We start from the raw sequence: 55403 nt of genomic DNA on the forward strand, positions 1-55403 counted from the left end.
GTCGAGGATGCGCAGGCCGAGGGCTTGCAGCAGGCCCGCGCCGCCGTCGGTGGAGGCGCTGCCGCCCAATCCGAGCACGATGTCGCGCGCACCCCGGTCGAGCGCGTCACCGATCACGTCGCCCACGCCGTAGGTGCTGGCGTGCAGGGGATCCGGTTGCCCGTCCGGCAGTTTCGCGAACCCGCTCACCGCGGCCAGCTCCACCACGGCGGTCCGGCCGCGCACCGCGTAGGAGGTGGTCACCGGTGCGAGGGTGGGCCCGAAGCTCTCGACCTCGACCCGCTCCCAGCCCGCCGCCACGAAGGCGTCCACGGTCCCGTCGCCGCCGTCGGCCACCGGTGAGCGCCGCACCTCGGCGCCCGGGTCGGCGCGGCTGATTCCCGCCGCGAGTGCGTCCGCCACCTGCGTGGCGGTCAGTGAGCCCTTGAATTTGTCCGGGGCGAGCAGCACCCGGCGCGGCCGTGGGTCCGTCATGCGTCCAGTGTGATCGCTGTGCCGGAAAGCGACACGCCAGGCGGCGGCCTTCGGCCGAACGGACAAATTGCCGGGGCCGGGGAACTAGCGTCGCACGCATGCCGAGTCAGTCGATCGAGGTCCGTATGAATTCCGCGCTGGATCGGTTCGAGTTGTACATCGACGATTACCTCGCCGGGGTCGCGGCGTATCAGGACACCGCCAAGGAGCGGGCCTTCGTGCACACCGAGATCTATCCCCAGTTCGAGGGACAGGGGTACGGGCGCAAGCTGGTGCAGGGTGCGCTCGATCAGACCCGGGACGCGGGGTTCGGGATCCTGCCGCTGTGCCCGATGGTGCACCACTTCGTCGAATCCCGGCCCGAATACCTGGCTTTGGTGCCGCACTGGTCCAGGGAACGGCTCAATCTGCCGCAGCACTGACGCCTAGTACGCCTTCACCGCTCCGTCCAGCGCGACCTGCAGTTCGTCGCGGACCACCCGGGTGATCTCGGCGGGTTTGGCGGGCAGCTCGGCGACCGGCACGCCGAAGTAGAAGCTGGCCGAGTACGCCTCCTCCTTGGTGGGCTCCACCGCCGGATCCAGGCGCGGTCCGTAGCTGAGCCCGAGGCTCACCAGCGCCGGTTCGGCGCCGAGCTTCTTGGCCCGGAAGGCGATGTGCCCGATGCCGCTTCCGATGGTCTGCACCTGGGTGGGGTCGACATCGTTGCAGGTCCCCTCCGGGAACACCGCGATCCCGTCCCCACGCGCCATGCGCTCGGCGCAGATGTCGATCATGCGCTGCCCAGCCGCGTTGACCGCGCGCAGTCCGTGGTCCTTGCCCCGGAACACCGGGATCCCGCCCATCATGTCGATGCGTTCACGCAGCTTGGGCTCGGTGAACAACTCGTCCTTGGCCAGCACCCGGGTGCGTCCGATGACCGGCCGCATGGCGCTGCGCCACGCCGCGGCGGCGACCGTGTACGGATCCAGCTGGGAGAGGTGGTTCACCGCGATGAGCAGCGGACGCCGCTGGGAGATCAACTCGCGCAACTTCTCCCGCGCCCCGGCCGCGTAGGTCACGCGGGGCCGATAGCGACGACCCAGCAGCCAGTAGGCCGCCTTCGCCTTCAGCAGATTCTGCTGGTGGTCACGGTAGAAGTCGTACACGGTATCGGCGTTCTCGAGGATGACCTCGGGGCGTTCCATAGCGCCCACCCTAGCTACCAACCGCAAGGTATGCGGGACAAGTTCTTCCGCCCCCCCCCCGACGGCACAAAAGGGTAACCAGCAAATTAAGCAACGCAATTACCCAGTCTCAGTGCGATGATGACTGAGTGGCACGTGCAGAGGAACACGGTGACCGATCTCGACGCGAATTCCGGCATGAGGACCAGGTGGTTCGGCCAGGAACTCTGCTGGTGTCGGCAACCGATCTGACCGAGCCGTCCTTCCGGCGCTCGGTGGTCTACATCCTCGAGCACAATGACGGCGGCACCTGGGGCGTGGTGCTCAACAAGCCCAGCGACACCGCCCTGCACGATGTGCTCCCCAACTGGTCCGAACTCGCCGCCGGGCCGCGCGCCCTCTATATCGGCGGCCCCGTGAAACGCGATGCGGCACTCTGCCTGGCCACCATCAAGGTGGGCGCGTCCATCGCCGGGGTGGCCGGCGTGCGACGGGTCGACGGCCGGGTGGCCCTGGTGGACCTGGATTCCGACCCCGACCGGATCGAAGGTCTGGTCGACGGCATCCGGGTCTTCGCGGGCTACGCGGGCTGGACCTTCGGCCAGCTGCAAGGCGAACTGGACCGTGGCGACTGGATCGTGCTCTCGGCCCTGCCCACCGACCCCCTGGCGGGCCGCGTCGACCTCTGGGCCCACGTCCTGCGGCGCCAGCCCCTCCCCCTCTCCCTCCTCGCCACGCACCCGATCGAACTGGAACGCAACTAGGATCGTGGATCCGGTATGGCAACACTGCCGTGCGGAGAGGCGGGTTAGCGCGATGCCGGACGACCAGGCCGCCTTGCTCCGGGCGCTCTACGAGGAGCATGCGGCCGCACTGTGGCGCTACACCTACGGGTTGGTCGGGGATCCGGGCCGGGCCGAGGACATCGTGCAGGAGACCCTGCTACGCGCCTGGCAGCGGCCCACCGTGCTGGATCAGTCCACCGGTTCCGCGCGGGCGTGGCTGTTCACCGTCGCCCGTAACCTGGCGGTGGACGAGCATCGCAGCGCGCGCAGCCGGCGCGAGTTCCGCACCGATCACCCACCGGAGGTGCCCGAGCCGGACAAGACGGATCGGGCACTGGACGGGTGGCTGGTGGCGGACGCGCTGGCGCGGCTGAACGTCGATCACCGCGAGGTGATCGTCCGCGCCTACTACCGGGGCCTGTCCACGCATCAGATCGCGGGGGAACTGGAGATCCCGGAGGGCACGGTCAAGTCGCGCATGCACTACGGCATGCGGGCGTTGCGATTGGTGCTGCAGGAGATGGGGGTGACGAGATGACCGAAGGCCATGAGCTGTGCGATGGCTACACCACGTGGGATGGCGCGTATGTGCTCGGCGCTCTCGCCCGGGACGACCGCCGCGAGTACGAGGAGCATCTGACCGGATGCGATTCCTGCCGCGCGGCCGTGTCGAAATTGGCGGGACTGCCCGGTCTGCTGGCCCTGGTGGACCCGGAGACCGCGCTGTCGATTGCGGCGCAGGAGGATCCGCCCGCGAGCGTGCCACCGACGCCCGAACGCCTGCTGCCCGCCCTGGCGGACCGGGCGCTGGCGAGCCGCCGCCGCGGCCGCCGACGGTCGATCGGCGCGGCGGTGGCGGCGGCCGCGGCGGCGGTGGCCGTCGCGGTGCCGGTGACCGCCACCATCGACCGGCCCGACCGTCCAGCGGTCGTGCAGCAGGTGGTGGCGCAGGGACCGCTGAAGCCGCAGACCGACACCCCGATGCAGGCCACCTTCAAGGTGGTGTCGATCAACGGCCAGACCCGGGTGGACATGTGGTGCGCCTACCCGCCGTCCGACGAGAAGGACGAGGTGTACGCGTGGACGCTGACGATGTGGGTGACCCGCGTCGACGGCGTGCAGTCCAAACTCGCCGAGTGGACGGTCAAGTCGGGCCAGAGCCTGACCCTGGACGGCACCGCGTCGGCCTCGCCGGAGCAGTTGAAGACGGTGGAGATCCGCAACCTGTCCGGCAAGGTCCTGATGGCGGCCGGGCTCTAGGCGGTCTTGCGACGGAAAGTCGTGGTGGCCCAGAAGTATCCGGCGACGGTGATCACCACGCACCAGCCGATGGCGAGCGCCCCGTTGTGCCCGATCGGCCCGCCCGTCAGCAGCCCGCGCAGGGTTTCGGTGATCGGCGTGAACGGCTGGTACTCGGCGAACTGCTTCACCCCGGCGGGCATGGTGTCGGTGGGCACCAGCCCGCTGCCGAGGAAGGGCAGCAGCATGATCGGCATGGGCAGATTGGAGGCGCTCTCCGGGGTCTGGGCGACCAGGCCGAAGCCCGCGCCGAGCCAGTTCACCGCGAACACCATCAGCCCGAGCAGTCCGAACGCCGCCAGCCATTCCAGCGCGTTCGCGTGCGGCCGGAAGCCGATCGCGAGCGCGGCCAGCGTCATCACGAGCACCCCGGCCATGCCCTGGATCCAGGTGCCCACCACGTGCCCGGTCAGCACCGACGGATGCGAGAAGTGCATGGTGCGAAAGCGATTGATGATGCCCTTGGTCATATCGGTGGACACCCCGACGGCGATGCCCGCGACCATGTAGGCCGGGATCAGCAGCATCATGCCGGGCGTCAGATAGTCGATGTACCGGCCGCCGGTGGCGGACTTCAACGCGCCGCCGAACACGAAGTTGAACAACAGCAGCAGCACCACCGGCATGATGACCAGCGCGAAGGTCATGCCCGGATACCGCTTGGCGTGCACCAGATTCCGCCGCAGCATCGTCGTGGAATCGGCGAACGACGTGGTGAGAGTACTCATTTCAGGTTCTCCTCGGCGGGAGCGTGGCCACCGGTGAGGGCCAGGAAGACATCGTCGAGGTCGGGCGTGTGCACGGACAGTCCCGCGGGCTCCACCCGCGCCGCGTCCAGCCGGTCGAGCACCTCGCGGACCGAACGCACCGCGCCGTCGCTCGGAATGGCCAGCGTGAGATCACCGTTGACCCGCGCCGCGTCGCCGAACAATTGTGCGGCGGAGTCGAATTCGCCGCGTTCGAGGAAGTCGAGCCGGATGTATCCGCCCGGCACCATGCGCTTGAGCTGATCCGCCGTGCCCTCGGCCACCAGCCGCCCCTGATGCAGTACCGCGATGCGATCGGCCAGCTGGTCGGCTTCTTCGAGGTACTGGGTGGTGAGGAAGATGGTGACGCCCCGCGCGGTGAGGTCGCGAATGATGTCCCACATGGCCCGGCGGCTGCGCGGATCCAGGCCGACGGTGGGTTCGTCGAGGAAGATGATGCGCGGATCGCCGACCAGCGTCATGGCCAGATCGAGTCGCCGCGTCATACCGCCGGAGTAGCTGGACGCGATCTTGTCGGCGGACTCCTCGAGATCGAAGGTGGCCAGCAGTTCCGCTGCGAGCCTGCGGTTCTCGGCGCGCGCCAGCTGGTGCAGGTCCCCCATCAGCAGGAGATTCTCCCGTCCGGTGAGCAGTTCGTCGACGGCCGAGAACTGGCCGGTGACCCCGATGACCGACCGCACCCCGCCGGGATCGGTGACCGGATCGTGCCCGCCGACACTGATCGCGCCGCCGTCGGGCCGCTTCAGCGTGGACAGGATCTCCACGGTGGTGGTCTTGCCCGCGCCATTGGGCCCGAGCAGCGAGAACACGCTGCCCGCGGGCACGGTGAAGTCGATGCGGTCGAGCACGATCTGCTCGCCGAAGGATTTGCACAGGCCGGTGACGCTGATGGCCGCCGGACCGGGTTGGAGGTTCATGTCTCCCTCTCATCAATTAATAGGCATGAATGCATGCGTCATCGACGCCGTGACCGCCGAAGCTCGAGGTCAAGGTTGCCGGTTATCGCCGTTCGGTTGTGTTACAAGGATTGTCGAATCAGATGTCGAGGTCCTCGACGTTCGGATGTTCGGTGGCGTCGATGACGCGGGCGTAGAGCCGATCCGGGATCCTGCCCTTCAGCTCCCCCACGGTGTCGAAGACCTCGAGGGTGAAGTCCCCCCAATTCTGTTCCCCCACACCGAGGAAACGCCGCCATTGCCGCCAGTCCTTGAGGATGTTGGTGTCGGCCGGGAACTCCGACCAGTTGGAGAAGTGGCTGTGCACCGCGTACGCGCCTTTGCGGGTGCGGTACACCCGGATGTCCTCGATGCGCTCGTTGGTCACCTGGTGCCAGTCGGTCAGCAGGGTGGCGGAGAATCGAACCTGCCGGATCCCGTCCTTGCCGACCTTGAGGACCACCTCGTCGTAGCCCTGCTGGCGGCCCTCCTCGAGCTCGATGAAGCGCCGCAACGCCGTCACGATCGCCCCCGAAAGATTGCCCCCGACCAGCTCCTGAGCCCGCTGAAAGAGTTTGAGGTCGTCATCGGACACGTAGATCGTCTTGTTCGGCATGAGCCAACTATACGTAGACGTATACATACACGGCAAGGGCCGGTCCGATTCTCGGAACTCGCCGGGGTTTCACCCCTGAAACCCCGAGAACACCTGCCGTCGAGCAGCAGAATTGAACCACCGGCTACCCGGATTTCGTATCCCGGGTGAGCGGTACTCGGTCACCGGTGGCGACCACCGAAAGGAATCGCCCATGCATAGCGGTACACGGGTCGCGGACCGGCTGGTCCAGGCGATCTCGACGCTGGGCGTACGGCACCTGTTCGGGGTCGGCGGCGCCAATATCGAGGACCTGTACGACGCGGCCTACGAACAGCGCGACCTGATCACCGCGGTGGTCGCCAAACACGAGTTCGGCGCGGCCACCATGGCCGACGGCTACGCGCGCTCCACCTCGGGCCTCGGGGTGGTCTGCGCGACCTCCGGCGGCGGGGCCGTGAACCTGGTCGCGGGGCTCGCCGAATCCTTCGCTTCCCGGGTGCCGGTGCTGGCCCTGATCGGCCAGCCCCCGACCGCGCTCGAGGGCCAGGGCGCGTTCCAGGACTCCAGCGGGCAGGCGGGCAGCTTCGACGCGGTCGCGCTGTACTCGCCGATCTCGCAGTACTGCGCGCGGGTGGAAGCTCCCGCCGACCTGCCCGCACACCTCGCCCACGCGGTTACCGCCGCCCGCCGCGGCGGCCCCGCGGTCCTGTTGCTGCCCAAGGACATTCAGCAGGCCGACCTGGTCACCCCGGATTTCGTGCCGCCCTCACGCGACTACCGCCGGGAGATCGAGAGCCTGTGGCGGGTGGTGCACATCGTGCGCGGCGCTCGTGCCCTCGGCAAGATCGTGATCATCGCCGGGGACCAGGTGGCCCGCGACGACGCCCGCGACGAACTGGCCCGCTTCGCCGCCCGGCTGGACGCGGCCGTCGGGGTCGCGCCCGACGCCAAGGACGTCTTCCACCACGCCGACCCGGGGTTCTGCGGCGTCTCCGGCAGCATGGGCAATCCGGAACTGCTCGACGCGCTGCAGGGCGCCGCCCTGTGCCTGCTGATCGGCACCCGTATGCCGGTCACCGCCAGGGCGGGTATGGAGGACGCGCTGGCGGCCGTGCCGCTGGCGAGCGTCGGCGCCCTGCCGCCGTACCTGCCCGCCACCCACGCGCACAGCAATTACCTGGCCAAGACGCTCAACGAGCTGATCGCCGAATTGGATTCCGGCCCGGCCGAGAACACCGCCCGGATCATTCCGCTGCGACCCCACCCGCACCGCGAGCCCGCCCTCACGCCGCTGCCCGTCCCGCCTGCGCACGGTCCCGGACTGCGGTATCGCGAGGTGGTCGAGATCATCAACGACGCCTTGCCGCCCGGCGCGGACGTATTCGCCGATGCGGGCAATACCGGTGCGGCCGTGGTGCATCACCTGCGGCTGCCGCGCGGCGGCCGGTTCACGGTGGCGCTCGGCATGGGCGGTATGGGGTACGCGTTCGGGGCCGGCATCGGATCCGCGTTCGCCCGCCACCGCCGCCCCGACGGCGGCTCGCGGCGCACCTTCGTGATCGCCGGGGACGGGGCGTTCTTCATGCACGGCATGGAGATTCACACCGCCGTCGAGCACCGGCTGCCGATCACCTTCATCGTCCTCAACAACAACGCGCACGCCATGTGCGTCACCCGCGAACAGCTGTACTACGGGGATCGGTACAGCTTCAACCGATTTCGTCCCGCGTATCCGGGCGCGGGGATGGCCGCCATGTTCCCGGATCTGTGCACCCACGCACCGGAGAACCGGGCCGAGCTCGCCGCGGCGCTGCGGCACTGCCGCGACCGCCCGGGTCCGTCGTTCGTCGCGATCGATTGCGATCCCGACGAAATCCCTCCGTTCACACCGTTCCTGACGCCACCCAGGAGGTAATCCGTGACCACCAGTGCCCTGCCCGCCCTCAGTGACATTCCGGACGGGGTCGTGCCCGGCGTGCTGCGGATCGAGAACTCCGATCGCGACGCCACCACCCCGATCATCCTGGACATGCTCCGCTCGGTGTATCCCCACGACCAGGTATTCGGCGACTTCTGCCCGGTCCAGGGCTATATCGACGCCCCGCCCCGGGACCTGTACGAGTACCTCGCCGACACCCGGTGCCTGGAGGAGTGGACCTACAGCCTGCGCGGATTCACCGAGACCGAGGAACCCGGACTGTGGGAGTCCTACGACCGGCTGGGCGACAACACCCGGATCTACACCCGCACGGTGGCCAATCCCGAGGCCATGACCGTGGACTACCACTGCGCATGGGATCAGCGCGAGCACCTGTGGATGGTCTATCTGATGCGGGTGGTCGACGCCCAGGCGGTGTTCGACAAGCCGGGCTCGGTGGTGCTGTGGACGAACTGCCATCACCCGTTCTACGACCGGAACCCCTACCAGGACACCGCGCCCGACCAGCGCAAGGTCTGGGTGGGCGATTTCTGGGAGATGTTCTCCGCCGGGCACCAATTGGAGCTCGACAACCTGCGGGGCATCGCGGAGTACCGCGCCTCGCACGGGCTACCCATCAAGCCCGCCTGGATGAAGTGAGGACGCGCCATGGACTTCACCGATCCCGCCCTGCGGATGCCGCCCGCGGTCAGTCTGGTCGACATCGCCGGGTACCTGCCCGGTGATCCGGTCGGCACCGAGTACTTCACGCAGTTCTCGCGCTCGGACCGGATGGCCAAGAACGTCATGTTCCGCGCTCCCCAGGGCCGTCACCATGTGGGGCGCGACGAGACCGCCGTGGACATGGTCGAGCAGGCCGTCGCCCCGCTCATCGAACGCCATGGGGCACAGGAGATCTCGAGCATCGACGTGCTGCTCACCCACACCCAGCTACCCGACAACCCCGTGCTGGGCGCGGGCCCGGAAGTGGCGCGGCGGCTGAACATGAAGCCGCGCTGGGTCTTCGACATCCACAACGGCGGCTGTGCGGCGTTCGTGCACATGATGTGGACCGCCCGCATGATCCTGCAGACCACCGACGCGCGCACCGCGCTCATCGCCTGCACCCAGAACTGCGCGGGCCCGGTGTTCACCCAGCCCGATATCCGCGGGCTCGCGCAGGCCCCCGTCCCCGGCGACGGCTGCGGGGTCGGGCTGCTGGTGAAGAACGGTTCCGCGCCCATCCTCGACATCGAATGCCGCACCTATCCGGAGTTCGCGGGCGATATGGAATTCAGCACCAATGGCGACCGCAAGTACTGGGAGCCGGGCGAGGGCCAGGGCTGTGTCAGCTTCACCGAATCCAAAGTGGCCAAGGTGATGACGCGCGGCAATCGGCTGGTGCCGGAGGTCGCGCAGGCGGTGTGCAAGCGGATCGGCGTGAAGTCCAGCGATCTCGACACCTTCGTCACCAACCAGCCCAACCGGCTGTTCCTGCGCAATTGGAACGAGGCCATGGAACTGCCGCCCGAACGTCATCCCGACACCTTCGACAGCTGCGGAAACCTGTTCGCCGCGGGCATTCCGGTGACCCTCGACGCCGAGAACCGGGCGGGGCGGCTGCGCAACGGCTCGGTGGTGCTGATGGCCGCCTTCGCGCACGCGGGTGACTTCGCGGGCGCCGCCGCCGTGCGCTGGGGAGCCGCCCGATGACCCGCCCGGTGCCGTGGCCGACGGGGCTGCGCGCCGACTCGGGGGCCGTCCGCTTCGACCTGAGCCTGAGCGAGAATCCGTTTCCGCCACTGCCTTCCGTCATCGCCGCGATCGACACCAGTCTCGGCGGGGCCAACCGGTACCCGGAATTCCTGCCGCAACGGCTGCCCCGGCTGATCGGCGCGCACCTCGGGGTGGACGCCGACCGGATCGTGGTGGGGGCGGGCGCGACCGGGGTCGCCATGCAGATCATGCAGACCCTCCCCCGCCGCGGATCCGAATTCGTCTACGCCACACCGACCTTCGACGGCTATCCGATCATGGCGAACATGGCGGGACTGCGGCCGGTGGCGGTGCCGCTGGACGCCGACGGCCGCCAGGACCTGTGGGGCATGGCGCGCGCGGTCGGCGACCGCACCGGACTGATCGCGGTGTGCCGCCCGCACAATCCGACCGGCACCGTCGTCGGGGCCAGCGAGCTGAAGGCGTTCCTGTGCTCGATCCCCGCCCGGGTGCCGGTGATCCTGGACGAGGCGTACGTCGAATTCCTCGGCGCGGCCGACGCACTGGACCCGCTCGAACTTATCCACAGGCATCCCAATGTGCTGGTCCTGCGCACTTTCTCGAAGGCGTACGGGCTGGCCGGGCTGCGGATCGGCTACGCCTTCGGCGCGCCGGAGCCGGTGCGGCGGGTGCGGCGGCTGCAACTGCCGTTCGGGATGCCCGGCCCGGCGGTGGCCGCGGTGCGCGCCTCCTACGCCGCGGAAGCCGAACTGGGCGAACGGATTCTGCGCATCACCACCGAACGCGAGCTGCTCCGGATCGACCTGCGCCGCGCGGGCATCCGGGTGCCGCGCTCGAGCGCCAACTTCCTGTACCTGCCCGGCCGCGACATCGCGCCCGCGCTGGCCCGGGCCGGGATCGCGGCCAAGCGTTACCCCGACGGCAGCGCCCGCATCGCGGTGGGCGATCCGGGCGCGCACCGCGCCGTGCTGCACGCCCTGGCCGACCGGCCCTCCGCCGGACTGCACCGCGCGCTGCGGCGCGAGGACAGCCGGCTGCTCTCCCTCACGGCGCGGTACGAGCCCAGCGTCCTGCGAGAGCGGCACAGGTGATCAGCTGAATCTGGTGGAACATCATGAGCGGCAGCACGACCAGGCCCACCGAGTGACCGGCGAACAGCACCGTCGCCATGGGCAACCCGGTGGCCAGGCTCTTCTTGGAACCGCAGAACACCACCACGATCCGGTCGGCGCGATCGAACCGCACCGCCTCGCCGAGGAAACCGGTGGCCGCCAGCACGATCGCCAGGATCACGCAGCACACCACCGCCAGCCCCAGAATCCGCCACGGCGACATGGCGTGCCAGATGCCCTCCACCATGCCCGCGCTGAACGCGCTGTAGACCACCAGCAGGATGGAGCCGCGATCCACCAGCTTGGTCGGCTCGGCGTAGCGGGACAGGAAACCCTTCACCTTGGGCCGGATCAACTGGCCCACGAAGAACGGCACCAGCAGCTGCAGCACGATGTCCACCACCGCGGACGGATCCACGCTCGCCTGGCCGGTGGTGTTCATGAGCAGGATCACCAGCGCGGGGGTCAGGAACACGCCCAGCAGGTTCGACACCGTGGCGCTCACGATCGCGCCCGCCACATTGCCTTTGGCGATGGAGGTGAACGCGATCGAGGACTGGACCGTCGACGGCACCAGGCACAGGAACAGCACACCGGTGTAGAGGTCGGGGGTGAGGATGTGCGGCACCAGCACCCGCGCGGCCAGGCCGATCAGCGGGAAGACGATGAACGTGCAGGACAGCACCGTCAAGTGGAGTCGCCAGTGCTTGAGGCCCTCGATCGCCTCGTGCGGCGCCAGGCGGGTGCCGTAGAGCAGGAACAGCAGCGCGATGGCTATCTTCGTCAGCCAGTTGACGACCTCGGCGGCGTCGCCCCGGGCCGGGAAGATGCTGGCCAGGACGACCATCCCGAGGATCGACAGAATGAAGCCGTCGATGTAGAACTTGCTGAGAAATCGCACCGGATCAGGCTAATCACCGAGAATTTCTTCGGATTACCGCCCCGAGGTCGCTCGGATAACACGGCACCCGCGCAGCGGCGATACTGGAGTTGATCGACTGTCACGACGACTCCCGAGGGGAATCGCCATGGTCCATGGGACCGTCGCGGCCGCCGCCGCGACCAACACCTGGGGGATATCCGGCCCGGCCTTCCTCTTGTTCTATGTCCTCGCCGGGTTGCTGGCGATCGGAGCCGGATACGCGATCCGCGCGAGCGTGGTGCGGCGGATCGACCCGGCCTGGCCGCCCGCGGGACCGCTGACGCCGAGCGAGACCGCCCTGCTCGTCGACGACCGGCGGCCGGTGCTGGCGGCGCTCGCACAGCTGCGCGGCCACGGGATCATCGATTCCAGCGGCAAACCGGTCCGGCCCTACAACGCCGGCGAGGCCGCGGAGCTGGATCAGATCTCCCGCACCCTGTGGGCGAGCCTGAGCCGGTCGGACCAGCTCAACATGACGTCGATGCTGGTCGCGACCGCCGGCGTCACCGATCGGATGCGCAAGGACCTCAGCTACCGCGGCTACCTCTTCGGCGACCAGCAGCGAAAAGCCTTGCGGACGGCTCGCTTCCCGCTCTTCGCGGTGTTGCTGCTCGGACTGGCCCGGCTGATCGCGGGCGTGGCCACTCATCATTCGGTCGGCTTCCTGGTGATCGTCATGATCGTGCTGAGCGTCGTCACCGTCGTGGTGGGTCGCGCGCCGCGCCTGACCCGACGCGGCCGCGACACCATCGAGCACGCCCGCAACAGCAACCTGCATCTGAGACCCGCCAACGCGCCCGCCTACGCGGCGTACGGCGCCGGCAGCGCAGCCCTCGCGGTCGCGCTCTACGGCTCGCTCGTGTTGTGGACCCTGGACCCGGCCCTCGCCGGGGCCGCCGATCTCGCGGCCGGAACCAGTGGCGGCGGAAGCAGCTCGTGCGGCAGCGGATCCAGCTGCGGCACCAGCGACAGCGGAGGCGGCAGCAGTTGCGGAAGTAGCAGCAGCTGCGGCAGCAGCTGTGGCGGAGGAGGCTGCGGCGGATGACCGGATCACCGCTCCCCGAGGGCGCGCTGGGCATCGGCTGGCGGCGTGAGATCTGCGGCATGGTCGCCGCGCTGGACGGCATCGGCTTCTGTGAGGTCATCGCGGAGACGTTGGCGCCGAGCGGTTCCGGGCGCAGGCGCGGACGGAGTGCGGGGGCCGTAGTGCCGGAGGAACTCGCCGCGCTGGTGGCGCGCGGGATACCGGCGGTGCCGCACGGTGTTTCACTGTCCCTGGGTGGTGCGGAAGGGGTGGACGACCGGCGGGTCGCGCATCTCGCCGACTGCGCGCGGGCCCTGGGCTCGCCGCTGGTGAGCGAGCACATCGCCTTCGTGCGCGCGGGCGGACTGGAAGCCGGTCACCTGCTGCCGGTGCCGCGCACCCGCGAGGCGCTGGATGTCCTGGAGCGCAATATCTTCCGCGCGAGCAGACAGCTGGACGTGCCGCTGGCGGTGGAGAACATCGCGGCGCTGTTCGAATGGCCGGACGCCGACTACACCGAGGCGGAGTTCCTGCAGGAACTGGTCGAACGCACCGGCGTCTATCTGCTGCTCGATATCGCGAATGTCTATGCCAATGCCCGCAATACGTCACGTGACCCGCTGACCGAGCTGTTGCGGCTGCCCGCCGAACGGGTCGCCTACTGCCATGTGGCGGGCGGCCACGAGTCGGACGGACGCTACATCGACACACATGTGCACAGCGTCCCGGCCGAGGTCCTGGACCTGGTGGCCGAGTTCGCCACCGGTCGATCGGTCCCGCTCATGCTGGAGCGCGACGGAAACTATCCGCCCGCAACCGAACTCGCCGCCGAACTGAACGCCATCGCCGCGGCGTCGGGCCGCGCGCCCGTCACCCTGCACCCGGAGGCGATTCCGGCATGACCATCGAATCGGAGCGCGCCGCGGGCACACTCGCCGACCAGCAGGCCGCGATCGTGCGCGCCCTGGTCGCCGGGGACAGTCCGCCGCCGGGCTTCGACACCGGCGACCTGGCGGCCACCGCTCACGGCCTGTTGCACAAGCGGGCCGACGAGGTGGCGCGGCGCTTCCCGGGACTGGCCGTCGCCGCCGGTCCCGACTTCCGCACCCGGTATGTCGAGTGGGCGCGCACCCGCCCGAAGACCAGCACCCCCGAGGACGCGGCCGCCTTCGCCGCGTCGGTCGGCCTGCCCGACCCGCGCCCGCGCCCCGGCCTGCGGGCGCGACTGCTCGGCCGTGGTCGGCGCTGACGCCACCCGGATCGGCAATGATGGATCGTGGTCTTCTCCAGGCGTGATCCGCGACACGGCTTCCGGCCCAATCCCGCACCGGCGGCCGGGACGGCCAGCCGGGTGCTGTTCCGATTCGGTCTGGCGCGATGGGAATTCGTACTGCGGCAGACGATCCTCGAGCCGGGCGGCCGCACCGGCTGGCACTACCACGACGGAACTCTGTTCGTGCTGGTCACCGGTGGTGTGCTCGATCATCCACGGGCGGATTGCACGCCCGTCACCGTGCGACCGTGGCGTGTCTTCCGCGAGCCCAGCGGTCCGCGGCACGCGCATCTGGCGCGCAACAGCGGCGGGCGGCCCATCATGCTGACCGTGTTCTACGTGAATCCGAAGGGCAGCCCGCTCTCGCGGGGCATTCCGACCCCGCCGTGCGCGGGCGAACCCTCGGCGAGTGATCCGGCGCACTGAGGCATGCTGAGTTCATGATCGAGGTCGTCACCGTCAGCACCGAGCGGGAACTCGCCGACGCCTACGCCGTGCGGTTGAAGGTCTTCGTCGCCGAGCAGGGCGTGCCGGAGGAGATCGAGATCGACGCGCTCGACGAGGTCGCCGATCATTTCCTGGGATTGCTGGACGGCAGGCCCGCGGGGGCCGGGCGGCTCATCGTGCGCGACGGGATCGGGATTCTCGGGCGGCTGGCCGTGCTGGCCGAGACCCGCGGCACCGGGCTCGGCGCGGCCCTGGTCCGGGCCATCGAGGAGCGGGCGCGGGCCCGCGGACTGGTCGCGATCGAACTGCACTCGCAGACCCACGCCACCGGCTTCTACGAGAAGCTGGGCTACGTGCGGTTCGGGGAGATCGGCATGGACGCGGGCATCCCGCACATCTGGATGCGGCGCTCGCTCACCGAGTGAGTCAGGCGGTCTCGCAGGTGTCGCGTAGCGAGCACCCGCCGCAGGCGCTGCCGCACCCGCCGACCTTCTCCTCCGGGAAGGCGTTCGCGATGGCCTTCTCCGCCGCCGCCGCGCCCGCACCCATGGTGAACAGCGCGATCACCACGGCGACCACCGCGAGCACCAGGGCCGGGACGCCCCCGGACACCAGCGCCACCGCGCCGCTCGCCGCGAGCAGCAGACCGGCCACGATGGAGGTCGGCCCGGCCACCTTGTTGGCCAGCCTGAAGGCCTCCTCGGTCTTCAGCGCCGCGTCGGAGTGCACCCCGAAATAGCGGTTGCCGGGCAGGGTGCCGGTGAGTCCGAGCACGCCCGTGACCACGGCCACAGCCGCGAGGACAAAGAGGATCAGCGCCACGACAAACACCCCGCCACGGTACCTGTCAGGCCGGTACGGACCCGCCGCGGGCCTGCTTCGGACACCGTCGGCGGGAGCAGCCTCGACCCTTTTTGGGGCCCGAGGTACCGACGTTTTACCCTGGTGAGCGACCTTTATCGGGGATTGGCTGGACAAGCGAAGGCAGGACCGTGCAGGACACCCGTGCAACCGAAACACCCACCGCGACCGCGGCGGGGGGCGGCGACGTTCCCGCACACCGCTACAACGCCGACCTCGCCGGCCGCGTCGAGCGCAAGTGGCAGCGCAACTGGGAGGAGCGCGGCACCTTCTTCGCGCCCAACCCGGTCGGCCCGCTGGCTGCCGGCGTTCCCGCCGACAAGCTGTTCATCCAGGACATGTTCCCGTACCCGTCGGGCGCGGGCCTGCATGTCGGGCACCCGCTGGGCTACATCGCCACCGACGTGTTCGCCCGCTACCACCGCATGCACGGCCGGAATGTGCTGCACGCGCTGGGGTATGACGCCTTCGGCCTGCCCGCCGAGCAGTACGCGGTGCAGACCGGCGCGCACCCGCGCGACACCACCATGTCGAATATCGCGACCATGCAGCGGCAGCTGGACCGGCTGGGCCTGGGCCACGACCGCCGCCGGTCGTTCGCGACCACTGATCCCGAGTACTACAAGTGGACGCAGTGGATCTTCCTGCGCATCTACAACGCCTGGTACGACGAGGGCCTGAACAAGGCGCGGCCGATCACCGAGCTGATCGCCGAATTCGATTCCGGCAAGCGGTCTCCCGCCGACGGCCGGGCCTGGGCCGACCTGTCGCCGGTCGAGCGCAATGCCGTGGTCGACTCCTATCGCCTGGTGTACCAGACCGATTCGATGGTCAACTGGTGCCCGGGCCTGGGCACCGTGCTGTCCAACGAGGAGGTCACCGCCGACGGCCGCTCCGAGCGCGGCAACTTCCCGGTGTTCCGCAAGCGCCTGTGGCAGTGGATGATGCGCATCACCGCCTACTCCGATCGCCTGGTCGACGACCTGGACGAGCTGGACTGGCCGGAGAACGTGAAGTCCATGCAGCGCAACTGGATCGGCCGCTCGCGAGGCGCGCAGGTCAAGTTCGAGGCCGGCTCGGACATCATCGAGGTCTTCACCACCCGCCCCGACACCCTGTTCGGCGCCACCTACGTGGTGGTCGCGCCCGAGCACGAGCTGGTGGACCGGCTGACCGGCAACACCTGGCCGTCCGGCACCCAGGCCCGCTGGACCTTCGGCAATGCCGACACCCCGGCCGAAGCCGTTGCGGCGTACCGCAAGTCGATCGCGGCCAAGTCCGATCTGGAGCGCCAGGAGAACAAGGAGAAGACCGGCGTCTTCCTGGGCACCTACGCCACCAACCCGGTGAACGGCGCCCGCGTGCCGATCTTCATCGCCGACTACGTGCTGTCCGGCTACGGCACCGGCGCCATCATGGCCGTCCCCGGCCACGATCCGCGCGACTGGGAGTTCGCCACCGCCTTCGGCCTGCCGATCGTGGAAGTCGTGGCGGGCGGCGACATCTCGCAGGCCGCCTACACCGGTGACGGCACCCTGGTGAACTCCGGATACCTGGACGGCCTGGACATCGACACCGCCAAGGCCAAGGTGATCACCCAGCTGGAGTCCGACGGCCACGGCAAGGGCACCGTCCAGTACAAGCTGCGCGACTGGCTGTTCGCCCGCCAGCGCTACTGGGGCGAGCCCTTCCCGATCGTCTACGACGAGGACGGCGCGCCGCACGCGCTGCCGGAATCCATGCTGCCGGTGACGCTGCCGGAGATGGAGGACTTCGCGCCGGTCACCTTCGACGCGGACGACGCGACCTCCGAGCCGTCCCCGCCGCTGGCCAAGGCCACCGACTGGGTGCACGTCGAACTGGACCTGGGTGACGGCCCCAAGAAGTACCGCCGCGACACCAATGTCATGCCCAACTGGGCGGGCAGCTCCTGGTACCAGCTGCGCTACGCGGACCCGACCAACACCGACGCCTTCTGCGCCCCCGAGAACGAGAAGTATTGGCTGGGTCCCCGGACCGCCGAGCACGGTCCGAAGGATCCGGGCGGCGTGGACCTGTACGTCGGCGGCGTGGAGCACGCGGTGCTGCACCTGCTGTACGCGCGCTTCTGGCAGAAGGTGCTGTTCGACCTGGGTGACGTGTCCGGCTTCGAGCCGTACCGCCGCCTGTTCAACCAGGGCTACATCCAGGGCTTCGCCTACACCGACGCGCGCGGCGCCTACGTGCCCGCCGCCGAGGTCGTGGAGCGGGACGGAAAGTTCTTCTGGACCAACGCCTCCGGCGTCGAGGAAGAGGTCGCCCAGGAGTACGGCAAGATCGGCAAGTCGCTGAAGAACGCCATCTCCCCCGACGAGATGTGCGACCTGTACGGCGCGGACACCTTCCGCTTCTACGAGATGTCGATGGGGCCGCTGGACACCTCGCGCCCGTGGGCGACCAAGGACGTCGTGGGCGCGCACCGCTTCCTGCAGCGCGTGTGGCGCCTGACCGTGGACGAGGAGACCGGCGCGCTGAAGGTCACCGACACCGAGCCCTCGGCCGAGGCGCTGCGCCTGCTGCACAAGACCATCGCCGGGGTCGACGACGACTACGCCAACCTGCGCGACAACACCGCGGGCGCGAAGCTGATCGAGCTGACCAACTACCTGACCAAGAACTACGGCGACGGCGCGCCCCGCGCCCTGGTCGAGCCGCTGGTCCTGATGCTGGCCCCGATGTCCCCGCACGTGGCCGAGGAACTGTGGGAACGCCTGGGCCACCACACCGCCCTGGCGCACGGCCCCTTCCCGATGGCGGATCCGGCACTGCTGGTGGAGGATTCGGTCGAGTACCCGATCCAGGTCAACGGCAAGGTCCGCAGCAGGATCAGCGTCCCCGCCGACGCCGATCAGGCCGCGGTCGAGGCCGCCGCCCTGGCCGACGAGAAGATCGCGGAACTGCTGGGCGGCAAGCCGCCGCGCAAGATCATCGTGGTGCCCGGCCGCCTGGTGAACATCGTCGCGTAGCCGACAGCCGAATCGGTCCCGGCGCGCACTACACGCCGGGACCGATTTCCTTTTGTCCCAAGCTTTATCGCGGCGGGATCAGGACGTCGTCGAGGGTGACCAGTTGCAGGTTGCGTTCGCGGACGATGTCCATGAGCTGGTCGTAGACGTGGGTGACGGTCGGGCGGTTGGCGTGGCCGATGACAATGGACTGGGCTCGGAACCATTGGCGGGCGGCGTCGAGCAGGATGCCTTCGTTGATCACCGTGTTGGTGTCGCTCAGGCTGCCGTACCACATGGTCGGGACGGTGTAGCCGCAGTCGGCGGCCACCGCGTCGACGCCGGCATTGTGCCTGCCGAAGGGCGGGCGGTAGTACGGCGTGGTGTCGACGCCGTACTGGTCCCAGAGGAAGTCCTTGCAGCGGTTCAACTGGTCGGCGATGGCGCCGCCGGACAGCCGGGTCAGGTCCGGATGGTCCCAGGTGTGGTTGCCGAGCTGGATCTGACCGGAATCGACCATGGGGCGCAACGCATCCCGGTGATCGAGCCAGCCCGGGTAGTAGGCGGTGACGAAGAAGGTGAGCCGCGCACCGGTATTGCGCGCGAAATCGATGAACCCGCCGATGGTTTCGGAGCTGGCGCCGTCATCGATGGTGAGCGCCATATGGTTTCCGTCGCCGGGCAGCGCCTGGATGGTGCCCGGCCCGATCGGCGTCTTGGGCCCGAAATCCGGTGTCACCCCGGGCAATGGCGGAACGATCCCGGAAGACCCGGTATCGAAGGGGAATTCGGCGCGGGCTTCCCCCGCTCCCAGCAATCCGGCGACCCCACCCGCAGCCAGCAACGTCAACAGCCGACGTCTGTCCATCTCGACCTTCAATCACTCTTCCGAACGAAACTCCCGCGCCCCCGGCGCAGCCGTCAGGCCGGTGACACCAGCACGTCGTTGAGGGTCACCAGCGAGAGGTTGCGCGCACGGATGATCTCGACCAGACGGTCGTAGCAGTGCGTCACGGCGGGGGCGTTGGCGTGGCCGATCACGATGGCCTGCGCGTTGAAGTACTTCTGCGCGCACTCGATCAGATAGTCCTCGGTGATGACACCGGAGTCGGACAGCGAGCCGTACCACATGGTGGGGACGGTGTAACCGAGATCGGCTGCCACCTTGTCGACGGTAGCATCGTGACGGCCGAACGGGGGCCGGAAATACGGGGTCCCGTCCACGCCGAAGTTGTTGTGCAGGAAGGTCTTCGCCTTGGTCAGCTGGGCGGCGATCTCGGTCGTGGACAGCTTGGTCAGGTCCGGGTGATCCCAGGTGTGATTGCCCAGCTGGATCTGACCGGATTCCACCAGCGGCCGCAGCGCGGCCTTGTGCGTGGTCCACGAGTCGTAGTACGCGGTGACGAAGAAGGTGAAGCGGGCCCCGGTGTCCTTGGCGAACTTCACGTAGGCCCCGACCACCTCGGGGCTGGCGCCGTCGTCGACGGTGAGGGCCAGGTTGTTGCCGTGCCCGGGCAGCGCCGTGATCGTGCCCGCGGGAATCGCGGACTTCTGCGCGGGCGGCGCGGCGATCGACTTCGGCGCCGCGGACGGCGTGGGCGTCGCGACGGGTCCACTGATCCGCGGGGTCACCTTGGGGGTGGGGCCCTCCGCAGAGCACCCGGTCAAGGCGGCCGCAGTGCCCGCGGCGAGCATCGCGAGCAACTGTCGTCTATCCATCGCGTTCGTTATATCCATACGGCGTGAACCGGGCACCAATTCTGTGCGAAATGATCGCAATTCAGCACAGAAATTCAGGTTCCTCTCAGCGGGCGATGGGACGCAGCACGATCTCGGTCGGATGGGCGTCACGCGGGGTCTCCACGGCATTGCGGACCGCCCGCGCCACCGTCTCCGCGGTGAGGAACTCGTTCGGGTCGTAGTCGCGGCCCTCCCCCGCGATGATCTCGCGCTGCATGTCGGTGTCGATCCGCCCCGGATGCACCGAGGTCACCCGGAGCGCCGGTTCCTCCAGCCGCAACGCGTCACCGAAGGCCCGCAACCCGAACTTGCTGGCCGCGTACACGCCCCAGCCCGGATTCGCCCGCAGTCCGGCGCCCGAATTGATCAGCACCACATGGCCATTGGCGGCGCGCAGCGCGGGCAGCAACAATCTGGTCAACTCCGCGACCGCGATCAGGTTGGCTTCCAACGTATTCCGCCACTGCGCCACCGACGAATCGGCTATCGTTCCCAGGTCGGCGATCCCGGCATTGTGCACCAGGACATCCAGCCGTTCGATGCCGTCCACCGCGCGCGCCACCGCCGCGTAATCGGTGAGATCGACCGGCCATCCGGCGCTGCCGGGCAGCTCGCGCAGCATCGGTTCCAGGGCCTGCCGCGTGCGCGCGCCCAGCAACAATCGATGTGCCGGAGCCAGTTCCCGCGCAATCGCCGCCCCCAGCCCCCGGCTGGCCCCGGTGATCAACGCGGTCGGCCGGTCGGATTCGGGCCTCGCGGAATTCGCCATGTGATCACCGTAACCGGCCGCGCCGGTCCGGCGATGCTCCGGACGGGCACCCCACCGCTAGCTGATTCATGAGAAGGCGAACGAAGTGCAATCTGGCGATCAGGAGTCGTCCACGGGCGATCCAGCGCAGTCCACTGTCCACGCGTCATCCACGATCCATCGAGCGCCGAGCCACACCTCCTCGCCCTATCGCGCATACCTACGGGTACCGGCGCAGAATAGGGCGATGACACACCCGGGATTCACGCCCACCCAGCTCGCGGCCCGCGCGGCCTACCTGCTGCGCGGCAACGACCTGGGCACCATGACCAGCGCCGCGCCCAAGCTCTATCCACATATGTGGAGCTGGGACGCGGCATTCGTGGCGGTCGGCTTGGCGCCGCTCAGTGTCGAACGCGCGGCCCTGGAACTGGACACCCTGCTGTCGGCACAGTGGCGCAACGGGATGATCCCGCACATCGTGTTCGCCAACGGGGTGGACGGCTACTTCCCCGGACCGGCCCGATGGGAATGCCGCCGCCTCGCCGCCGACGCGCCCGACGGGCCCGACACCTCGGGAATCACGCAGCCACCCGTGCATGCCATTGCGGTGCAACGGATTCTGGACCACTCACGCCGGCACGGGCGCAGCACCCGCGCGGTCGCCGAGGACTTCCTGAACCGGCGCTGGCCCGACCTGATGCGCTGGCACCGCTGGCTGGCCTACGCGCGAGATCCCAAGCAGCACGGGCGGATCACGCTCTACCACGGCTGGGAATCCGGCATGGACAACTCGCCGCGCTGGGATCGGGCCTACGAGAACGTGATTCCCGGTCCGGACCTGCCGCCGTACCAGCGCGCCGACACCCAGGTGGTGGGCGATCCCACGCAGCGCCCCTCCGACCGTGAGTACGACCGCTACCTGTGGCTGGTCGAGCAGATGCGCCGCGCCGGGTACGACGACTACCAGCTGGCCTCCACCATGAGCTTCGCGGTCGAGGACGTGTTCGTGACCGCCATCTTCGCGCTGGCCTGCGATGTGCTCGCCAATATCGGCGAGGACTACAAGCAGCCGCACGCGGACGTGCGCGAACTCTACGAGTGGGCCGACTACTTCCGCGCGGGCGTGATCGCCACCACCGACGCGCGCACCGGCGTGGCCCGGGACTTCGACGTGCGCGCGGACAAGTGGATCGAGACCGAGACGCTCGCGTGCTTCGCGCCACTGCTCAGCGGCGGACTCCCCCGCGACGCCGAACGACGGCTGCTGCGGCTGTTCGAAGGCCCGCGCTGGTGCGGGCACCCGGATCTGCGCTACGCGCTGCCCCCGTCGACCTCCCCGGTGGCGCGGGACTTCCGCTCCCGCGAGTACTGGCGCGGGCCGGTGTGGCCGGTGATCAGCTGGCTGTTCTCCTGGGTGTTCGCCCGCCGCGGCTGGGCCGAGCGCTCGTTCATGCTGCGCGCGGAAGGACTCCGCCAGGCCAGTGACGGCAGCTTCGCCGAGTACTACGAGCCGTTCACCGGCGAACCCCTGGGGAGCATGCAGCAGTCCTGGACCGCGGCGTCGGTGCTGGACTGGCTCGGCTGACGATCGGACAGATCCGCTAACGATTGGCGAATTAGACAGTCGCGCCTTCACCGCTCCGGCGGCAGTTCGGCCTAGCGTTTTTGCGCATGACCGGACGCACACTGATGAAAGTGCTCACTGTCGCGGCTACAGGCATCCTCATGGCTACCCCCGCCGGGGTGGCTGCCGCCGATATCGAGGGCCCGGACGTGGCCTCGTGGCAGCACCCCGGCGGCGGCAGCATCAACTGGTTCGGTGTGCGCGCCGCCGGATACTCGTTCGCCATGCTCAAGGCGACCGAGGGCCTCAACTACGTGAACCCGTACTTCGTGCAGGACAGCCTGTCCATGCGGGTGGCCGGCGTCGCCCGCGGCACCTATCACTTCGCGCGCCCGAACCTGCTCCCCGAGGCGCAGGCCGCGTTCTACTCGGCGATGGTGCTGGGCCAGAACGGGCCCATGGACCTGCCGCCGGTGCTGGACCTCGAGGACTCCGGCGGGCTGCCCCCGGCCGCGCTCATCGACTGGACCCACCGGTACCTGAACACGGTCCGCGCCCTGACCGGCCGGATGCCGATCATCTACACCTATCCCCGCTTCTGGCAGACGGCCATGGCCGACTCCAACGAGTTCACCGCCTACCCGCTGTGGATCGCCGACTACCGCGGCAACGACCAGCCCGAGGTCCCGGGCGGCTGGCCGCACTGGACGTTCTGGCAGACCACCGACGCCGGGCGGATCCCCGGCATCGCCGCGGGCGTGGATCTGAACATCTACAGCGGCGCTCAAGGCGACTTCGGCCGCTACGCGAACCTGCCCCTCGCGGGCAGCAGCTGACCCCCGCGCCGAGAGTTGGTCACAGCACCTGGGAGAGGAACTGGCGCAGCCGAGGGGTTTCCGCGTTCTCGAAGAGCGCCTCGGGTGTGCCGGTTTCCACCACCCGGCCGTGATCCATGAACACGACCTGATCGGATACCGAACGGGCGAAGCTCATCTCGTGGGTGACCACGATCATCGACATGCCGCCGCTCGCCAGCTCGGACATGAGTGCGAGCACGCCCTTGACCAGCTCCGGATCCAGCGCCGAGGTGGCCTCGTCGAAGAACATGATGTCCGGCTTCATGGCCAATGCCCGGGCGATGGCCACGCGCTGCTGCTGACCGCCGGACAGTGACGAGGGGCGCACGTCCGCCTTCCCCGCCAGTCCGACCGCCTCCAGCTGCTGCAGGGCCAGCGTCCGCGCCTGCTCCTTGGACAGCCCGTGCAGTTTGCGGGGACCGAGCGCCACATTGTCGGCGACGGTCCGGTGCGGGAACAGGTTGAAGTGCTGGAACACCATCCCGATCCGCTGCCGCAGCCGGTCCGGGTTCTCGCCCAGCACCGACGCGCCGTCCAGCAGGATGTCGCCGGAGTCGGGTTCGTGCAGCCGGTTCAGTACCCGCAGCAGCGTCGACTTGCCGGACCCGGACGGCCCGATCACCGTGGTGGTCTTGCCCGCGTCCACGTGCACGTCCACGCCGCGCAGGATCTCGGTGCGGCCCAGCGTCAATCGCAGGCCGGTGCCGGTGAGGGAGGCACTCATGCTCCACGCCCTTCCGTGATGACGGCCTGTTCGACGGGTTCGGCGGGATCGCCGGCGGCGGGGCGGCCGTCGCGCATGCGCTTGTCGATGTAGTTGACCAGGTGCGTGAGCGGCACCGTCAGCAGCAGGTAGACCAGGCCGGCCGCCACCAGCGGCGACAGATTCCCGGTCTGCGCGTTGAGATCCCGGCCCACCGCGAACAGTTCGCGTTGCGAGGCCAGCAGACCCAGGAAGTAGATCAGCGAGGAGTCCTTGATCAATGCGATGAACTGGTTCATCAGCGCGGGCAGCACCCGGCGCACGCCCTGCGGGATCACCACCAGCGTCATGGCCTGCCGGTAGCCGAATCCGATGGCGCGGGCCGCCTCCAGCTGCCCGGCCTCCACCGACTGGATGCCGGACCGGAAGATCTCACCGATGTACGCCGAGGCCAGCAGCGCCAGCGCCACCGCGCCCAGCCAGTACGGGTTGTTGCCGGTGATGCCCTTGACCACCGGTCCCACGCCGAGACCGATGAGCAGGATGATCACCACGGCGGGCAGGCCGCGGAAGATATCGGTGTAAACCCGTGCGGGCCAGCGCAACCAGCGGGTGCGGGAGATGCCCGCCACCGCGAGCAGCATACCGAGCACGGTGCCCAGCAGGCCCGAAACCAGCGCCAGGATCAGGGTATTGGGCAGACCCGTCTTGATCAGGTCCGGGAAGGCCTTGCGGTACAACGACCAATCGCAGAACGTGTCCTTCAACTGCCGCAGCGTCGACTTCGGCTGCGCTGTTCCCGCCCCGGTCCGGTCGGCCGCGTGTTCGGCCGCGATCTTCGCGAAGTCCGGAAGCTGCGGTGTCGCCGCGGCTTTGGAGCCCGGCTTCCAGCCCGGCGGCAGTTCGCGCGGCACCCAGTTCTCGTACAGCTTGGCGTAGGTGCCGTCCGCGATCACCGCGTCCAGACCCGCGTTGAGCGCGTCGGTGAGCGGCTGATGCCCCTTGCGCACCGCCCAGGCGGTGAAGTTGTTGACGCTGAACGTGTTCTGCGTGATCGAGGTCGGGTCGCCCGGCTTGATCGCGCCGATGGCCTGCTGCGACGGCGCCACCCAGGCGTCGATCTGCCCGGACTTCAGGTTCGCGTAGGCGGTGTTGTAGTCGGGAAACTTCACCGGATCCAGGTGCAGTTCGTTGACCACGTACTCGTCCTGCACGGTGCCCTGCACCACGCCGATCCGCTTGCCCCGGTTCAGGTCCCCGAAGCCGTGGATGGCGCTGCCGTTCGGCACCACCAGGGAGAAGTAGCCGAAGTCGTAGCCGTTGGTGAAGTCGACCAGCTGCCGCCGGGCGTCGGTGGTGGTGATGCTGGACGAGCCGATGTCGAAGCGGCCGTTGGCGACCTGCGCCAGCAGGCCCGCGAACTCGGTGCCGGTGAACTCCACCTGCAGACCGAGTTTCGCACCGATCGCCTTCAACAGCTCGTTGTCGAAGCCGGTGAACGTGCCCTTGGAGTTCACGCAGATGCTCGGCGGGGCGTCCGACAGGGTTCCGACGCTCAGTTTGCCGGGCGTGAGCAGCCCCAGCTTGGTGACGTCGATCGTGTTCAGCGGCACCGTGGTGGGCGTCGTGAACCGGTCCGCGCTCTGGTTCTGCTGCCCTGCGGCCAGGTTGGTCGGCGCCGCGCTGGCCGCCGCCGGACCGGGCGGCGAACACAGATCACGGTCGTCGGCCGCCGCGCCGCCCACGCCGAGCGTGGCGACGCCGACCAGCCCTACCAGCAGGACACCCGCCAGGTGCCGCAAGGAAACCATGACGAATCACCCTAGTGCCGGATGTTTGCCACTCCAGGTTTAGCCTCACGACGATTCGGAAGCGTCACCGTCCGAGCCCGATCTACCCGCTCTACCCCTGATTGACGCGGTCGCGCCAGGCCACCGCCTCCTGGATCCGGGCGGTGTCGTAGTCGGGTCCGCCGGAGCTCACCGTGAACAGGGTCACGCCCGCCGCGTGATAGTCGTCGGCCTGGTCCAGGCCCGGCCACGCCACCGACTTCTCGATCGCCGCGGCGTCGGTGCCGACCTCGGCGCAGTGCTCGCCCAGGATGCCGATCTTGCGCCGCAGCACGTCGATGTCGGAGAAGCTGTGCCAGATGTCGGCGTACTGGGCGACCAGCCGCAGCGTCTTCCTCTCCCCGCCGCCGCCGATCAGGATGGGGATGTCGCGGACCGGCTGCGGATTCAGCTTGGCCAGCCGGTCGGTGATCCGGGCCATCGACTCCTTGAACAGCGCGAGACGGCTTCCGGCCGTGCCGAATTCGTACCCGTACCGGTCGTAGTCCTTCTCGAACCACCCCGCGCCGACACCGAGCACGAGCCGCCCGTTGCTGATGTGGTCGACGGTGCGCGCCATATCGGCCAGCAGGTCCGGATTGCGGTAGCCGCCGCCGGTGACCAGCGCGCCGAGCTCCACCCGCTCGGTCTGCTCGGCGATCGCGCCCAGCATGGTCCAGCACTCGAAGTGCGCGCCCTCGGGATCGCCGTACAGCGGATAGAAGTGGTCCCAGTTGAAGACGATGTCCACCCCGATGTCCTCACATCGCCGCACCGCGTCCCGGATCAACCCGTAGTCGGGCGCGTGCTGCGGCTGAAGCTGGACTCCGATACGAACCGGTTTGCTCATCACGTACTCCTCGTCGCGGGGCGGAGATCGATTCGAGGCTACCGAGGTAGGGCGAATCGAGTGCGCCTACCATGTCCCCGGAACCGCTCCCGGGGGTTCGGGGGCGCAGCCCCTGAGAGTCCCGAGAGTTGGGTCCATCCCCTCTACTACGGATCGTCCGGCACGTTCCTGCCGGTGAAGGGAAGTGCTAACCGTGGCAACGGTGACTTTCGACCAGGCCACCCGGCTGTACCCCGGCTCGGGCAAGCCCGCCGTCGACGCGTTGAACCTGGAGATCGCCGACGGCGAGTTCCTGGTGCTCGTCGGCCCCTCGGGCTGCGGCAAATCCACCTCGCTGCGCATGCTCGCGGGGCTCGAGGAGGTGAGCGACGGCCGAATCCTGATCGGGGACAAGGACGTCACGCACGCCGAGCCCAAGGAACGCGATATCGCCATGGTGTTCCAGAACTACGCGCTGTACCCGCACATGAGCGTGGCCGAGAACATGGGCTTCGCCCTGAAGATGGCCAAGGTCTCCAAGGACGAGCGGCAGCAGCGCGTGCTCGAGGCCGCCAAGCTGCTCGACCTCGAGCCCTACCTGGACCGCAAGCCCAAGGCCCTGTCCGGCGGTCAGCGCCAGCGTGTCGCCATGGGTCGCGCCATCGTGCGGTCCCCGCAGGTGTTCCTGATGGACGAGCCGCTGTCGAACCTGGACGCCAAGCTGCGCGTGCAGACCCGCACCCAGATCGCCCAGTTGCAGCGCCGGCTCGGCACCACCACCGTCTACGTCACCCACGACCAGGTCGAGGCCATGACCATGGGCGACCGGGTGGCGGTGCTCAAGGACGGGCTGCTGCAGCAGTGCGCGTCCCCGCGCGACCTGTACCGGGATCCGGCCAATCTGTTCGTCGCGGGCTTCATGGGCTCACCCGCCATGAACCTGTTCACGCTGCCGGTCGGCAACGGCTCGGTGACGCTGGGCGGCTGCCCGCTGCCGCTGCCGCGCTCGGTGGCGGCGGCCACCGGCGAGCGGGTCGTGGTCGGCGTCCGGCCCGAGCACCTGGATTTCGTCGGCACCGGGGCGGGCATCGCCATGGAGGTGGACGTCGTCGAGGAGCTGGGCTCCGACGCCTACATCTACGGCCGCACCTTCGGTGAGGGGGAATCGATTGTGGCGCGCGCGGATTGGCGCAACCCGCCGACCAAGGGCGCGCAGCTCTCGCTGGTCGCGGACCCGGCGCACACCTACTTCTTCCACCCGGAGGACGGCCGCCGGCTGCACTGACGGGTCAGGTGTGCACTGACGGTTCAGGTTTCAGGAATGGCGGCGGGCTTTCCGCCGCCATTCGTCGTTCACCCGGATGCGCAGATTCTCCAGCGGAACCTCGGTGCCCGAGGCGCTGCGCAGTTCGGCGCGGACCGGCTCGCCGCTGGAGTCCTCCAGCCGTTCCAGCGGCGCGGGCCCGTCCTGTAGGTATTTGTCACCCCACTGCCAGAGCGCGACCACGGCGGGCAGCAGGTCCCGTCCCATCTGGGTGAGCACGTATTCGTTGCGGGTGCGCTTGCCCTCTTCCTGGTAGGGCCGCTTCGCCAGCAGTCCGGCGTCGACGAGTTTGCGCAGCGCGCTGGAGGCCGCCGCGTCGGTGATCCCCACCCGCGCCGCGAAGCCGTCGAACCGCGTGGTGCCGTAGTACGACTCCCGCAGAATGAGCACGGCCGAGCGGGTGCCGACGATGTCCATCGCCTTGGCGATCGAACATTCCTCGGGCTTCCACGAGCTCAGGTCGCTGAGTTTTCCCTCCAGTACGGCCGACATGGCGTACATCATACCCTGCTGACTTGCCCCAACTATGGCCAGCTTCTACCCTGACTTTAGAGACATCTAGTCAGATGCCCGCTCGGAAGGGAACGTCAATGAGAGACGCAGTCATCGTCGAAGCCGTCCGCACTCCCATCGGCAAAGGCAAGGCCACCGGCGCACTGCACGGCGTACACCCCGCCGACCTGCTCGCGCACAGCCTGCGGGAAGTGGTGCGACGCTCCGAGATCGATCCGGCGCTGATCGACGATGTGATCGGCGGCGTGGTCACCCAGGTCGGCGAACAGGGCTCCAACCTGACCCGCCGCGCCGCCCTGGCCGCCGGATATCCCGAATCGGTGCCGGCCACCACCGTGGACCGGCAGTGCGGCAGCAGCCAGCAGGCCATCCACTTCGCCGCCCAGGGCGTGATCGCCGGGGCCTACGACATCGTGGTGGCCGCGGGTGTGGAATCCATGAGCCGGGTTCCCATGGGGGCCAACCTGATCGGGGCCGAGGACATCGCCGGGGTCGGCTTCGCCGAACGCTACCCGGAGGGCCTGGTACCGCAGGGCATCAGCGCCGAACTCATCGCCGCCAAGTGGGGTCTGACCCGCACCCAGCTCGACGAATTCGCCCTCGCCAGCCACGAGAAGGCCGCCGCCGCAACCAAGAACGGGGCCTTCGAGGCCCAGCTGTCGCCCTTCGACGGACTCGCCGAGGACGAGGGCATCCGCCTGGGCAGCACCCTCGAGACCCTGGCCGCACTGCGCCCCGCCTACTACAGCGAGGAGATGGCGGCCCGCTTCCCGCAGATCGGCTGGAACATCACCGCCGCCAACGCCAGCCAGATCAACGACGGCAGCGCCGCCACCCTCATCATGACCAGCGAACGCGCCGCCCAGCTGGGCCTGCGTCCGCTGGCCCGGGTGCACAGCTTCGCCGTCGCGGGCGACGACCCGCTGCTCATGCTCACCGCGGTCATCCCCGCGACCCGGAAGGTGTTGCAGCGCTCCGGACTCGACCTCGCCGACATCGATCTGTTCGAGGTCAACGAGGCCTTCTCCTCGGTCGTCCTGGCCTGGGCCCGGGAGACGGGGGCCGACCTGTCCAAGGTCAACGTGAACGGCGGCGCCATCGCCCTCGGCCATCCCCTGGGCGCCTCCGGAGCCCGCCTGGCCACCACCCTCGTTCACGCCATGCACGACCGCGGCGCCCGCTACGGGCTGCAAACCATGTGCGAGGCGGGCGGTCTCGCCAACGCCACCATCTACGAACGCCTCTGAAACCGAACGCCGCCCCGGAAACCACCAGGGCGGCGACTCGAGGCGCTCCTCCTCAGCTGATGGCCGTGGCCACCAGTACATGCCCCGCACCGCCCGCGGCGAGGATCACCGGCAGCGCGACGGCCGTCCAGATCCACGCGCGACGACCGGTCATGGCCGCGACCGAGGCGAGCACCATGGCCCCCACCAGCGCCAGGAACATGCCGCCCCCGCCGATCAGCAAGCCCCACAGGGCCGACGCGGGCGGGCGGATCACGATGCACTGCACCGAGAAGTCCCTTTTCGCGGTGCAGCGGTTGTGGACCAGATCGAACAGTTTCGCGAACAGATCGTAGGCCCAGCCGAACGCGGCGACCACGCCGAGCAGATACAAGCCGGCCGACAGCGCGATATCCCTGCGGGCCAGTGGCTTCCGCTCCGGCGCGGCCGCCGCCTCGACCTCTGACGGCCGCAGCGGCGCGGGCATGGTCCGATCGTCCGCTTGCTGGAGGTCGACCGGCTGCCAGGGCTGCGGCGGCATTTCGGCATGCGGCGCCGACCCGGGAGTCGGGGCATAGTTCGCGTCCGGGTTGGCGAGTGACTGGTGCTGCGGCCCGGGCGGACGCGAGCCCGGGGCCATACCGGCCGGACCGCCCGATCGCGGTGGGACACCGACTATTTCGGGAGCCTGCGGCGGCACTCGCGGCGGCGGGTTCTGCCGGCCGCCCTGGGGAAGAGTGGGCGCGGCCTGATCGACCGCACCTGCGCGCGGCCCGCCGGGCTGCGGGGGTGGGGGCGGCGGTGCCTGCCCCCGCGGTCCGGGCAGCGTCGGGCCCTCCGGGCCGGCCAGATTGGCGTCCTTCGCCCCCGGTCCACCGGAGCCGGGTAGCGAGCGCGGCGATCCGGCGGCGCGCGGGCCGGGACCGACCGGGTGCCGGCGGCCGTCCGGTCCGCCGGGCCCGGGCGGGGGAAAGTTCTCCGGCGCTGGACGTCGGGGATCGTTGGGCGGGTTCATGATTGCGGTCTCCCCCACGGCGCAGGTCTGCGAAGCCGGACATGGCTCCATTTCGCATTGTCGCCGGGGGCGGGCCGCGCCGCCACCTCGGGCCCGCGCGGGCGGTCGGTAGGGTGCGACGGATGAGCGACAGCGCGGTGGATTTCGAGTCGGCGGTGGTCTACGCGATTCCCATGCGAACCCGATTCCGGGGGATCACTGTTCGCGAGGGGATGCTGATTCCCGGGGCCGCGGGATGGGGAGAATTCTGCCCGTTTCCCGAGTACGACGACCGGGAAGCGGCATCCTGGCTGGCCACAGCGGTCGAACAGGCGACGCTGGGATGGCCGGAGCCGGTGCGGGATCGGGTGCCGGTGAACTGCATCGTGCCCGCGGTGGGGCCGGAACGGGCGTACGAGATCGTGGCCGGGTCCGGCTGCCGCACCGCGAAGGTGAAGGTCGCCGACCACCCCGACTCGCTGGGCGAGGATCTGGACCGGGTGGCGGCCGTGCGCGACGCGCTCGGGCCGGACGGCGCGGTGCGGGTCGATGCCAATGGGCTCTGGGATGTGGATACCGCTATCGACCGGATCGGGCGGATCGACCGGGCCGCAGGCGGTTTGGAGTATGTCGAGCAGCCGTGCCGGACGATCGAGGAATTGGCCGCCGTGCGCAAACGGGTGGACGTGCGCATCGCCGCCGACGAGTCGATTCGGCGGGCCGAGGATCCGCTGCGCGTGGCCGTGGCGGGCGCGGCGGATGTCGCGGTCCTGAAATGCACGCCGCTGGGCGGGGTCCGGCGGGCGCTCGAGGTCGCGGCGGCCGCGGGGCTGCCGTGCCTGGTGTCGTCGGCGCTGGAGACCAGCGTCGGACTGGCCGCGCAGGTCGCGCTGGCCGGCGCACTCCCCCACCTCGATTTCGCCTGTGGCCTGGACACTTTGTCGCTACTCACCGGCGATGTGGTCACCGCGCCACTGCGCCCGGTCGACGGCCGGCTGGAGGTGCCGCGCACTCCCCCGGCCCCGGATCCCGAACTCCTGGACCGGTACCGCCACCCCGACACCGAGCGCACCGAGTGGTGGCGTCAGCGCCTGGCCCGGGTCCGGAAACTGCTGCCCTAGCGCGCCACTCAGGCGATACGAACGCCGCACGAGTACATCGTGGTGCGCAACAGCAGTGCGGCTTCGGGCCCGATGACCCCGTCCACCAACTCGACATACCGGGCGCAGAACTCGGGGCCGTGCGGCGCGGCCTCGGCCGGCTCCGGGTCCAGATGGTGCGCCAGCTCGTGCAAGATCACCAATTCACGTAGCGCCCAGGCGCTTCCACCGGCGTGCAGCGGCACCGCGAGCACGGCTCCCGCCGACTCGTAGTGCGCGGCCTTGGTCCCGGCCCGGGCGCGCACCGTCACCGGCACCCCCGCCCGATCCCACTGGGCACGCACCCAGTTCAGCGCCAGCACCCGGTCCGCGTAGATCTGCACCGATTCCACCGACCCGAACCGCCGCTCGATGGGCAGCGTCAGGTGCGATCCGTGCACTTCGACCGTTCGCGTGTCGAATTCGTCGGCGCGGTCGAACATTCCGCGCACCAGACCCTCGGCGTCGTACACCTGGGACCGCTGCGCATCCCGGGCAGCCGTGCGCGCGTTCACTATTCGCCCGAACCGCGCGGCAGCTGCCCGCGCGCGCCACCCAGCTCGGCGGCGCCGCCCAGTCGCGCGGCCTTGCCCGCCCGGTCCCCGGCCCGCCGGGCGGCCGCCGAGTACCCGGCCGAGGCCTGCGGGCCCCGCCAGGTGCCGCGCGCTTCCGAGGTGCGGGAGTAGTAGTCGGTGAGCTCGAGTTCCTTGTCGCGCAACGCGAGCGCGGTGCCCGTGGGCGCGACCCCGGCGGCGTCGGCTCGCACGGCGTCCTTCTCGACCTCCGCCTTCACCTCGCCGAGGCGGCGGCCGATCCGCGCGGCGAAGGCCATCTGGAAGTTCAGGCGCGCCGTCACCGCCGCGACGGGCACCTCCACCGGATGGTGGTAGACGCGGCCGTATTTTCGTTCGACGACGACCTTCTGCGCGGTGGCCGTCTTGTACGCGCCCGATTTGATGTAGTGGTCGGAGGCACGCACCATCTGCACCAGCAGGCTGGTGTACAGCGCCGAACAGGTGTCGATATCGGTGTCGAAACCGTAGGCGTACACCGTCGTCGAACTGCGGGCCACATCACAGCGCACGTCATTGGCGGCGGCGATGGCCACGAAAAGCTGGACATACGTGCGTAGACCACGTTTTCCGGGCTCCCCGATCGGGATCACCCGCTGCGTCGGCGTGGGGCGTCGTTCCCGGTGGGCGATATGCGCCCGCGCCACCGCCAGATCCACCGACGAGCCGGTCGCGAGCCGTTGCGCGGCCGCGAGGAAGGCCTCGGCTTCATGCTCGTTATCGGTCGATTCGGCCTGCCGCAGCAGCCCCCCGATCCGCGTGAGCATCTTGTCCTGAGAAGACATCGCGACCCAGCGTAGCGGTACCGGTGATCTTCGTGGTCACGCGCGATCGGACCAGGTACTCCCGGCACGGGGAACGGCCACCATGTATCTTCCCTTGTGCAACCGGCTGGGTGTGCCGCCGCTCACGTCTCGACCCTGGAGTATCCGCGATGGCTTTGAAGAAGGTGTCCTCTCTACGCTCGACGTTGGTGCCGCGTGCCGTGCTGGCCGTCACCTCCGCGGCTCTGCTGACCGCGACATTCGCCGCGGGCTGCTCGAGTGGCAACGGCGGGAACAGCTCGACCGGTGAGAACCTCACCGGCCGTGGCCCGATCACCTATGTGGAGGGCAAGGACACCACCGAGACCGGTGCGGTGAAGCAGCTGGTCGAACGCTGGAACGCCGCCCACCCGGACGAGAAGGTGACGTTCAAGGAGCAGTCCAACGACGCCTCCCAGCAGTACGACGACCTCAAGCAGCACATGCAGGCCAAGGCGTCGGACTACGACGTGGTCGCGCTGGACGTGCCGTGGACCGCGGAGTTCGCCGCCAAGGGCTGGATCCAGCCGCTGAAGGACTCCTTCCAGATCGACACCTCCACCCTGCTGTCGCCGCCGGTCGCCTCGGCCACCTACAACGGCACCCTGTTCGCGGCTCCCCGCAACACCAACGGCGGCCTGCTGTTCTACCGCAAGGACCTGACGCCGGAGCCGCCCAAGACCTGGGCCGAGATGATCTCCCTGTGCCCGAAGGCCCGGGACGCCGGAATCGGTTGCTACGCAGGACAGCTGGCCCCCTACGAGGGTCTGACCGTGAACACCGCCGAGGTCATCAACGCCTTCGGCGGCAGCTTCGTCGGCGCCGACGGCAAGACCCCGACCGTGAACAGCGCGCAGTCCAAGGCCGGTCTGCAGACCCTGGTCGACGCCTACAAGAACGGCGACATCCCGAAGGAGGGCATCTCCTTCAAGGAGCCGGAGTCGCAGAACGCCTTCGTCACCGGCAAGCTCATGTTCATGCGCGGCTGGCCGTCCACCTTCGGTGACGCCGGGTCCGACGCCTCCGCGGTGAAGGACAAGTTCGGCGTCGCCCCGCTGCCCGGCAAGGACGGCGTCGGCGCCTCCACCCTCGGTGGCTACAACGCCGCGATCAGCGCCTTCTCCAAGAACAAGGCCACCGCGCTGGACTTCCTGCGCTTCCTGATCAGCGAGGACGCCCAGCACATCGTGGCCTCCGGCGCGCTGCCGTCGGTCCGCGCCTCGGTCTACGACGACCCGGCGCTGATCGCCAAGATGCCGTATCTTCCCGCACTGAAGGAATCCATCGCCTCCGCGGTGCCGCGGCCGGTGACCCCCTTCTACCCCGCGGTGTCGAAGGCCATCCAGGACAACGCCTATGCTGCGTTGACCGGAAACAAGTCGGTCGACGATGCCATCGCGGGGATGCAGAAGGGCATCGAGACCGCCGGATCGTAGGGCGTGCTCGACGGCGAAGCCCCGGAGAACGATCAAGGGCCGAGTCCCGTAGGAGAAGAGAACAGGTGTCACGTCCTTCGGGAGCGACCGATATCGAGTCGCCCGACCGTACGGAGCCGAGCGTGAAATCCGTAGCGCCACAGAACAACGCGCCGCAGACCAAACGCCGGGGTGATCGGCTGAGCGTCTCGGCCCGGGCATGGGTGTTCGTCACGCCGGTGCTGCTCGCCCTGGCCGTGGTCGTCGGCTATCCGGTGGTCCGGGCCGTGATCATGTCCTTCCAGAAGGACTCCGGCCTGGACAAGTCCACCGGCATGTTCGTCGAGGGCGGCGGCGCGGGCTTCAGCAACTACACGCACTGGCTGCTGCAGCAGTGCACCAACTCGCTCGGCGAGACGGTGGACTGCCCGACCGGCAACCTGGGCTCGCAGTTCTGGGCCGCCATCGGCGTCACCCTGCTGTTCACCGTCGTGACCGTCGCGCTGGAGGCCACCATCGGCCTCGGCATGGCGGTCATCATGGGCAAGACCTTCAAGGGCCGCGCCCTGCTGCGCGCCGCCGTGCTCATCCCGTGGGCCATCCCGACCGCCGTCACGGCGCGGTTGTGGGAGTTCATGTTCCAGTACGACGGCGTGGTGAACCGCATCTTCGGCACCCACATCCTGTGGACCGCCGACCCGTGGCCCGCCCGCTTCGCGGTCATCGCCGCCGACGTCTGGAAGACCACCCCGTTCATGGCGCTGCTGATTCTCGCGGGCCTGCAGGTGATTCCGGAGGACGTGTACGAGGCCGCGCGCGTGGACGGCGCGTCCGCGTGGCAGCGGTTTCGGCACATCACCCTGCCGCTGCTGAAGCCGGCGCTGCTGGTGGCGGTGCTGTTCCGCACCATGGACGCGCTGCGCATGTACGACCTGCCCGCGATCATGACCCAGTCCAACCCGGCCACCCGCACCATCTCCATGCTGGTGGTGGATCAGGTGCGCCAGGGCCCGAACAGCGCGTCGGCGCTGTCGGTGATCACCTTCCTGCTCATCTTCACCGTGGCGTTCTTCCTGGTGAAGGTGTTGGGCGCGAACGCCGTTCGCACCCAGGAAGAACAGCGGGAGGCCCACTGATGAGCACCAACGTCGTCGAGCGGGCCGCGAACAAGCCCGCGCCGCAAGCGGTTCCGTGGAGCAAGCGGCTCGCGTCCGGCCGCGTATACCTGGGCGCGCTGATCGTGCTGGTGTGGGGTCTGGGACCGTTCTACTGGATGGTCGTGACCGCGCTCCGCGATCCGGCCTACACCTTCGACAACACGCCGTGGCCCACCCACGTCACGTTCGAGAACTTCCGCAACGCCTTCGACACCAGCCGCGGCAACAACTTCGGCCGGGCGCTGGGCAACAGCGTGATCATCGGCGCGGCCACCACGGTGGTGGCGCTGCTGATCGGCATCATGGCCGCCTACGCGCTGGCGCGGCTCACCTTCAAGGGCAAGTACCTGGTGTCCGGACTCATCCTGTCCGCCTCCATGTTCCCCGTGGTGGTGCTGGTGACGCCACTGTTCCAGCTGTTCACCGACCTCGGCTGGATCGGCCACTACCAGGCCATGATCATCCCGAACATCTCGTTCGTGCTGCCCATGACCGTGTACATCCTGGCGTCCTTCTTCGCCGAACTCCCCTGGGAGCTCGAAGAAGCCGCACGGATCGACGGCGCGTCGCGGTTCCAGGCGTTCCGGCTGATCATGCTGCCGCTGGCCGCCCCGGCGGTGTTCACCACCGCCATCCTCGCGTTCATCGCGGCGGTCAACGAATACCTGCTGGCGCGACTGCTCTCCAACGACAAGACCGAACCGGTGACGGTCGCGGTGGCCCGCTTCTCGGGCAACAACCCGCTGGTCCAGCCGTACACGGCGATCATGGCGGCGGGCACCATCGTCACCATTCCGCTGGTCATCATGGTGCTGCTCTTCCAGCGCCGCATCATCTCCGGCCTCACCGCGGGCGGCGTCAAGAGCTGAATTCGATTGCCTCCGCTTCGCTCCGGCGGGGTTCGCGGCGCGTACCACCAGGTCTTCGGATCCCGGTGACGTAGCCGCCGGCCCCGTCAATTGCGCTGAGTGGCCGGAGCGTCGATTAACATAGGGCGATCCGCGGCCGGTGTCGCGGGGTTTCTGTGTGCTCCCCACCCCGGTGGGGTGGAACCGCGCTTTGTCGACGCTCCGGAAGGAGATGCTCGTGAGCTCGTCCCGCGACCGGCACGGAGGAGAACCGGAAGCGTCCGCCACCAGGGCGGAGTGGAACGAGCTGGCGGCCAGCGCATCTCATCGGCAGCGGCATCCCTCGCCGAGCCGCCCACGGCGGCGGGCCAAGCCGCCCATCAACCCTGATCAACCGGATACTCCACCGGCGCGCACCCGCGGACAGCGGATCCGGCGACTGGTCCTCGCACTGTTCCTGGTGCTGGTGGTCATGCCGACCACCCTGCTGGGCGTCGCCTACTGGAGCGCCGAGATCCCGGACCCGAACGCGGTGCAGACCAACCAGATCGCCACCATCTTCACCTCCGACGGCGCCACCGTGATCGCGAAGGTCGTTCCGCCGGACGGTAATCGGGTGCCGGTGCCGCTCACCGACGTGCCGCTGCCGGTGCGCCAGGCGGTGCTGTCGGCGGAGGACCGCAACTTCTACTCCAATCCGGGCTACTCCACGTCGGCGTTCCTGCGCGCGGCCCGCGACAACCTGCTCGGCCGCGACGACGCCGGCGGCGGCTCCACCATCACCCAGCAATACGTGAAGAACGCCTTCCTGAGTTCGGAACGCACCCTGAGCCGGAAGATGCGCGAGCTCATCATCTCCGCCAAGATGGCCCGCGAATGGAGCAAGGACGAGATCCTCGCCGCCTACCTCAACACCATCTACTACGGTCGTGGCGCGTACGGCATCTCCGCCGCGGCCCACTCCTACTTCGGCAAGCCCGCCCCCGAACTCACCCTGGCCGAGGGCGCGGTACTGGCCTCGGTCATCCGCACCCCGTCGCTGCTGGACCCGGAGAGCCACCTCGACCAGCTGCGCGCGCGCTGGGCCTACGTACTCGACGGCATGGTCGAGATGGGCACGCTGACCCGCGACGACCGCGCCGCCACCCAGTTCCCGCTCATCATCCCGGCCCCGGCGGTGGACGACAGCACCCCGCGCGGCCCCGAGGGCCTGATCCGCGCCCAGGTGCTGCGCGAACTGCGCGCCTCCGGGATCAGCGAGCGCGAACTGAATACCGGTGCGCTGCAGATCATCACGACCATCGACGCCAAGGCCCAGCAGGGCGCGCTGACCGCGGTCGGCAAGGCGCTGGCCGGGCAGCCGGGCGAACTGCGCTCGGCGGTGGTCTCGGTCGACCCGCGCTCGGGCGCGGTGCGCGCCTACTACGGCGGACCCGACGGCATCGGCTTCGATTTCGCGCAGGCCCCGCTGCAAACCGGGTCCGCCTTCAAGACTTTCGCGGTGGTCGCCGCGCTGGAACAGGGAATTCCGCTGACCTACCAGCTCGACAGCGCGCCACTCACCGTCAACGGCGAGAAGATCCAGAACGTCGACGGCGAGTCCTGCGGCACCTGCTCGCTCGGGGAGGCGTTCAAGCGCTCGCTCAACACCAGCTTCTACCGGCTGTCCGGAACCCTGTTCGAGGGCCCGAAGGCGATCGCCGACGCGGCCCACCAGGCCGGTATCCCCGACCAGATCCCGGGCATTCCCGGCAAGACCCTGACCGAGGACGGCGGCGGCCCGCCGCTGCCCGCCATCGTGCTGGGCGCCTACTCGGTGCGCCCGATCGACATGGCCTCGGCCTACGCCACCCTGGCCGCCTCCGGCGCCTACCGCGCACCCTATTTCGTGCAGAAGGTCGTGACCGGCGACGGCCGGGTGCTGCTCGACCGCGGCGCCGCGCCCGGCGGGTCCGAGCAGCGCATCCAGGCCGGCGTCGCCGACTCCGTCGCCCAGGCCATGCTCCCCATCGCCGCCTACTCCAACGGCCACGGCCTGGCCGGCCGCCCGTCCGCGGCCAAGACCGGCACCACCCAGCTCGGCACGACCGGCCAGAACAAGGATGCCTGGATGGTCGGCTTCACCCCGGCGCTGTCCACCGCGGTCTGGGTGGGAACCGAACAGCCCCAACCCATCCGGACAGCCCGCGGCGCCGCCATCTACGGTTCCGGCCTGCCGTCCGACATCTGGAAGCAGACCATGGACGCCGCGCTGGCCGGAACACCGGTCGACCAGTTCCCCGGTTCGGCGCCGGTCGCCGGAAATCCCCCCGCCAACAGCAATTACGACATCCTGAACCCGCCGACCCCGGCCCCCGCGCAGGAACCGGTCCTGGTGATTCCGCCCGCTCCCACGCCTCGCGAGGTCGAGATCTTCCCCGGCCTCAGTGTCCCCGTCCCCGGGTAGCGTTCATAACATTCATGTCCTGTTGATCATGTTTCGTGCCTACCGCTCCATCCGCGCGCGGCCGCGGATATTGTGGAACCCGCTACCGGATTCAGCGACTCCGAATGCCGGTGGCAGGATGCGGGTTGGGAGCAGGGTGGGGTCGGAGACAGCACGAGACTTAGGGGCGACGCCGGTGGAATTCAATGTTGTTGAACGCCACGAAACGCTGGTAGCCGGAACGGTGCTACGCAGCCCGGCACTCGCGGTCGAAGGGCCGCGCCGCGCGAAGGTCGAGGAGGCCTGGAAAAGAACGATCGCACGCGATCTGCCGGGCCCGCCCGCGACCGCGTACGTGGATCACGCACCCGAGATCGGTTCGTATCTGACCCATATCGTCGGCTACGAATGCAAGAATCCGGACGACCTATTGCCCGGCGATGTACTGGCGCGTATCCCGGGCGGCGTTTTCGCCCGCTTCATTCGCAGCGGCGACAATCTCGGCGACGTGATCGTGTCGATCTGGCGGACGGTCTGGGATCTCGAGGCGGCCGGCAGCCTGGTGCGCGCCTACACCGGGGATTTCGAGCACTATCCGGACAACCGGACGGTGGAGGTTTTCGTCGCGCTGGATCCGAGCGCGGAGGGGTAGGGGAGCAGTGGACTTCGAAATCGTCACCCTGGAGGAATTCCTGGTCGGCGGGCTGACCATCCCCCTGGCGGGCCGCGAGGTCACCGCCCGCGACCTGGACCTGGTGAACTTCACCTGGGACCGCTATCTGGCCCGGGAGAAGAAGGCCGAACGCGTCGCCGCCTACATCGGCCAGAACGATCACGCGGTAGCCGTTCTCGGATACGAGCTTTCGGGCCTGCCCGACCTGGACACCGGCGACGTCATGACCCGCATCCCCTCGGGCCGCTACGCGAAATTCGTTGTCTCGGACAAGCCTTACGACCTGCTCCGCACCGCCTGGGCCCAGGTCGCCAAGGCCGAGAACGCGGGCACCATCACCCGCTCCCACACCGCGGAGATCGAGCGCTACACCGGTCCCACATCCGTCGAGGTCTACGTCTCCCTCGACTGACGTCGAAAACCGAAAAGGGCGGCATCGCGATTGCGATGCCGCCCTTTGTGTTCGGTGTGTGGGGGTGGAGCCCCCACGTCGCCCATCGGGGGTGTTCGGGGGGCGCAGGCCCCCTGAGACCGATGAGAGTTATTCGGCGTCGATGATGAAGGCCTCGAGCTGGGCGCGGGCCACGTCGTCGGCCAGCTGCTTGGGCGGCGACTTCATCAGGTAGGCCGAGGCCGGGAGGACGGGTCCGCCGATGCCGCGATCCTTGGCGATCTTGGCGGCGCGGACGGCGTCGATGATGATGCCGGCCGAGTTCGGCGAGTCCCACACCTCGAGCTTGTACTCCAGGTTCAGCGGCACGTCACCGAAGGCGCGACCCTCGAGCCGGACGTAGGCCCACTTGCGGTCGTCGAGCCACTCGACGTAGTCCGACGGGCCGATGTGCACGTTGCGGTCGTACACCTTGCCCGAGAGCGGGCCCTCGAGGTTGGAGGTCACGGCCTGGGTCTTGGAGACCTTCTTCGACTCCAGGCGCTCACGCTCGAGCATGTTCTTGAAGTCCATGTTGCCGCCGACGTTGAGCTGGTAGGTGCGGTCCAGCACGACGCCGCGGTCCTCGAACAGCTTGGCCATCACGCGGTGGGTGATGGTCGCGCCGACCTGGGACTTGATGTCGTCGCCGACGATCGGCACGCCGGCGTCGATGAACTTCTGGGCCCAGACCGGGTCGGAGGCGATGAACACCGGCAGCGCGTTGACGAAGGCCACGCCCGCGTCGATGGCGCACTGCGCGTAGAACTTGTCGGCCTCTTCCGAACCGACCGGGAGGTAGGAGACGAGGACGTCGACCTTGGCATCCTTCAGCGCCTGGACGACGTCGACCGGCTCGGCCTCGGACAGCTCGATGGTCTGCGCGTAGTACTTGCCGATGCCGTCCAGCGTCGGTCCACGCTGCACGGTCAGGCCCGACGGCGGCACGTCGGAGATCTTGATGGTGTTGTTCTCGCTGGCGAAGATCGCGTCGGACAGGTCGAAGCCGACCTTCTTGGCGTCGACGTCGAACGCGGCGACGAACTTCACATCACGGACGTGGTACGGACCGAACTTCACGTGCATGAGTCCGGGGACGGTCGAATTCTCGTCGGCGTCCTTGTAGTACTGCACGCCCTGAACCAGGGAAGATGCGCAGTTACCCACGCCGACGATGGCCACCCGAACTTCGGTGTTGATCTCACTCATGGCCGATATTTCCCTCTTTCTGTGGTGCCGCCTTCGTCGATTGCTCCGCAGCAATCAACTCGTTGAGCCAGCGCACTTCGCGCTCGCTTGATTCGAGACCGAGTTGATGGAGCTGGCGGGTATAGCGGTCCAGTTGCCCACTGGCTCGCTTTATCGCTTCCCGCAGTCCTTCTCGGCGCTCCTCGACCTGCCTCCGCCGCCCCTCCAGGATTCGCATCCGCGCTTCCGCGGGGGTGCGGCCGAAGAAGGCCAGATGAACGCCGAAGCCGTCGTCGGTGTAGTTCTGGGGTCCGGTGTCGGCGAGCAGTTCGGCGAACCGCTCCCGTCCCGGGTCAGTCAGGTTGTAGACCCGCCGCGCACGGCGCGTTGCAGAGCTCGACCACGAGGCTGTCGCAGGGCCCTGCGGACTCTCCTCCGCGATGAGGCCGTCGGCCTGCATGCGCCGCAGGGTCGGATACAGCGACCCGTAGGAGAAGGCCCGGAACGGGCCCAGCAGACCGGTGAGCCGCTTGCGCAGCTCATAGCCGTGCATCGGTGACTCGAGGAGCAGCCCGAGGATTGCCAACTCCAGCACCGGGCTTCACCCCCTGACTGTTGTGTTCAGACCTAACCGATGGATGCAGTTCCAAACTATATCGCGCCGATATAAACGGCGCACCGAACCACCGCGACCCGGCGTGTGGCGACCCGCGTTACGCCGTGTGGCGAATTGATCAGAGTCCGTCCGGGGCGTGCGGGCCGAGGGCCACCGCAAGTACTCTGGGTCGCGTGCGAATACAGCGGCAGGTAGTGGACTATGCGCTTCGGCGCCGGTCCCTGCTGGCCGACGTCTACGCGGGGCGGGTGGACGTCGCGGATGTGTGCGATGCCAATCCGTACCTCCTGCGGGCGGCGAAGTTCCACGGGCGGGGAAGCGAGGTCACATGCCCTATCTGCAGGAAAGAGCAGTTGACACTCGTCTCGTGGGTCTACGGCGACGGCCTGGGCGCCGTCGCGGGCTCCGCCCGCGCGCCGGAGGAACTGGTCCGGTTGGCCGAGACTCGCGAGGAGTTCTCGGTGCATGTGGTCGAGGTGTGCCGGACCTGTAGTTGGAACCATCTGGTGCAGTCCTATGTGCTTGGCCTAGCCCCGGCGCCGACGGGCCGACGCCGCGCCGGCACCCGTCGTACGGCCGCCGAGTGAGAGGCCACGTCGACTGCTGATCCGCGGGCACGCATGCCCGCCGCGGTACACCGACAGTGACCGCATCGAGCCCTGCCCGGGGACCCGGACCGTATCGAGAAGTAATTGGAGAGCCAGGCTGTGACATCGCCCTATGACGACGGACCGCACGGCGGCCGCCCCCGTGGCGGTTCGCAACCCGGCCCCGGTGGTTACCCGCCGCCGGCCCAGGGGGGACGGCCCGCGGGGCCGCCGCCCGGGGCGCGTCAGCCCATGGGGCCCGGTGGCCCGCAGCGCGGCAACGGCGGTGGTCCCGGCGGGATGCCGCCGCGCGGACCGAACGGCCAGCCGCCGCGCGGGGGCGCGCCGCAGGGCGGACAGCCGGCCCGCCGGCCCGGACCGCCCGCGTCGCCGCCGCCCAGACCCGGCAATCCGGATGCGACCCGCAAGCTTCCGAACCCCGCCGCCGATCAGCGCGTGAACACCGGCGCGCGACAGGCGGTTCCGAATCACATCTCCCGGGCGGCCGCCCCGGACCGCGGCCAGCGGGTCTCCGATCGCGGGGCGCGCGCGGGCGCCGCGGCGGGCGCGGGCGCGGCGACGCGGACCCGCCCGGCCGACGGCAACCGGCCGCCGACCGGTGGCCAGCCCGCCACCCGGCGGCCCCAGGGCGGCACCCCTCCCGGCCCGCCGCCGCGGCGGCCGGGCGGCAACGGTTCCGGAGGCGGCCAGGGCGGCGGTAAGGGCACGCCTCGCAAGACCTCCATCTGGCGGATCATCCGCCGGACCATCTACGTGGGCATGGCGCTGGTCCTCGGTCTGGGCAGCACGGTCTTCCTGTACGCCTATTCGACGGTGAACGTGCCGCAGCCCGGTGACCTGAAGAACAACCAGGTGGCCACCATCTACCTGGCCGACGGCAATTCGGTGCTGGCGAAGATCATTCCGCCCGAGGGCAACCGGACCGATGTGACGATCGACCAGATCCCGCCGCACGTCCGCAACGCGGTCATCGCGGCCGAGGACCGGTCGTTCTACACCAACCCGGGCTTCTCGATCCAGGGCTTCGGCCGCGCGTTCGTCGGTCAGCTGACCGGCAATTCGAGCGCCGGTGGTGGTTCGACGATCACGCAGCAGTACGTGAAGAACGCGATGGTCGGCAACGAGCACTCGCTCACCCGAAAGCTGCGTGAGCTGGTGATCTCGGCCAAGATGGCCAAGCAGTGGTCCAAGGACCAGATCCTGGCCGCCTACCTGAACACGATCTACTTCGGCCGCGGCGCGTACGGCATCGACGCGGCGTCCAAGGCGTACTTCAACAAGCCGGTGCAGGATCTGAGCGTGGCCGAGGGCGCGGTACTGGCGGCCACCATTCAGCAGCCGTCGAACCTGGATCCGGAGAAGAACCCGCAGGGCGCGCAGACCCGCTGGAAGTACGTGCTGGACGGCATGGTCGACGGCGGCAACCTGCCCGCCGCGGACCGCGCGAACATGCAGTACCCGGCGGTGATCTCGGCCGCCGAGGCGCAGCACGACAAGACCCTGGACGCGGGCCCGGAGGGCCTGATCAAGACCCAGGTGCTCAAGGAACTGGAAGCCGCGGGCATCTCCGAGCACGATCTGAACACCCAGGGCCTGCAGATCACCACCACGATCGATCAGAAGGCCCAGGACGCCGCCGTCAACGCGGTGAACAAGGTGATGGACGGCGAGCCGGAGAAGCTGAAGGCCGCGGTGGTGTCGGTGGATCCCAAGACCGGTGCGGTGCGCGCCTACTACGGCGGCTCCGACGGCCAGGGCTTCGACTTCGCCAATGCCGGTCTGCAGCCGGGCTCCTCGTTCAAGGTGTTCGGCCTGGCCGAGAACCTGGAACTGGGCAAGCCGCTCTCGACCATGTACGACAGCTCCTCGCCGTTCAAGGTCAATGGCATCGAGATCCACAATGTCGCCGACGAGAACTGCGGCATGTGCACCATCGCCGAGGCCACCAAGCGGTCCTACAACACCAGCTTCTACCGGATGATGCTGGACATGCCGGGCAACGGCCCGCAGAAGATCGCCGACATGGCGCACCGGCTCGGCATCCCCGCGAGCGTCGACGGCATCGGCAAGACGCTGGTGGAGCCGGACGGCTCATCGCCGAACAACGGTATCGTGCTGGGCCAGTACAACGTTCGCGTGCTGGACATGGCCTCGGCGTACGCCACGCTGGCCGCGTCGGGCATGTACCACGCGCCGCACTTCGTGACCAAGGTGGTCGCCTCCGACGGCACCGTGCTGATGGATCGCGGCGACGTGGCCGGTGAGCGCAAGGTCTCGGCGGCGGTGGCCGACAACGTCACCGACGCGATGAAGCCGATCGCGCAGTACTCGAACAAACATCAGCTCGCGGGTGACCGCCAGTCCGCGTCCAAGACCGGTACCGCCCAGCTGGGCGACACCATCGAGAACAAGGACGCCTGGATGGTCGGCTACACGCCGTCGCTGTCCACCGCGGTGTGGATCGGCACGGCCGCCGGAAACGAGAAGCTGCGCAACGCCAATGGCGGCATGATCTACGGTTCGGGCCTGCCGTCCGACATCTGGAAGTCGACCATGGACGGCGCGCTCAAGGGCACGACGAACGAGTCCTTCCCGAAGCCGGGCAATATCGGTAGCTCGCAGGGTGGTGTGCCGTCCTGGTCGGCGCCGTACACCGCGCCCTCGACCACCGAGGCGCCGCTGCCCCCGGTCGTCACCACCAGCCAGATGCCGATTCCGGGTCTGCCCGGGTTCTCCATCCCGGTGCCGGGCCTGGCGCCGAATCCGCAGAACCAGCGGCAGCAGACCCAGCCCGAACCCACCCAGGAGCAGCAGGGCGGCGGCACCGGTCCGATGTCCGGGCAACCGGTCGCGCCCGCGGACGGGGGCGCCACGACCACGGCTCCGAACAGCGGTGGCGGTACCGGCAACGGCAATGGACGGCCGAATCGGTAGCCTGCTGGCGTGATCGAGCAGCAACTGGCGCACCGGTCGGCCGCCGCGAGCGGACCGGCCGGCGCGGCGCCGGAGCCGGGGGAGGCAGCAGGAGTGGAACAGGCTCGCGCGCAGCGTGATACGCCGGTCGGCTACGAGTCGCCGGCGCCGCTGGCGGCCGATCTGCAGTCGGTCGACGACCGGGACAAGCCGAGTCGCACCGACACGCTGACCGCGCAGCTGTGCGATCCGCTCGGCGGCCCGGTGGGCGACCACGCGGTGATCGGCCGGGTCCGCTTCTGGACCCCGATGCGGGTGCTGATGGCGTTCGCGGTGCTGTTCCTGGCGTTCGGCTGGTTCGGCAAGGCGGGCTGCATCCAGCAGCGGCCGGACTCCTCGGGAGTCATGGGCCTGGACTGGAACAACGGCCGCCAGTACCTGGCCATGTGCTACTCGGACACGGTCCCGCTGTACGGCGCCGAGCATCTCAACGAGGGCGCGTTCCCGTACAAGAAGCAGTGGGTCGAGTTCAGCGACGGCAAACCGCAGGTCCGCTACATGGAGTACCCGGTGCTGTCCGGGATGTACCAGTACGTCTCCATGGGAATCGCCAAGGCGTGGAAGGTCTCTCCGCTGCCGGGCAGCGGCGCGCTCGAGGTGGTCATCTACTTCAATGTGGTGGCGATCGGCCTGGCGCTGGCCTGGCTGGTGACCATCTGGGCGACCGCGCTGTCGGCCGGGCGGCGGATCTGGGATGCCGCGCTGGTGGCGCTGTCGCCGCTGGTGGCGGTGCACGCGTTCACCAACTTCGATTTGCTGGCAACGGCTTTCGCGGCGGGCGGCCTGCTGGCCTGGGGTCGCCGCCGTCCGGTGCTGGCGGGCATCCTGCTGGGCTTGGGCGGGGCGGCGAAGCTGTATCCGCTGCTGCTCCTGGGCCCGATCCTGATCCTGTGCGTCCGCGCCGAACGGCGCGATGAGGACGACGCGGCCTTCGGCGGCCTGACGCCGATGCGGGCCGCGGGCGCGGCGGTGGCGTCGGCGGCGATCACCTGGCTGGCGGTGAACGCGCCGATCGCGGCGCTGTACCCGAACGGCTGGTGGGAGTTCTTCCGGCTCAACACCGAACGGCACGCGGACCCGGATTCGATCTACAACGTGATCACCTCGTTCACCGGCTGGGCCGGATTCGACGGGGTGCTCGGCTCGCAGGACGTGCCGACCGTGCTGAACACGGTGTCGCTGCTGCTGTTCATCGCGGCGTGCGCGGGCATCGGCTGGATCGGCCTGACCGCCGCGCGGCGGCCGCGCCTGGCGCAGCTGGCCTTCCTGGTGGTGGCGGCGTTCCTGCTGACCAACAAGGTGTGGAGTCCGCAATATTCGATCTGGCTGGTGCCGCTGGCCGTGCTGGCGCTGCCGCACCGGCGGATCCTGTTGGCCTGGATGACGATCGACGCCCTGGTGTGGGTGCCGCGCATGTACTACTACCTGGGCCCGGATCACAAGGGTCTGCCCGAGCAGTGGTTCACCGGCACCGTGGTGGTGCGCGATCTGGCGGTGATCGCGTTGTGCGTCCTGGTGATCCGCCAGATCTACCGTCCGGCCGAGGATCCGGTGCGCCGCGACGGCGCCGACGATCCGGGCGGCGGTGTGCTCGACCGCGCCCCGGATCCTCAGGATCCGTGGCTGCCGTCCTGGCTGTGGCCGCGCCGGCCGGAACCCGTGCCCTGAGCCGACGCTCAGGGCCGGGGCCCGCTCACCGCCTCAGAGGAAGCGGGCCAGCTGCGGTACGGCCTCGCCCGGGTGCTTGGCCTGGAAGCCCTCGCCGAGGGCCTGGAACTTCCAGTCCGCGCCGGGGGCCGCGCGGAACATCTTGCCCATGGCCATGCCGGTGAACGGCATGCCGCCGGTGAGGGTGAAGCGTGCCATCTCGGCATTGGTGGCGCTGTCCACCAGGCGGCAGTAGGCATTGGCGAGCTGTTCGAAGGTGTGGCCCTTGTAGGAGGTCACGATGAACAGCAGGGTGGTGACCGACGGCGAGATGCGCGAGAGGTCGACGCTGATCTCCTCGTCGTCGCCCTCGCCCTCACCGGTCAGGTTGTCGCCCTGGTGGCGGATGGACCCGTCCTTGGAGGTGAGGCTTCCGTAGTACACGACGTCGACCGGTCCGTGTCCGGCGAACATCACTACCGAGGCGTCCAGGTCCACGTCCACGGCCTTGTTGCCGAAGATGCCGCCGCGCTTGACCGGGTCCCAGCCCAGACCCATCTTCACGTAACTCAGTGCCGCGCCGCCCTCTTTGCGCAGGTTGATGCGCTGACCCTTGACCAGGCTGACGACGTGGCCGGTGGGCAGATCGCGATCGGCCTGCGGCGCGGGCGGCGGCGGAGGAGGCGGAGGCGGGAAGCCGCCGGTGGGCGCGGGAGGCGGCGGGTAACCGCCCGTGGGCTCGAATTGCCCGGGCGGGGGCGGATATCCGCCCGTGGCCGGGGCGAGCTGCTCGGGTGCGGGCGCGGACACGGGCGCGGGCTGCGGCGCGTCGTCGACGCGCACGCCGTGGTCGGTGACCAGCGCGGCGAAGCCCCCCGCGTACCCCTGCCCGACCGCGCGGGCCTTCCAGCTGCCCTGGCGGCGGTACAACTCCAGTGCGATGACGATGGATTCGGTGCTCAGGCCCTCGATCCGGTACTCGTACAGCGAGTTTCCGGCGGCGTCGGAGACCCGGGCCACGGGCGCGGACAGTTGCCCGAAACTGTTGTTGGCGTCGTCGAGGGTGATGACGGCCCGAAGCTGTTCGATATCAGCGGGAATCGCGTCCAGCGACACCGCCAGCACGGCGGGCGTGCCCGGCGCGCCGGGGCGCAGTGTCACCCCCGGCCCGGAGGGCTGGTTGAAGAACACGAAATCGGCGTCGGTGCGCACCGTGCCCGCCGGGGTGACGAGTAGCGCGGACAGATCGGCCGGTGCGGCCACCTCCACGCTGATCACCAGTTCGTGGACACTCAGCGGACCGTTCTGGCCCTTCACCAAAACTGCGGACACGATCGACCCTTCGCTTGACGGTGCGGTCGCTGCCACTCTACGAGAACATGGCGACACGAGCCGGAGGCGTGGTAGCCGAGTATGCCGGGAACGCGTGGCAGTATCGGCACCGTGAGCGACGGTGAGGTGGAACCCGCGGAAGCGCACGAACAGTACCTACGCGCCTTCCGACACCCGGCCGTGTCCCGCGACCAGCTGCGCGACCTGCTGGACGCGGTGAACGCCTTCCTGGACACCATCACGCCCAAGGAGGGCGAGTTCACTCCGCGCGGCGGCTGGGCCCCGGAATCCACGGCCATGGCCTTCCAGATCGGGCGCGCGGTCGAGCAGGTGCTCTCCGAGCGCGAGGACGCCGATCGGGAGCTGGTGCGCCGCCGCGATATTCGGGACCGCCTGGTGGCGGCGCTGGACGCGGTGCTGGACTGCCTGCGCACCCTGCCGGAGCTGGCCGAGGCCGAGGTGTCGCTGGGCACCCTCTGCGTGAACGAGGGCTTCCAGGTCTACGACGACGGTTCGGTCCGCACCACGCCGGAACAGGAGGCGACAGTGGACGCGGGTCTGCTGGAGCGCCGCCGGATCGAATTGGACGAGCGGATGACGGCCGCGGTGGCCGCGCGCACCGCCCTGGTGGAGGACACCACCGATCTGATCCGGGAACGGCTCGGCGTGGCCGAGGTGGGGATTCCGTGGGTGATCCTGGCCGCCACCCAGGGCGGCCTGGACGTCTCCGAGCCGTTCGAATTCGCCGCCGACCATCTGCCCGACGGTGAACTGCGGGATCTGATGGTGCAGCTGGTCACCGATATCGAGTTGGCCCGTTCCCTCGAGGAACCCGCGCAACCGCTGGCGTAGCCCGAATCCCGTCCCAAAAGCCCGAAACCACGTCGCCGCCGCACCGGCGGTGCGAGTCTGACTCACGGGGACCCGAACCGGCCTTCCGACGGGAGATTTCGGTGAAGAAGCTCATCAACGATCCGGCCGAGGTGGTGGACGCCGCCCTGGCCGGGATGGCCGCGGCGCATCCGGAACTGCGGGTGGACGCCGAACAACGCATCGTGGTGCGCGCCGACGCGCCGCGCCCGGGCAAGGTCGGCCTGGTATCGGGCGGCGGCTCCGGACACGAACCCCTGCACGGCGGCTTCGTCGGCCTCGGCATGCTCGACGCGGCCTGTCCCGGCGAGATCTTCACGTCCCCGGTGCCCGATCAGATCCAGGCCGCCACCGCGGCCGTGGACTCCGGGGCGGGCGTGCTGCACATCGTGAAGAACTACACCGGCGACGTGATGAATTTCGAGATGGCCGCCGAACTGGCCGCCGCCGAATCCGGTGCGGAGGTCCGCACGGTCGTGGTGAACGACGATGTGGCGGTACAGGACAGCACCTACACCGCGGGGCGTCGGGGTGTCGGGGCGACGGTGATCCTGGAGAAGATGGCGGGCGCGGCCGCCGAACAGGGCCGGCCGCTCGACGCGGTGGTGCGCATCGCGGAACTGGTGAACGCGTGCTCGCGCAGCATGGGGATGGCGCTGACCTCCTGCACCGTCCCCGCCGTCGGGCACCCCACCGTCGCGCTGGGCGACGCCGAGATGGAGATCGGCATCGGCATCCACGGCGAGCCCGGCCGGGAGCGGGTGCCGCTGGCCCCGGCCCGCGATGTGGCGGGGATGCTGCTGGAGCCGATTCTCGCGGATCTGCCGTTCGCGGCGGGTGATCGGGTGCTGTGCTTCGTCAACGGCATGGGCGGGACGCCGCTCATCGAGCTGTACCTGATGTTCGACGAGGTGGCGCGGATCCTGCGCGGGCGGGGGATCCACGTCGAGCGCTCGCTGGTCGGGCCGTACATCACCGCACTCGACATGGCGGGCTGCTCGGTCACGGTGACTCGCCTGGACGAGGAGCTGACGGCGCTGTGGGACGCGCCGGTGCGGACTCCGGCGCTGCGGTGGGGCATCTGATGGCGGCGGTCGACGTGTCCGCGTGGGTGCGCGGATTCGCGGCGCTGGTGGACGAACACGCCACGGAGTTGACCGCACTGGACGCCGCCATCGGCGATGCCGATCACGGGACGAATATGCGGCGGGGAATGACAGCGGTCGTTGCGGCACTGGATGATTCGTCGTCACCGGCCGAGACCATGAAGCAGACCGCGCTCGTACTGATCCGCACCATCGGCGGCGCCAGCGGTCCGCTGTTCGGCACGTTCTTCCTGCGCTTCGCCGGCGCCATCGACAGCGGTTCGGACATCGTCGATTTCGCGCGGGCGTTCCGGACGGGCCTGGACGGTGTGATCGCGCGCGGAAAGGCCGCGGTCGGGGACAAGACCATGGTGGATGCCCTCGGTCCCGCCGCCGATGCCTTGGACGAGGAAGTCGCGGGTGGCGCTTCGGCCGAGGTGGCCCTGGATGCCGCGGTCGCCGCGGCGGAGGTTGGTCGCGATGCCACGACGCCGCTGGTGGCGCGCAAGGGCCGGGCGTCGTATCTGGGTGAACGCAGTGCGGGACACCAGGATCCGGGCGCGACCAGTGCCGCCCTGCTGGTCCGGGCGGCGCGGCGGGCCTTGCGATGATCGGACTGGTGGTGGTCTCGCACAGCCGCGCGCTGGCCGAGGCCGCGGTGGCGCTGGCCGCCGGGTTGCTGCCCGATCAGGGCGTGGCGGTGCGGATCGCGGCAGGCCTGTCCGCGGAGGAATTCGGCACCGACGCGGTCATGGTCGCCGACGCTGTCCGGGAGGCCGATTCCGGGGACGGCGTGCTGGTGTTGATGGATCTGGGGAGCGCTGTGCTTTCCGCGGAGACGGCGCTCGATCTGCTCGAATCCCCAGTGCGGGTTCATCTCTCCGCGGCACCGCTGGTCGAGGGTCTGGTCGCGGCGCTGGCCGTGGCGGGTGGGGGCGCTGATCTGGAGACCGTGGCCCGCGAAGCCGACGGCGCGCTCACCGCGAAGCGGTCGCAGCTCGGTTCCTCCGCGGAGCCGGGGGTCGCGATCGATCCACATCCATCCACAGGTAGTGCACCTGTGGATAACTCGGCTGTCATCGAGATATTCGAGGTGACCGGTCGGCACGGATTGCATGCCCGCCCTGCCGCCGAGTTGGTCTCGGCCCTCAGGGATTTCGACGCACACGTCGAACTCCGCAATGACACCACCGGCATCGGACCGGTGCCCGGCGACAGCCTGACCCGCGTCCTCACCCTCGGCGTACTCCCCGGTCATCGGCTGGAAGTGCGCGCGACCGGTCCCGACGCGGCCCGGGCCGTCGCGAAAGTTCGCGCCCTGACCGTGAATTGACGCCTAGCGCGGGACCGCCGCGCCCAGGAAGAAGTCGACGATCTCCTCGGACGCCCGGATACCGGACGCCGCGGTGACCGCCACCCGGGGATGACTCCAGTTCCGCTGTTCCAGCTCGCCGTGGCGAGGCCGGATGGCGGCGTCCGCGGTGATCAGCATCTCCGCGTCGAGTGAGCCGTCGCCCGCGGCCAGCAGCGGCGACCCGGCGCGCAGTTCACCCGAGTCGAGCATGCGGCGTCGAACCTCGCGCATCGCATGGCTTTTGCACACCGGGGTCGGCATGGCGTAGATCTTGCGGCCCTGCTGCGAGGCCGTCCAGCCGCGCGGGCGGCACCAGGCGTCCCAGTCGGCGAGGAATCCGGCGGGCAGCCGGTCCTGGTCCACGACCAGGTAGCAGAACAGGTCGTCGGCCTCGCGCAGTCGCAGCGCGAACGATTCGTCCACGCGGGCCCGCAGTTCCGCGCGCACTTCGACGAGGGTGGCGCATTCGGCGCGCACCCGGGCGTCGAGGGCGGAACGCCAGCGCCGGTCCGGCAGTCCGTTGCGCAGGATGCTGCCGCCATTGCTGGTGACGGCGTAGGGCCACGGCCCGCCGGGCAGGCGGATGCGCTGGAACTGTTCGATGGTGCGGGTGGTGACCGGTACCACGGCCGAGGTCTCGGCCAGGATCTCGAGCCGTTCGGCCGCCGTCACCGTCATGTACGAGAGCGGCTGTCCCTCATACTCTTCCACGCACACCTTGTCGGGGTCCGCGTTCCCGAAGGCCGCTCGCGTATAGATCAGCGTCCGATCGAGATCGGTCGCCACCATCACCTCGCGCTGCTGCACCCGCTACCCCTTCACTTCCTTGATCAAGCCCATACAGGCGTACGCCAAATCCGGCACGACTTCGACCGGCACGCCGCGCGCCGCGGCGAGCAGCCGGATGTGCGCGTGCTCGCCCGCGTCGGGATCACGCACCAGCACCCGCCACGGCACCCGCCGCAGCAGCACCCGGGTGGTCTCTCCCACACCGGGTTTCACGAAGTTCACGCTCGAGATCCCGTACTCGGCCCGCACCCGCTCCACCGAGGCCCAGCCGGCCCAGGTGGGGGTCCGGTCGGCGGCCAGCAGCTCGCGCACCCGCGCGTCCACCTGCGGGCGCACCCGGTCGAAGCAGCCGCTCACGGCGTCCAGCAGGCGGTTGGACTGGTCCGCGCCCGCGAGATCGCGGTAGAACTTGGCGCCGTGGAACTGTCCGGGCCCGAGCAGCCGGTCATTGAGCACCGTGCGCGAAATCAGCCCCGACACGGTCGAATTCAAGCATGCGGAGGCGATCAGGAAGTCGTCGCGCGTGCCGAAGGTCCGCGCGCAGCCACCCGGATCGGCCAGTACCGCCAGGTCCGGATCGAACCGGGCCCCGCCCGCCGCGTGATACGCCGCCAGCGCCGCGTCGAGCTCACGGGTGATGGCGCCCTTGCCGGTCCATCCGTCCACGAACACCACCCGCGCCGAATCGTGGTGGCGCGCGAGGTGATCCAGTGCGGCCGCGTCGATTCCGCGATCCCGCACGATCGACACCGCGTAGTGCGGCACCTCGATCCCCCGGCCGCCCAGCCACCGGCGCATGAGCACGCCGACGGGCGTCCCGGCCCGCGCCAGGGACGCCAGCACGATGTCGTCCCCGCGCTCGGCGACCACCAGCTCCGCGACGGTCGCCACCGCCAGCGCCAGCCGCTCGGCGCTCTGCTCGAGCACCCGGTCGAACAGCTCCCGATACTCGGTGTCCGGCTGGTACTCCACCGGCAGCGACTCCGCGTAGTGCGCCGCCCCCGATTGGATCCGCCGCTCACGCTCGGCGACATCGGCTTCCAGGGCGACGCCGGACAGATCCGTGAGCAGCCACGCCACCTCGTTGCGCGGGTACGACCCGAACTCCGGCCCGTACAACGGTTCCGGCGGCGCCGAACGCGTCGCGGCGAGCGCGCGCGGGTCCGATTCGGTCAGCACGGCCAGCAGCACATCGGAACCCGACGCGGTGAGCACGTCGACGAGACCGCCTGCGGCCGTGAGCCGTTCGGTGTCCGCCGGGGTGTCGACGACGACCAGCAGGATCGGATGGTCCGCCGTACGGTCCTCGCCCGGCCACCGGGCGTTGTACAGGTATCGCGGAGCGTCCTCGCCGGTCTCGGGCGCGGTGAAGCGGAATCCGCGGCGCAGCGGGTACCCCGGCTGGTCGAGAACATAGGCCGGTGAACGCGTCGTCGTCTGGTAGCGGGCGGGAATCCCGTTGTCCGCCAATCCCGCCGCGATGCGCAGCGGCAGGTACATGAGTTCCTCGTGGGCGATGACGATGACCGGCCGCGGCTCGGCCAGTTCGGCGGAGAGGGCCTTGGTGGCGCGAGCGAGCGCCGCCTCGAAGGGTGCGGTGTCCGAGTCGAGGAAGCCGTGGCGGCCGCCCTCGGGAACATCGTGGGGCCAGGGGATCTCGACCCGGGTGCAGGCGCCCCGGCGTTCGGCGACCGGGTTCAGCACGGGTTCGGGCAGTGCGGCGACCGCGTCGATCAGGTCCGCGGGCAGCACGGTGCGCCCGCCCGCCAGGCAGACGGTGTCGATGCGCGCGCCGAGGTCGGCGGCCGCCTGCTCGAAGGCGCGGCGGTCGGCGTCGGTCCGCATGTCCACCAGGGACGCCAGGATGTAGTGCGTGCGCGGGGTCAGGGCGTGCAGGGCGCGGACGGCGTCCAGTGCCGTTGCGCCGGTGGAGATCTCGTCGTCGACGAGCACCATGGGCAAGTCGTTGTGGAAGACCGCGGCGGGCATGGGTTGCAGCAGGTGGGAGGTGGCGTGCGAGTGGCCCTCCTCGAAGCCCGCGAGGGTGTCGGCGGTCGGCACGTCGCGGCGGGTGGAGTGCAGGTAGCACCGGGCGCCGATGCGGGCCGCCACGGTGTGTCCGAGCCCGGTCGCGGTTTCGGCGAAGCCGAGCACCACCGCGGCGCCGGGCCGATCGCCGGACGCGGCGAGTACCTCGAGCACCAGGTCGCCGAGCCGGTCCCCTGCCTCGAGCACCCGGTGCGGGTCGGTGGGCAGATGCTTGCCGAGCACCGTCGAGACCAGCAGGTGGGCGCGGCGCGGATTGCGGCGCAGCCCGGGTTCGACGAGCGTCTCCACGCGCCATTCCGGACCGGGCAGGCAGGTGCCGGTGTGGCGCAGGGTGAGGCCGAGTTCCCGGGTGGCCCAGGGGAGTTCGCGGGTGGCCGAGGGTAGGGCGGAGTCGGCGGTCACGATTCGACCAGGGCCTTGAGCAGGTCCACGAAGGAGACTCCTTTGTTGGCGACGCCGAAGACGCGGGCGCGCAGCATGATCTGGTGGGCCCAGCTGCGGTGCGGGCGCATCTCGTTCATCTTGTTGCGGTACTCGGAGGCGGCGACCCCGCCCGCGCCGGTGCTGAGAATGTCGGCGGCGTCGGCGTATTCCTCGTGGGTCACGATGGACAGCGCGTGCACGACCGCGACGTGGGTGGGGTGGATGACGGTCTTGCCCTGGATGCCGTTGGCGCGGTCCAGGGTGATCTCCCGCAGCAGCCCGTCCATGTCCCGGCTGACCAGCGACTGCCGGAACGGCACGGCGTCCACCTCGGCGAAGGGCGCGGTGCGCAGCAGCGGCCGGAACATGCGGGTG

At 69.3% G+C, this 55403-nt stretch carries 55 protein-coding genes (2 of these 55 running past the window's edge); 32 read left to right on the top strand and 23 right to left on the bottom strand.

From position 1 onward, the window contains the following. Nucleotides 1-474: the start of a glycerate kinase gene (locus ACQPYY_RS33115; RefSeq protein WP_433592174.1), read on the bottom strand. Its footprint begins 642 nt before the window's first position; only the first 474 of its 1116 coding nucleotides appear in the window; it begins with the start codon at nucleotides 472-474; its stop codon lies off the left edge, out of view. 98 nt (nucleotides 475-572) lie between these two features. Here ACQPYY_RS33115 and ACQPYY_RS33120 point away from each other — a divergent pair, with 98 nt between their 5' ends. Then, entirely contained in the window at nucleotides 573-896 is a 324-nt protein-coding gene (locus ACQPYY_RS33120; RefSeq protein WP_433592175.1) for a GNAT family N-acetyltransferase, read from the top strand. 3 nt (nucleotides 897-899) lie between these two features. Here the strand turns inward: ACQPYY_RS33120 and ACQPYY_RS33125 are convergent, their stop codons facing one another. Next, nucleotides 900-1661 (bottom strand): lysophospholipid acyltransferase family protein, encoded by a 762-nt coding sequence (locus ACQPYY_RS33125; RefSeq protein WP_433592176.1) that lies wholly within the window; start codon nucleotides 1659-1661, stop codon nucleotides 900-902. A gap of 128 nt (nucleotides 1662-1789) precedes the next feature. On the opposite strand from ACQPYY_RS33125, the gene ACQPYY_RS33130 reads away from it, so the two are divergent. Genes ACQPYY_RS33130 through ACQPYY_RS33140 form a run of 3 tightly spaced genes read left to right on the top strand, consistent with a single transcriptional unit; the run spans nucleotide 1790 to nucleotide 3685 of the window. Then, nucleotides 1790-2404 carry a YqgE/AlgH family protein gene (locus tag ACQPYY_RS33130; protein WP_379102647.1) on the top strand — a complete coding sequence of 205 codons (615 nt, stop codon included), beginning with the start codon at nucleotides 1790-1792 and terminating at the stop codon, nucleotides 2402-2404. Between the two features lie 52 nt (nucleotides 2405-2456). Further along, nucleotides 2457-2963: a sigma-70 family RNA polymerase sigma factor gene (locus tag ACQPYY_RS33135; RefSeq protein ID WP_379102649.1), complete on the top strand. Its 507-nt coding sequence runs from the start codon at nucleotides 2457-2459 to the stop codon at nucleotides 2961-2963. After that, on the top strand, nucleotides 2960-3685 hold the full coding sequence (locus tag ACQPYY_RS33140) for a zf-HC2 domain-containing protein (protein WP_379102651.1): 726 nt from the start codon (nucleotides 2960-2962) through the stop codon (nucleotides 3683-3685). The genes ACQPYY_RS33135 and ACQPYY_RS33140 overlap by 4 nt, the downstream gene beginning before the upstream one ends. Here ACQPYY_RS33140 and ACQPYY_RS33145 read toward each other — a convergent pair. From ACQPYY_RS33145 to ACQPYY_RS33155, 3 genes are all read right to left on the bottom strand, one after another. Beyond that, nucleotides 3682-4452 (bottom strand): ABC transporter permease, encoded by a 771-nt coding sequence (locus ACQPYY_RS33145; RefSeq protein ID WP_433592177.1) that lies wholly within the window; start codon nucleotides 4450-4452, stop codon nucleotides 3682-3684. The genes ACQPYY_RS33140 and ACQPYY_RS33145 overlap by 4 nt on opposite strands. Further along, a complete protein-coding gene (locus ACQPYY_RS33150) occupies nucleotides 4449-5408 on the bottom strand; it encodes an ATP-binding cassette domain-containing protein (RefSeq protein WP_433592178.1) in 960 nt (319 codons plus the stop codon). The genes ACQPYY_RS33145 and ACQPYY_RS33150 overlap by 4 nt, the downstream gene beginning before the upstream one ends. 118 nt (nucleotides 5409-5526) lie before the next feature. Continuing rightward, entirely contained in the window at nucleotides 5527-6042 is a 516-nt protein-coding gene (locus ACQPYY_RS33155) for an EXLDI protein (protein WP_433592179.1), read from the bottom strand. Between the two features lie 193 nt (nucleotides 6043-6235). Between ACQPYY_RS33155 and ACQPYY_RS33160 the strand changes: the two genes are divergently transcribed. From ACQPYY_RS33160 to ACQPYY_RS33175, 4 genes are read left to right on the top strand one after another with little or no spacing between them, the layout of a single operon-like run. Beyond that, entirely contained in the window at nucleotides 6236-7939 is a 1704-nt protein-coding gene (locus ACQPYY_RS33160; RefSeq protein WP_433592180.1) for a thiamine pyrophosphate-binding protein, read from the top strand. 3 nt (nucleotides 7940-7942) lie between these two features. Further along, on the top strand, nucleotides 7943-8602 hold the full coding sequence (locus ACQPYY_RS33165; RefSeq protein WP_433592181.1) for an SRPBCC family protein: 660 nt from the start codon (nucleotides 7943-7945) through the stop codon (nucleotides 8600-8602). A gap of 9 nt (nucleotides 8603-8611) precedes the next feature. Then, entirely contained in the window at nucleotides 8612-9655 is a 1044-nt protein-coding gene (locus tag ACQPYY_RS33170) for a 3-oxoacyl-ACP synthase III family protein (RefSeq protein WP_433592182.1), read from the top strand. Further along, nucleotides 9652-10770 carry an aminotransferase class I/II-fold pyridoxal phosphate-dependent enzyme gene (locus ACQPYY_RS33175; protein ID WP_433592183.1) on the top strand — a complete coding sequence of 373 codons (1119 nt, stop codon included), beginning with the start codon at nucleotides 9652-9654 and terminating at the stop codon, nucleotides 10768-10770. The genes ACQPYY_RS33170 and ACQPYY_RS33175 overlap by 4 nt, the downstream gene beginning before the upstream one ends. On the opposite strand, the gene ACQPYY_RS33180 is transcribed toward ACQPYY_RS33175, so the two are convergent. Continuing rightward, a complete protein-coding gene (locus ACQPYY_RS33180; RefSeq protein ID WP_357274581.1) occupies nucleotides 10724-11692 on the bottom strand; it encodes a bile acid:sodium symporter family protein in 969 nt (322 codons plus the stop codon). The two genes, ACQPYY_RS33175 and ACQPYY_RS33180, sit on opposite strands and share 47 nt — an antisense overlap. 127 nt (nucleotides 11693-11819) lie before the next feature. Here ACQPYY_RS33180 and ACQPYY_RS33185 point away from each other — a divergent pair, with 127 nt between their 5' ends. The 5 genes from ACQPYY_RS33185 to ACQPYY_RS33205 are packed head-to-tail and all read left to right on the top strand — an operon-like array spanning nucleotide 11820 to nucleotide 14882. Continuing rightward, a complete protein-coding gene (locus ACQPYY_RS33185; protein WP_433592184.1) occupies nucleotides 11820-12758 on the top strand; it encodes a TIGR04222 domain-containing membrane protein in 939 nt (312 codons plus the stop codon). After that, on the top strand, nucleotides 12755-13639 hold the full coding sequence (locus ACQPYY_RS33190) for a DUF692 domain-containing protein (protein WP_433592185.1): 885 nt from the start codon (nucleotides 12755-12757) through the stop codon (nucleotides 13637-13639). Before ACQPYY_RS33185 ends, ACQPYY_RS33190 begins: the two co-directional genes overlap by 4 nt. After that, complete coding sequence (locus ACQPYY_RS33195) at nucleotides 13636-13986, top strand: hypothetical protein (RefSeq protein ID WP_433592186.1); 351 nt, start codon at nucleotides 13636-13638, stop codon at nucleotides 13984-13986. Before ACQPYY_RS33190 ends, ACQPYY_RS33195 begins: the two co-directional genes overlap by 4 nt. Before the next feature lie 27 nt (nucleotides 13987-14013). Continuing rightward, complete coding sequence (locus ACQPYY_RS33200; protein ID WP_379102674.1) at nucleotides 14014-14436, top strand: cupin domain-containing protein; 423 nt, start codon at nucleotides 14014-14016, stop codon at nucleotides 14434-14436. Nucleotides 14437-14450: 14 nt separating this feature from the next. Further along, entirely contained in the window at nucleotides 14451-14882 is a 432-nt protein-coding gene (locus ACQPYY_RS33205; RefSeq protein WP_433592187.1) for a GNAT family N-acetyltransferase, read from the top strand. Between the two features lies 1 nt (nucleotide 14883). Here the strand turns inward: ACQPYY_RS33205 and ACQPYY_RS33210 are convergent, their stop codons facing one another. Then, the gene (locus ACQPYY_RS33210; protein WP_379102678.1) at nucleotides 14884-15288 is read right to left on the bottom strand and encodes an SdpI family protein; all 405 of its coding nucleotides are present in this window, start codon (nucleotides 15286-15288) and stop codon (nucleotides 14884-14886) included. A 161-nt stretch (nucleotides 15289-15449) separates the two neighbouring features. Between ACQPYY_RS33210 and leuS the strand changes: the two genes are divergently transcribed. Beyond that, the gene (leuS, locus tag ACQPYY_RS33215) at nucleotides 15450-18323 is read left to right on the top strand and encodes a leucine--tRNA ligase (RefSeq protein WP_433592188.1); all 2874 of its coding nucleotides are present in this window, start codon (nucleotides 15450-15452) and stop codon (nucleotides 18321-18323) included. 64 nt (nucleotides 18324-18387) lie between these two features. On the opposite strand, the gene ACQPYY_RS33220 is transcribed toward leuS, so the two are convergent. The 3 genes from ACQPYY_RS33220 to ACQPYY_RS33230 all read right to left on the bottom strand — a co-directional run bounded on the left by ACQPYY_RS33220 (nucleotide 18388) and on the right by ACQPYY_RS33230 (nucleotide 20811). Then, nucleotides 18388-19170: a polysaccharide deacetylase family protein gene (locus tag ACQPYY_RS33220; protein WP_379102682.1), complete on the bottom strand. Its 783-nt coding sequence runs from the start codon at nucleotides 19168-19170 to the stop codon at nucleotides 18388-18390. 53 nt (nucleotides 19171-19223) lie between these two features. Then, a complete protein-coding gene (locus ACQPYY_RS33225) occupies nucleotides 19224-20021 on the bottom strand; it encodes a polysaccharide deacetylase family protein (RefSeq protein ID WP_433592189.1) in 798 nt (265 codons plus the stop codon). 85 nt (nucleotides 20022-20106) lie between these two features. Beyond that, nucleotides 20107-20811 carry an SDR family oxidoreductase gene (locus ACQPYY_RS33230; RefSeq protein WP_379102686.1) on the bottom strand — a complete coding sequence of 235 codons (705 nt, stop codon included), beginning with the start codon at nucleotides 20809-20811 and terminating at the stop codon, nucleotides 20107-20109. Between the two features lie 226 nt (nucleotides 20812-21037). On the opposite strand from ACQPYY_RS33230, the gene ggh reads away from it, so the two are divergent. Together ggh and ACQPYY_RS33240 are read left to right on the top strand one after the other, a co-directional pair. Next, nucleotides 21038-22378 carry a glucosylglycerate hydrolase gene (gene ggh, locus ACQPYY_RS33235; RefSeq protein WP_379102688.1) on the top strand — a complete coding sequence of 447 codons (1341 nt, stop codon included), beginning with the start codon at nucleotides 21038-21040 and terminating at the stop codon, nucleotides 22376-22378. A gap of 104 nt (nucleotides 22379-22482) precedes the next feature. Beyond that, nucleotides 22483-23193: a glycoside hydrolase family 25 protein gene (locus ACQPYY_RS33240; protein ID WP_433594791.1), complete on the top strand. Its 711-nt coding sequence runs from the start codon at nucleotides 22483-22485 to the stop codon at nucleotides 23191-23193. 19 nt (nucleotides 23194-23212) lie between these two features. Here ACQPYY_RS33240 and ACQPYY_RS33245 read toward each other — a convergent pair whose 3' ends face one another. The 3 genes from ACQPYY_RS33245 to ACQPYY_RS33255 form a co-directional block, all read right to left on the bottom strand. Continuing rightward, nucleotides 23213-23938, bottom strand: a complete 726-nt coding sequence (locus ACQPYY_RS33245) for an amino acid ABC transporter ATP-binding protein (RefSeq protein WP_379102692.1) — start codon at nucleotides 23936-23938, stop codon at nucleotides 23213-23215. Then, nucleotides 23935-25728: an ABC transporter substrate-binding protein/permease gene (locus tag ACQPYY_RS33250; protein WP_433592190.1), complete on the bottom strand. Its 1794-nt coding sequence runs from the start codon at nucleotides 25726-25728 to the stop codon at nucleotides 23935-23937. Before ACQPYY_RS33250 ends, ACQPYY_RS33245 begins: the two co-directional genes overlap by 4 nt. A 91-nt stretch (nucleotides 25729-25819) precedes the next feature. After that, nucleotides 25820-26596 (bottom strand): LLM class F420-dependent oxidoreductase, encoded by a 777-nt coding sequence (locus ACQPYY_RS33255; RefSeq protein WP_379102696.1) that lies wholly within the window; start codon nucleotides 26594-26596, stop codon nucleotides 25820-25822. Between the two features lie 193 nt (nucleotides 26597-26789). Between ACQPYY_RS33255 and ACQPYY_RS33260 the strand changes: the two genes are divergently transcribed. Beyond that, nucleotides 26790-27860, top strand: a complete 1071-nt coding sequence (locus ACQPYY_RS33260) for an ABC transporter ATP-binding protein (RefSeq protein WP_379102698.1) — start codon at nucleotides 26790-26792, stop codon at nucleotides 27858-27860. A 30-nt stretch (nucleotides 27861-27890) separates the two neighbouring features. On the opposite strand, the gene ACQPYY_RS33265 is transcribed toward ACQPYY_RS33260, so the two are convergent. After that, nucleotides 27891-28391 carry a winged helix-turn-helix transcriptional regulator gene (locus ACQPYY_RS33265; RefSeq protein ID WP_379102700.1) on the bottom strand — a complete coding sequence of 167 codons (501 nt, stop codon included), beginning with the start codon at nucleotides 28389-28391 and terminating at the stop codon, nucleotides 27891-27893. A 98-nt stretch (nucleotides 28392-28489) separates the two neighbouring features. Here ACQPYY_RS33265 and ACQPYY_RS33270 point away from each other — a divergent pair, with 98 nt between their 5' ends. Continuing rightward, nucleotides 28490-29659, top strand: coding sequence for a thiolase family protein (locus ACQPYY_RS33270; protein WP_379102702.1), 1170 nt, complete (start codon nucleotides 28490-28492; stop codon nucleotides 29657-29659). A gap of 52 nt (nucleotides 29660-29711) precedes the next feature. Here ACQPYY_RS33270 and ACQPYY_RS33275 read toward each other — a convergent pair whose 3' ends face one another. Further along, the gene (locus ACQPYY_RS33275; RefSeq protein WP_433592191.1) at nucleotides 29712-30179 is read right to left on the bottom strand and encodes a hypothetical protein; all 468 of its coding nucleotides are present in this window, start codon (nucleotides 30177-30179) and stop codon (nucleotides 29712-29714) included. Nucleotides 30180-30775: 596 nt separating this feature from the next. Between ACQPYY_RS33275 and ACQPYY_RS33280 the strand changes: the two genes are divergently transcribed. After that, nucleotides 30776-31753 carry an o-succinylbenzoate synthase gene (locus tag ACQPYY_RS33280; RefSeq protein WP_433592192.1) on the top strand — a complete coding sequence of 326 codons (978 nt, stop codon included), beginning with the start codon at nucleotides 30776-30778 and terminating at the stop codon, nucleotides 31751-31753. 8 nt (nucleotides 31754-31761) lie between these two features. Here ACQPYY_RS33280 and ACQPYY_RS33285 read toward each other — a convergent pair whose 3' ends face one another. Both ACQPYY_RS33285 and ACQPYY_RS33290 read right to left on the bottom strand, forming a co-directional pair. After that, nucleotides 31762-32286: a TIGR04338 family metallohydrolase gene (locus tag ACQPYY_RS33285; RefSeq protein WP_433592193.1), complete on the bottom strand. Its 525-nt coding sequence runs from the start codon at nucleotides 32284-32286 to the stop codon at nucleotides 31762-31764. Continuing rightward, entirely contained in the window at nucleotides 32286-33128 is an 843-nt protein-coding gene (locus tag ACQPYY_RS33290) for a DUF2786 domain-containing protein (RefSeq protein ID WP_379102711.1), read from the bottom strand. Before ACQPYY_RS33290 ends, ACQPYY_RS33285 begins: the two co-directional genes overlap by 1 nt. A gap of 149 nt (nucleotides 33129-33277) precedes the next feature. Here ACQPYY_RS33290 and ACQPYY_RS33295 point away from each other — a divergent pair, with 149 nt between their 5' ends. The 6 genes from ACQPYY_RS33295 to ACQPYY_RS33320 all read left to right on the top strand — a co-directional run bounded on the left by ACQPYY_RS33295 (nucleotide 33278) and on the right by ACQPYY_RS33320 (nucleotide 40076). Beyond that, nucleotides 33278-34582, top strand: a complete 1305-nt coding sequence (locus tag ACQPYY_RS33295) for an ABC transporter substrate-binding protein (RefSeq protein WP_379102714.1) — start codon at nucleotides 33278-33280, stop codon at nucleotides 34580-34582. A 179-nt stretch (nucleotides 34583-34761) separates the two neighbouring features. Beyond that, nucleotides 34762-35697, top strand: coding sequence for a carbohydrate ABC transporter permease (locus ACQPYY_RS33300; protein WP_433594792.1), 936 nt, complete (start codon nucleotides 34762-34764; stop codon nucleotides 35695-35697). After that, entirely contained in the window at nucleotides 35697-36587 is an 891-nt protein-coding gene (locus ACQPYY_RS33305; RefSeq protein WP_433592194.1) for a carbohydrate ABC transporter permease, read from the top strand. The genes ACQPYY_RS33300 and ACQPYY_RS33305 overlap by 1 nt, the downstream gene beginning before the upstream one ends. A 211-nt stretch (nucleotides 36588-36798) precedes the next feature. Next, on the top strand, nucleotides 36799-39012 hold the full coding sequence (locus ACQPYY_RS33310) for a transglycosylase domain-containing protein (protein WP_433592195.1): 2214 nt from the start codon (nucleotides 36799-36801) through the stop codon (nucleotides 39010-39012). 28 nt (nucleotides 39013-39040) lie between these two features. Further along, nucleotides 39041-39643 carry an effector binding domain-containing protein gene (locus ACQPYY_RS33315; RefSeq protein ID WP_357274630.1) on the top strand — a complete coding sequence of 201 codons (603 nt, stop codon included), beginning with the start codon at nucleotides 39041-39043 and terminating at the stop codon, nucleotides 39641-39643. 7 nt (nucleotides 39644-39650) lie between these two features. After that, nucleotides 39651-40076 (top strand): GyrI-like domain-containing protein, encoded by a 426-nt coding sequence (locus ACQPYY_RS33320; protein WP_379102717.1) that lies wholly within the window; start codon nucleotides 39651-39653, stop codon nucleotides 40074-40076. A 129-nt stretch (nucleotides 40077-40205) separates the two neighbouring features. Here the strand turns inward: ACQPYY_RS33320 and ACQPYY_RS33325 are convergent, their stop codons facing one another. Both ACQPYY_RS33325 and ACQPYY_RS33330 read right to left on the bottom strand, forming a co-directional pair. After that, nucleotides 40206-41303 (bottom strand): inositol-3-phosphate synthase, encoded by a 1098-nt coding sequence (locus ACQPYY_RS33325; protein WP_357097432.1) that lies wholly within the window; start codon nucleotides 41301-41303, stop codon nucleotides 40206-40208. Beyond that, nucleotides 41296-41877: a PadR family transcriptional regulator gene (locus tag ACQPYY_RS33330; protein WP_357274636.1), complete on the bottom strand. Its 582-nt coding sequence runs from the start codon at nucleotides 41875-41877 to the stop codon at nucleotides 41296-41298. Before ACQPYY_RS33330 ends, ACQPYY_RS33325 begins: the two co-directional genes overlap by 8 nt. 194 nt (nucleotides 41878-42071) lie before the next feature. Here ACQPYY_RS33330 and ACQPYY_RS33335 point away from each other — a divergent pair, with 194 nt between their 5' ends. From ACQPYY_RS33335 to ACQPYY_RS33345, 3 genes are all read left to right on the top strand, one after another. Further along, nucleotides 42072-42485, top strand: coding sequence for a DUF5318 domain-containing protein (locus ACQPYY_RS33335; protein WP_357274638.1), 414 nt, complete (start codon nucleotides 42072-42074; stop codon nucleotides 42483-42485). Nucleotides 42486-43265: 780 nt separating this feature from the next. Continuing rightward, a complete protein-coding gene (locus tag ACQPYY_RS33340) occupies nucleotides 43266-45440 on the top strand; it encodes a transglycosylase domain-containing protein (protein WP_379103723.1) in 2175 nt (724 codons plus the stop codon). A 93-nt stretch (nucleotides 45441-45533) separates the two neighbouring features. Further along, nucleotides 45534-47147 carry a glycosyltransferase family 87 protein gene (locus ACQPYY_RS33345; RefSeq protein WP_379103725.1) on the top strand — a complete coding sequence of 538 codons (1614 nt, stop codon included), beginning with the start codon at nucleotides 45534-45536 and terminating at the stop codon, nucleotides 47145-47147. 33 nt (nucleotides 47148-47180) lie between these two features. Here ACQPYY_RS33345 and ACQPYY_RS33350 read toward each other — a convergent pair whose 3' ends face one another. Then, on the bottom strand, nucleotides 47181-48458 hold the full coding sequence (locus ACQPYY_RS33350; RefSeq protein ID WP_433592196.1) for a TerD family protein: 1278 nt from the start codon (nucleotides 48456-48458) through the stop codon (nucleotides 47181-47183). Between the two features lie 111 nt (nucleotides 48459-48569). On the opposite strand from ACQPYY_RS33350, the gene ACQPYY_RS33355 reads away from it, so the two are divergent. The 4 genes from ACQPYY_RS33355 to dhaM all read left to right on the top strand — a co-directional run bounded on the left by ACQPYY_RS33355 (nucleotide 48570) and on the right by dhaM (nucleotide 51746). Continuing rightward, entirely contained in the window at nucleotides 48570-49310 is a 741-nt protein-coding gene (locus ACQPYY_RS33355; protein WP_379102723.1) for a hypothetical protein, read from the top strand. A gap of 101 nt (nucleotides 49311-49411) precedes the next feature. Continuing rightward, nucleotides 49412-50413 (top strand): dihydroxyacetone kinase subunit DhaK, encoded by a 1002-nt coding sequence (dhaK, locus tag ACQPYY_RS33360; protein WP_433592197.1) that lies wholly within the window; start codon nucleotides 49412-49414, stop codon nucleotides 50411-50413. Beyond that, nucleotides 50413-51024 carry a dihydroxyacetone kinase subunit DhaL gene (gene dhaL, locus ACQPYY_RS33365; RefSeq protein ID WP_433594793.1) on the top strand — a complete coding sequence of 204 codons (612 nt, stop codon included), beginning with the start codon at nucleotides 50413-50415 and terminating at the stop codon, nucleotides 51022-51024. Before dhaK ends, dhaL begins: the two co-directional genes overlap by 1 nt. Then, nucleotides 51021-51746 carry a dihydroxyacetone kinase phosphoryl donor subunit DhaM gene (gene dhaM, locus ACQPYY_RS33370; RefSeq protein WP_433592198.1) on the top strand — a complete coding sequence of 242 codons (726 nt, stop codon included), beginning with the start codon at nucleotides 51021-51023 and terminating at the stop codon, nucleotides 51744-51746. Before dhaL ends, dhaM begins: the two co-directional genes overlap by 4 nt. A 3-nt stretch (nucleotides 51747-51749) precedes the next feature. On the opposite strand, the gene ACQPYY_RS33375 is transcribed toward dhaM, so the two are convergent. The 3 genes in view from ACQPYY_RS33375 to ACQPYY_RS33385 are tightly spaced (at most 21 nt apart) and all read right to left on the bottom strand, a layout consistent with a single transcriptional unit that may run on beyond the window. Next, nucleotides 51750-52556, bottom strand: coding sequence for an HAD family hydrolase (locus tag ACQPYY_RS33375; RefSeq protein ID WP_433594794.1), 807 nt, complete (start codon nucleotides 52554-52556; stop codon nucleotides 51750-51752). A 21-nt stretch (nucleotides 52557-52577) separates the two neighbouring features. After that, nucleotides 52578-55007 (bottom strand): phosphoribosyltransferase, encoded by a 2430-nt coding sequence (locus ACQPYY_RS33380; protein WP_433592199.1) that lies wholly within the window; start codon nucleotides 55005-55007, stop codon nucleotides 52578-52580. Continuing rightward, nucleotides 55004-55403, bottom strand: partial view of an HpcH/HpaI aldolase/citrate lyase family protein gene (locus ACQPYY_RS33385; protein WP_433592200.1) — the final stretch only. 812 nt of this gene lie beyond the right edge of the window; only the last 400 of its 1212 coding nucleotides appear in the window; its start codon lies off the right edge, out of view; the stop codon is at nucleotides 55004-55006. The genes ACQPYY_RS33380 and ACQPYY_RS33385 overlap by 4 nt, the downstream gene beginning before the upstream one ends.

Source organism: Nocardia sp. CA-145437 (assembly GCF_050956485.1).
Taxonomy (GTDB): Bacteria; Actinomycetota; Actinomycetes; order Mycobacteriales; family Mycobacteriaceae; genus Nocardia.

Bases quoted from the DNA above. Each gene is read 5' to 3' on its own strand.
- ACQPYY_RS33125 (WP_433592176.1), bottom strand. From the start codon at position 1,661: ATGGAACGCCCCGAGGTCATCCTCGAGAACGCCGATACCGTGTACGAC.
- ACQPYY_RS33250 (WP_433592190.1), bottom strand. From the start codon at position 25,728: ATGGTTTCCTTGCGGCACCTGGCGGGTGTCCTGCTGGTAGGGCTGGTC.
- ACQPYY_RS33155 (WP_433592179.1), bottom strand. From the start codon at position 6,042: ATGCCGAACAAGACGATCTACGTGTCCGATGACGACCTCAAACTCTTT.
- ACQPYY_RS33230 (WP_379102686.1), bottom strand. From the start codon at position 20,811: ATGGCGAATTCCGCGAGGCCCGAATCCGACCGGCCGACCGCGTTGATC.
- ACQPYY_RS33265 (WP_379102700.1), bottom strand. From the start codon at position 28,391: ATGTCGGCCGTACTGGAGGGAAAACTCAGCGACCTGAGCTCGTGGAAG.
- ACQPYY_RS33220 (WP_379102682.1), bottom strand. From the start codon at position 19,170: ATGGACAGACGTCGGCTGTTGACGTTGCTGGCTGCGGGTGGGGTCGCC.
- ACQPYY_RS33140 (WP_379102651.1), top strand. From the start codon at position 2,960: ATGACCGAAGGCCATGAGCTGTGCGATGGCTACACCACGTGGGATGGC.
- ACQPYY_RS33135 (WP_379102649.1), top strand. From the start codon at position 2,457: ATGCCGGACGACCAGGCCGCCTTGCTCCGGGCGCTCTACGAGGAGCAT.
- ACQPYY_RS33375 (WP_433594794.1), bottom strand. From the start codon at position 52,556: ATGGTGGCGACCGATCTCGATCGGACGCTGATCTATACGCGAGCGGCC.
- ACQPYY_RS33295 (WP_379102714.1), top strand. From the start codon at position 33,278: ATGGCTTTGAAGAAGGTGTCCTCTCTACGCTCGACGTTGGTGCCGCGT.
- ACQPYY_RS33175 (WP_433592183.1), top strand. From the start codon at position 9,652: ATGACCCGCCCGGTGCCGTGGCCGACGGGGCTGCGCGCCGACTCGGGG.
- ACQPYY_RS33170 (WP_433592182.1), top strand. From the start codon at position 8,612: ATGGACTTCACCGATCCCGCCCTGCGGATGCCGCCCGCGGTCAGTCTG.
- ACQPYY_RS33255 (WP_379102696.1), bottom strand. From the start codon at position 26,596: ATGAGCAAACCGGTTCGTATCGGAGTCCAGCTTCAGCCGCAGCACGCG.
- ACQPYY_RS33305 (WP_433592194.1), top strand. From the start codon at position 35,697: ATGAGCACCAACGTCGTCGAGCGGGCCGCGAACAAGCCCGCGCCGCAA.
- ggh (WP_379102688.1), top strand. From the start codon at position 21,038: ATGACACACCCGGGATTCACGCCCACCCAGCTCGCGGCCCGCGCGGCC.
- ACQPYY_RS33310 (WP_433592195.1), top strand. From the start codon at position 36,799: ATGCTCGTGAGCTCGTCCCGCGACCGGCACGGAGGAGAACCGGAAGCG.
- dhaL (WP_433594793.1), top strand. From the start codon at position 50,413: ATGGCGGCGGTCGACGTGTCCGCGTGGGTGCGCGGATTCGCGGCGCTG.
- ACQPYY_RS33275 (WP_433592191.1), bottom strand. From the start codon at position 30,179: ATGCCGCCGCAGCCCTGGCAGCCGGTCGACCTCCAGCAAGCGGACGAT.
- ACQPYY_RS33120 (WP_433592175.1), top strand. From the start codon at position 573: ATGCCGAGTCAGTCGATCGAGGTCCGTATGAATTCCGCGCTGGATCGG.
- ACQPYY_RS33315 (WP_357274630.1), top strand. From the start codon at position 39,041: ATGTTTCGTGCCTACCGCTCCATCCGCGCGCGGCCGCGGATATTGTGG.
- ACQPYY_RS33270 (WP_379102702.1), top strand. From the start codon at position 28,490: ATGAGAGACGCAGTCATCGTCGAAGCCGTCCGCACTCCCATCGGCAAA.
- ACQPYY_RS33185 (WP_433592184.1), top strand. From the start codon at position 11,820: ATGGTCCATGGGACCGTCGCGGCCGCCGCCGCGACCAACACCTGGGGG.
- ACQPYY_RS33205 (WP_433592187.1), top strand. From the start codon at position 14,451: ATGATCGAGGTCGTCACCGTCAGCACCGAGCGGGAACTCGCCGACGCC.
- ACQPYY_RS33145 (WP_433592177.1), bottom strand. From the start codon at position 4,452: ATGAGTACTCTCACCACGTCGTTCGCCGATTCCACGACGATGCTGCGG.
- ACQPYY_RS33190 (WP_433592185.1), top strand. From the start codon at position 12,755: ATGACCGGATCACCGCTCCCCGAGGGCGCGCTGGGCATCGGCTGGCGG.
- ACQPYY_RS33325 (WP_357097432.1), bottom strand. From the start codon at position 41,303: ATGAGTGAGATCAACACCGAAGTTCGGGTGGCCATCGTCGGCGTGGGT.
- ACQPYY_RS33150 (WP_433592178.1), bottom strand. From the start codon at position 5,408: ATGAACCTCCAACCCGGTCCGGCGGCCATCAGCGTCACCGGCCTGTGC.
- ACQPYY_RS33195 (WP_433592186.1), top strand. From the start codon at position 13,636: ATGACCATCGAATCGGAGCGCGCCGCGGGCACACTCGCCGACCAGCAG.
- ACQPYY_RS33245 (WP_379102692.1), bottom strand. From the start codon at position 23,938: ATGAGTGCCTCCCTCACCGGCACCGGCCTGCGATTGACGCTGGGCCGC.
- ACQPYY_RS33290 (WP_379102711.1), bottom strand. From the start codon at position 33,128: ATGTCTTCTCAGGACAAGATGCTCACGCGGATCGGGGGGCTGCTGCGG.
- dhaM (WP_433592198.1), top strand. From the start codon at position 51,021: ATGATCGGACTGGTGGTGGTCTCGCACAGCCGCGCGCTGGCCGAGGCC.
- ACQPYY_RS33340 (WP_379103723.1), top strand. From the start codon at position 43,266: ATGGCGCTGGTCCTCGGTCTGGGCAGCACGGTCTTCCTGTACGCCTAT.
- ACQPYY_RS33160 (WP_433592180.1), top strand. From the start codon at position 6,236: ATGCATAGCGGTACACGGGTCGCGGACCGGCTGGTCCAGGCGATCTCG.
- ACQPYY_RS33240 (WP_433594791.1), top strand. From the start codon at position 22,483: ATGAAAGTGCTCACTGTCGCGGCTACAGGCATCCTCATGGCTACCCCC.
- ACQPYY_RS33225 (WP_433592189.1), bottom strand. From the start codon at position 20,021: ATGGATAGACGACAGTTGCTCGCGATGCTCGCCGCGGGCACTGCGGCC.
- ACQPYY_RS33280 (WP_433592192.1), top strand. From the start codon at position 30,776: ATGAGCGACAGCGCGGTGGATTTCGAGTCGGCGGTGGTCTACGCGATT.